The 57,487-nt window shown below is 67.7% G+C and carries 49 protein-coding genes (1 of these 49 cut by a window edge); 22 read left to right on the plus strand and 27 right to left on the minus strand.

What is annotated here, in order from left to right:
- Positions 1-364 precede the first annotated feature (364 nt).
- Positions 365-1,672, minus strand: a complete 1,308-nt coding sequence (gene glyA / locus TBIF_RS08820) for a serine hydroxymethyltransferase (protein WP_024794455.1) — start codon at positions 1,670-1,672, stop codon at positions 365-367.
- Positions 1,673-1,752: 80 nt separating this feature from the next.
- A complete protein-coding gene (locus TBIF_RS08825; protein ID WP_207165233.1) occupies positions 1,753-3,000 on the minus strand; it encodes a DUF885 domain-containing protein in 1,248 nt (415 codons plus the stop codon).
- Between the two features lie 146 nt (positions 3,001-3,146).
- On the opposite strand from TBIF_RS08825, the gene coaA reads away from it, so the two are divergent.
- Positions 3,147-4,079, plus strand: coding sequence for a type I pantothenate kinase (coaA, locus tag TBIF_RS08830; RefSeq protein ID WP_024794457.1), 933 nt, complete (start codon positions 3,147-3,149; stop codon positions 4,077-4,079).
- 13 nt (positions 4,080-4,092) lie between these two features.
- Here coaA and TBIF_RS08835 read toward each other — a convergent pair whose 3' ends face one another.
- From TBIF_RS08835 to TBIF_RS08850, 4 genes are all read right to left on the minus strand, one after another.
- Positions 4,093-4,689: a TetR/AcrR family transcriptional regulator gene (locus TBIF_RS08835; protein ID WP_024794458.1), complete on the minus strand. Its 597-nt coding sequence runs from the start codon at positions 4,687-4,689 to the stop codon at positions 4,093-4,095.
- Between the two features lie 172 nt (positions 4,690-4,861).
- Positions 4,862-5,797, minus strand: coding sequence for a TauD/TfdA dioxygenase family protein (locus TBIF_RS08840; protein ID WP_038170571.1), 936 nt, complete (start codon positions 5,795-5,797; stop codon positions 4,862-4,864).
- 88 nt (positions 5,798-5,885) lie between these two features.
- Positions 5,886-6,869 carry a TauD/TfdA dioxygenase family protein gene (locus TBIF_RS08845; RefSeq protein WP_024794460.1) on the minus strand — a complete coding sequence of 328 codons (984 nt, stop codon included), beginning with the start codon at positions 6,867-6,869 and terminating at the stop codon, positions 5,886-5,888.
- Positions 6,870-6,949: 80 nt separating this feature from the next.
- Complete coding sequence (locus tag TBIF_RS08850; protein ID WP_024794461.1) at positions 6,950-8,503, minus strand: ABC transporter substrate-binding protein; 1,554 nt, start codon at positions 8,501-8,503, stop codon at positions 6,950-6,952.
- Positions 8,504-8,786: 283 nt separating this feature from the next.
- Between TBIF_RS08850 and TBIF_RS08855 the strand changes: the two genes are divergently transcribed.
- The 5 genes from TBIF_RS08855 to TBIF_RS08875 are packed head-to-tail and all read left to right on the plus strand — an operon-like array spanning position 8,787 to position 13,848.
- A complete protein-coding gene (locus TBIF_RS08855) occupies positions 8,787-10,130 on the plus strand; it encodes a flavin-containing monooxygenase (RefSeq protein ID WP_024794462.1) in 1,344 nt (447 codons plus the stop codon).
- Positions 10,130-11,275, plus strand: coding sequence for an EstA family serine hydrolase (locus tag TBIF_RS08860; protein ID WP_024794463.1), 1,146 nt, complete (start codon positions 10,130-10,132; stop codon positions 11,273-11,275). Before TBIF_RS08855 ends, TBIF_RS08860 begins: the two co-directional genes overlap by 1 nt.
- Positions 11,276-11,286: 11 nt before the next feature.
- Positions 11,287-12,369 carry an alcohol dehydrogenase catalytic domain-containing protein gene (locus TBIF_RS08865; RefSeq protein ID WP_024794464.1) on the plus strand — a complete coding sequence of 361 codons (1,083 nt, stop codon included), beginning with the start codon at positions 11,287-11,289 and terminating at the stop codon, positions 12,367-12,369.
- Positions 12,366-13,160, plus strand: coding sequence for an SDR family NAD(P)-dependent oxidoreductase (locus tag TBIF_RS08870; RefSeq protein ID WP_024794465.1), 795 nt, complete (start codon positions 12,366-12,368; stop codon positions 13,158-13,160). Before TBIF_RS08865 ends, TBIF_RS08870 begins: the two co-directional genes overlap by 4 nt.
- 19 nt (positions 13,161-13,179) lie before the next feature.
- Positions 13,180-13,848 (plus strand): GAP family protein, encoded by a 669-nt coding sequence (locus tag TBIF_RS08875; protein WP_024794466.1) that lies wholly within the window; start codon positions 13,180-13,182, stop codon positions 13,846-13,848.
- A 20-nt stretch (positions 13,849-13,868) separates the two neighbouring features.
- Here TBIF_RS08875 and TBIF_RS08880 read toward each other — a convergent pair whose 3' ends face one another.
- Entirely contained in the window at positions 13,869-14,636 is a 768-nt protein-coding gene (locus tag TBIF_RS08880; RefSeq protein ID WP_024794467.1) for an isoprenyl transferase, read from the minus strand.
- Between the two features lie 291 nt (positions 14,637-14,927).
- Between TBIF_RS08880 and TBIF_RS08885 the strand changes: the two genes are divergently transcribed.
- Positions 14,928-16,013 (plus strand): 3-deoxy-7-phosphoheptulonate synthase, encoded by a 1,086-nt coding sequence (locus TBIF_RS08885; protein WP_024794468.1) that lies wholly within the window; start codon positions 14,928-14,930, stop codon positions 16,011-16,013.
- A gap of 11 nt (positions 16,014-16,024) precedes the next feature.
- Here the strand turns inward: TBIF_RS08885 and TBIF_RS08890 are convergent, their stop codons facing one another.
- Both TBIF_RS08890 and TBIF_RS08895 read right to left on the minus strand, forming a co-directional pair.
- Positions 16,025-18,046 (minus strand): thioredoxin domain-containing protein, encoded by a 2,022-nt coding sequence (locus tag TBIF_RS08890; RefSeq protein ID WP_024794469.1) that lies wholly within the window; start codon positions 18,044-18,046, stop codon positions 16,025-16,027.
- Entirely contained in the window at positions 18,043-19,044 is a 1,002-nt protein-coding gene (locus TBIF_RS08895) for a helix-turn-helix transcriptional regulator (RefSeq protein ID WP_024794470.1), read from the minus strand. The genes TBIF_RS08890 and TBIF_RS08895 overlap by 4 nt, the downstream gene beginning before the upstream one ends.
- A gap of 91 nt (positions 19,045-19,135) precedes the next feature.
- Between TBIF_RS08895 and TBIF_RS08900 the strand changes: the two genes are divergently transcribed.
- On the plus strand, positions 19,136-19,666 hold the full coding sequence (locus tag TBIF_RS08900; protein ID WP_024794471.1) for a DinB family protein: 531 nt from the start codon (positions 19,136-19,138) through the stop codon (positions 19,664-19,666).
- A gap of 16 nt (positions 19,667-19,682) precedes the next feature.
- Here TBIF_RS08900 and TBIF_RS24900 read toward each other — a convergent pair whose 3' ends face one another.
- Together TBIF_RS24900 and mca are read right to left on the minus strand one after the other, a co-directional pair.
- Positions 19,683-20,003: a hypothetical protein gene (locus TBIF_RS24900; RefSeq protein WP_235174641.1), complete on the minus strand. Its 321-nt coding sequence runs from the start codon at positions 20,001-20,003 to the stop codon at positions 19,683-19,685.
- A 190-nt stretch (positions 20,004-20,193) separates the two neighbouring features.
- Positions 20,194-21,069 (minus strand): mycothiol conjugate amidase Mca, encoded by an 876-nt coding sequence (gene mca, locus TBIF_RS08910; protein WP_024794473.1) that lies wholly within the window; start codon positions 21,067-21,069, stop codon positions 20,194-20,196.
- Positions 21,070-21,248: 179 nt separating this feature from the next.
- On the opposite strand from mca, the gene TBIF_RS08915 reads away from it, so the two are divergent.
- The 3 genes from TBIF_RS08915 (at position 21,249) to TBIF_RS08925 (ending at position 22,824) form a co-directional block, all read left to right on the plus strand.
- On the plus strand, positions 21,249-21,695 hold the full coding sequence (locus tag TBIF_RS08915) for a DUF4307 domain-containing protein (RefSeq protein WP_024794474.1): 447 nt from the start codon (positions 21,249-21,251) through the stop codon (positions 21,693-21,695).
- Between the two features lie 241 nt (positions 21,696-21,936).
- Positions 21,937-22,431, plus strand: coding sequence for a transcription elongation factor GreA (greA, locus tag TBIF_RS08920; protein ID WP_024794475.1), 495 nt, complete (start codon positions 21,937-21,939; stop codon positions 22,429-22,431).
- A gap of 201 nt (positions 22,432-22,632) precedes the next feature.
- The gene (locus tag TBIF_RS08925; protein ID WP_024794476.1) at positions 22,633-22,824 is read left to right on the plus strand and encodes a hypothetical protein; all 192 of its coding nucleotides are present in this window, start codon (positions 22,633-22,635) and stop codon (positions 22,822-22,824) included.
- A 4-nt stretch (positions 22,825-22,828) separates the two neighbouring features.
- On the opposite strand, the gene TBIF_RS08930 is transcribed toward TBIF_RS08925, so the two are convergent.
- Complete coding sequence (locus tag TBIF_RS08930; RefSeq protein WP_024794477.1) at positions 22,829-23,419, minus strand: TetR/AcrR family transcriptional regulator; 591 nt, start codon at positions 23,417-23,419, stop codon at positions 22,829-22,831.
- Positions 23,420-23,518: 99 nt separating this feature from the next.
- Between TBIF_RS08930 and TBIF_RS08935 the strand changes: the two genes are divergently transcribed.
- The 3 genes from TBIF_RS08935 to TBIF_RS08945 all read left to right on the plus strand — a co-directional run bounded on the left by TBIF_RS08935 (position 23,519) and on the right by TBIF_RS08945 (position 26,173).
- A complete protein-coding gene (locus TBIF_RS08935) occupies positions 23,519-24,700 on the plus strand; it encodes a phosphotransferase family protein (protein WP_024794478.1) in 1,182 nt (393 codons plus the stop codon).
- Position 24,701: 1 nt separating this feature from the next.
- Positions 24,702-25,862 (plus strand): Rv3169 family protein, encoded by a 1,161-nt coding sequence (locus TBIF_RS08940; protein ID WP_024794479.1) that lies wholly within the window; start codon positions 24,702-24,704, stop codon positions 25,860-25,862.
- Positions 25,863-25,951: 89 nt separating this feature from the next.
- On the plus strand, positions 25,952-26,173 hold the full coding sequence (locus tag TBIF_RS08945; protein WP_024794480.1) for a hypothetical protein: 222 nt from the start codon (positions 25,952-25,954) through the stop codon (positions 26,171-26,173).
- A gap of 78 nt (positions 26,174-26,251) precedes the next feature.
- Here TBIF_RS08945 and TBIF_RS25665 read toward each other — a convergent pair whose 3' ends face one another.
- Both TBIF_RS25665 and TBIF_RS08960 read right to left on the minus strand, forming a co-directional pair.
- The gene (locus TBIF_RS25665) at positions 26,252-26,419 is read right to left on the minus strand and encodes a hypothetical protein (protein WP_158506328.1); all 168 of its coding nucleotides are present in this window, start codon (positions 26,417-26,419) and stop codon (positions 26,252-26,254) included.
- Positions 26,420-26,751: 332 nt separating this feature from the next.
- Positions 26,752-27,126, minus strand: coding sequence for a helix-turn-helix transcriptional regulator (locus TBIF_RS08960; RefSeq protein ID WP_024794482.1), 375 nt, complete (start codon positions 27,124-27,126; stop codon positions 26,752-26,754).
- Between the two features lie 64 nt (positions 27,127-27,190).
- Here TBIF_RS08960 and TBIF_RS08965 point away from each other — a divergent pair, with 64 nt between their 5' ends.
- Positions 27,191-30,712 (plus strand): helicase-related protein, encoded by a 3,522-nt coding sequence (locus TBIF_RS08965; RefSeq protein ID WP_024794483.1) that lies wholly within the window; start codon positions 27,191-27,193, stop codon positions 30,710-30,712.
- A gap of 26 nt (positions 30,713-30,738) precedes the next feature.
- On the opposite strand, the gene TBIF_RS25670 is transcribed toward TBIF_RS08965, so the two are convergent.
- Positions 30,739-30,909: a hypothetical protein gene (locus TBIF_RS25670; protein WP_158506329.1), complete on the minus strand. Its 171-nt coding sequence runs from the start codon at positions 30,907-30,909 to the stop codon at positions 30,739-30,741.
- Positions 30,893-31,261 (minus strand): hypothetical protein, encoded by a 369-nt coding sequence (locus tag TBIF_RS24440; protein ID WP_148302214.1) that lies wholly within the window; start codon positions 31,259-31,261, stop codon positions 30,893-30,895. Before TBIF_RS24440 ends, TBIF_RS25670 begins: the two co-directional genes overlap by 17 nt.
- Before the next feature lie 218 nt (positions 31,262-31,479).
- On the opposite strand from TBIF_RS24440, the gene TBIF_RS08980 reads away from it, so the two are divergent.
- Genes TBIF_RS08980 through TBIF_RS08990 form a run of 3 tightly spaced genes read left to right on the plus strand, consistent with a single transcriptional unit; the run spans position 31,480 to position 39,471 of the window.
- Positions 31,480-34,290 (plus strand): DUF1156 domain-containing protein, encoded by a 2,811-nt coding sequence (locus tag TBIF_RS08980; RefSeq protein WP_024794485.1) that lies wholly within the window; start codon positions 31,480-31,482, stop codon positions 34,288-34,290.
- Between the two features lie 3 nt (positions 34,291-34,293).
- Entirely contained in the window at positions 34,294-37,698 is a 3,405-nt protein-coding gene (locus TBIF_RS08985) for a DUF499 family protein (RefSeq protein WP_024794486.1), read from the plus strand.
- A 3-nt stretch (positions 37,699-37,701) separates the two neighbouring features.
- Positions 37,702-39,471 carry a hypothetical protein gene (locus tag TBIF_RS08990; protein WP_024794487.1) on the plus strand — a complete coding sequence of 590 codons (1,770 nt, stop codon included), beginning with the start codon at positions 37,702-37,704 and terminating at the stop codon, positions 39,469-39,471.
- 9 nt (positions 39,472-39,480) lie between these two features.
- On the opposite strand, the gene TBIF_RS08995 is transcribed toward TBIF_RS08990, so the two are convergent.
- The 3 genes from TBIF_RS08995 to TBIF_RS09005 form a co-directional block, all read right to left on the minus strand.
- Positions 39,481-39,828 carry a VOC family protein gene (locus TBIF_RS08995; RefSeq protein WP_024794488.1) on the minus strand — a complete coding sequence of 116 codons (348 nt, stop codon included), beginning with the start codon at positions 39,826-39,828 and terminating at the stop codon, positions 39,481-39,483.
- Between the two features lie 33 nt (positions 39,829-39,861).
- Positions 39,862-41,796, minus strand: a complete 1,935-nt coding sequence (locus TBIF_RS09000; protein WP_024794489.1) for an SEC-C domain-containing protein — start codon at positions 41,794-41,796, stop codon at positions 39,862-39,864.
- 608 nt (positions 41,797-42,404) lie between these two features.
- A complete protein-coding gene (locus TBIF_RS09005; protein WP_024794490.1) occupies positions 42,405-43,889 on the minus strand; it encodes a flavin-containing monooxygenase in 1,485 nt (494 codons plus the stop codon).
- A gap of 119 nt (positions 43,890-44,008) precedes the next feature.
- Between TBIF_RS09005 and TBIF_RS23295 the strand changes: the two genes are divergently transcribed.
- The gene (locus tag TBIF_RS23295) at positions 44,009-44,617 is read left to right on the plus strand and encodes a TetR/AcrR family transcriptional regulator (RefSeq protein ID WP_038170523.1); all 609 of its coding nucleotides are present in this window, start codon (positions 44,009-44,011) and stop codon (positions 44,615-44,617) included.
- 25 nt (positions 44,618-44,642) lie between these two features.
- Here TBIF_RS23295 and TBIF_RS09015 read toward each other — a convergent pair whose 3' ends face one another.
- The 3 genes from TBIF_RS09015 to TBIF_RS09025 all read right to left on the minus strand — a co-directional run bounded on the left by TBIF_RS09015 (position 44,643) and on the right by TBIF_RS09025 (position 49,348).
- Positions 44,643-46,385: a hydroxysqualene dehydroxylase gene (locus TBIF_RS09015; RefSeq protein WP_084611639.1), complete on the minus strand. Its 1,743-nt coding sequence runs from the start codon at positions 46,383-46,385 to the stop codon at positions 44,643-44,645.
- A 255-nt stretch (positions 46,386-46,640) separates the two neighbouring features.
- On the minus strand, positions 46,641-47,819 hold the full coding sequence (locus TBIF_RS09020; RefSeq protein ID WP_024794492.1) for a cystathionine gamma-synthase: 1,179 nt from the start codon (positions 47,817-47,819) through the stop codon (positions 46,641-46,643).
- A 143-nt stretch (positions 47,820-47,962) separates the two neighbouring features.
- Complete coding sequence (locus tag TBIF_RS09025; RefSeq protein ID WP_024794493.1) at positions 47,963-49,348, minus strand: cystathionine beta-synthase; 1,386 nt, start codon at positions 49,346-49,348, stop codon at positions 47,963-47,965.
- A 125-nt stretch (positions 49,349-49,473) separates the two neighbouring features.
- Here TBIF_RS09025 and TBIF_RS09030 point away from each other — a divergent pair, with 125 nt between their 5' ends.
- On the plus strand, positions 49,474-50,496 hold the full coding sequence (locus TBIF_RS09030) for an SGNH/GDSL hydrolase family protein (protein ID WP_024794494.1): 1,023 nt from the start codon (positions 49,474-49,476) through the stop codon (positions 50,494-50,496).
- 72 nt (positions 50,497-50,568) lie between these two features.
- A complete protein-coding gene (locus TBIF_RS09035) occupies positions 50,569-51,789 on the plus strand; it encodes an acetyl-CoA C-acetyltransferase (RefSeq protein WP_024794495.1) in 1,221 nt (406 codons plus the stop codon).
- Between the two features lie 154 nt (positions 51,790-51,943).
- On the opposite strand, the gene TBIF_RS09040 is transcribed toward TBIF_RS09035, so the two are convergent.
- The 5 genes from TBIF_RS09040 to TBIF_RS09060 all read right to left on the minus strand — a co-directional run bounded on the left by TBIF_RS09040 (position 51,944) and on the right by TBIF_RS09060 (position 55,650).
- On the minus strand, positions 51,944-52,984 hold the full coding sequence (locus tag TBIF_RS09040; RefSeq protein ID WP_148302215.1) for an IS3 family transposase: 1,041 nt from the start codon (positions 52,982-52,984) through the stop codon (positions 51,944-51,946).
- Entirely contained in the window at positions 52,981-53,439 is a 459-nt protein-coding gene (locus tag TBIF_RS09045) for a hypothetical protein (RefSeq protein ID WP_024794497.1), read from the minus strand. The genes TBIF_RS09040 and TBIF_RS09045 overlap by 4 nt, the downstream gene beginning before the upstream one ends.
- Before the next feature lie 143 nt (positions 53,440-53,582).
- A complete protein-coding gene (locus TBIF_RS09050; RefSeq protein ID WP_024794498.1) occupies positions 53,583-54,131 on the minus strand; it encodes a hypothetical protein in 549 nt (182 codons plus the stop codon).
- A gap of 44 nt (positions 54,132-54,175) precedes the next feature.
- Entirely contained in the window at positions 54,176-54,991 is an 816-nt protein-coding gene (locus TBIF_RS09055) for an ABC transporter ATP-binding protein (RefSeq protein ID WP_024794499.1), read from the minus strand.
- Positions 54,988-55,650 (minus strand): FadR/GntR family transcriptional regulator, encoded by a 663-nt coding sequence (locus TBIF_RS09060; RefSeq protein ID WP_038170524.1) that lies wholly within the window; start codon positions 55,648-55,650, stop codon positions 54,988-54,990. The genes TBIF_RS09055 and TBIF_RS09060 overlap by 4 nt, the downstream gene beginning before the upstream one ends.
- A 204-nt stretch (positions 55,651-55,854) precedes the next feature.
- Here TBIF_RS09060 and TBIF_RS09065 point away from each other — a divergent pair, with 204 nt between their 5' ends.
- Positions 55,855-57,487: the 5' portion of a 2-isopropylmalate synthase gene (locus TBIF_RS09065; protein WP_439654227.1), read on the plus strand. The gene runs 152 nt beyond the window's last position; only the first 1,633 of its 1,785 coding nucleotides appear in the window; its start codon is at positions 55,855-55,857; the stop codon falls past the right edge of the window.

Here is a 57,487-nt window from a genome sequence, read left to right on the forward strand (position 1 = left end):
GAATTTCTTACATTCCCTTCCTTGCACCTCCGGAGGTGTTTGTGAAGGCCTACTCGATATATATCAGCTCTGCCACACCGCCAACCTCACCACCCTGCCGAATCCGCAGCGCCCCCGATTCCGCAGCCCTATTCGTGATTCGCAGGCCCTGTAACGCTCGCGATTGACCGCTAGGGCTGCGAGACGGCGAGACCGCGAAGCCTGAACCTGAATTCGCGCCATCCCCGGCCAAGTGGGGACCCGAAAGACTCCATAACGACGTTTCGCGGGCACATCGCCAGTGTGCGGGTGCGATAGATAGCGCACTCAGACTGACAATGTGCCCGCGAAAGCGAAACAGGGCTAGCTCACAGCTTGCAGAGGCTTAGAGCAGCTTCCAGTCCTCGAGGCCCTCGTACAGCGGGTACTGCGCGGCCAGCTTGGACACGCGGGCGCGCAGCGCGGGGATGTCCGCGCCGGAGCCGGCGGCCAGTGCGGTGGCGATGATGTCGGCGACCTCGGTGAAGGCCGCGTCATCGAAGCCGCGGGTGGCCAGGGCCGGGGTGCCGATGCGCAAGCCCGACGGGTTCATCGGCGGACGCGGATCGAACGGCACGGCGTTGCGGTTGACGGTGATGCCGACCTCGTGGAGCAGGTCCTCGCCCTGCTGGCCGTCGAGCTTCGAGTTGCGCAGGTCCACGAGCACCAGGTGCACGTCGGTGCCGCCGGTCAGGACGCTGATGCCGTTGGCGGCAACGTCCGCACCGGTGAGCCGCTCGGCGAGGATGCGGGCGCCGGAGAGGGTCCGCTCCTGGCGGTCCTTGAACTCCGCCGTGCCGGCGATCTTGAGGGCGACGGCCTTGGCGGCGATCGCGTGCATCAGCGGGCCGCCCTGCTGGCCGGGGAAGACGGCGGAGTTGAGCTTCTTGGCCCAGGCCTTCTTCGCGACGATCAGGCCGGAGCGGGGGCCGCCGAGGGTCTTGTGCACGGTGGTCGAGACGACGTCGGCGTGCGGGACCGGCGAGGGGTGCAGGCCGGTGGCGACCAGGCCGGCGAAGTGGGCCATGTCGACCCAGAGCTTCGCGCCGACCTCGTCGGCGATCGAGCGGAACGCGGCGAAGTCGAGCTGGCGGGGGTACGCGGACCAGCCGGCGATGAGCACCTCGGGGCGCTCCTCGAGGGCGATGCGGCGGACCTCGTCCATGTCGACGGTGTGGGTGTCCTCGCGGACGCCGTAGGCGCCCACCTGGTAGAGCTTGCCGGAGAAGTTCAACTTCATGCCGTGCGTGAGGTGGCCACCGTGGGCCAGGTTCATGCCGAGCAGCTTCTCGCCGGGGTTCATCAGGGCCATGAGGACAGCGGCGTTGGCCTGCGCGCCGGCGTGCGGCTGGACGTTGGCGAACTCGGCGTCGAAGAGTTCGCAGGCGCGCTCCTTGGCGAGGTTCTCCACCACGTCGACGTGCTCGCAGCCGCCGTAGTAACGGCGGCCCGGGTAGCCCTCGGCATACTTATTCGTGAGCACGCTGCCCTGTGCCTGCAGCACGGCGCGCGGCACGAAGTTCTCCGAGGCGATCATCTCGAGCGTGTCGCGCTGGCGACCCAGCTCGCCGGACATCGCCTCCGCAACCTCGGGGTCGAGCTCGGCGAGCGAGGCGGTCATGCTCGAGGCGGTGCTGGTCGGGTCGAACGTCATGAATTGCGCTCCCTGATCTGGGTGGACGGCAGAAGTCACCCCTTATTCTACGAGTCGGCCAACTGTGACCTACCCCCGCCTCAGGACAGGCTCGTGCCGCCCGGCAGCTCTGCGCGCAGCGAGGACGGGATGAGGGGCTCATCGAGCAGCCGCCGGAACCGCTCCGTGGCGCTGACCTGCGCCGGACGCGCGTCGAGCCAGGATCCGAGGAGCTGATAGCCCTCCACGTAGGTGCTGATGTAGGCCCGCCACAGCGGCGAGGTGAGAAAACGCAGGCTCTGCCGCGCACGCTCGGACGTCGTGAGCGTCCACCGCTGCAGGAACGCCGCGACGTCGTCCTCGCTGGCGTGCTGGTCGTGCAGCATCAGCGCGGCATCCTGACGCACGCCGAGCAGCTTCGCCGACGCCTTCGAAAACCGTTCGGCCCGCTCGCCGTCGAAGCGCAACCCGAGGTCCGCATAGATCTCCTGCGCCCACGGCCCCCAGCCCTCGCCGACGATCGCCTCGAGCGCGAGGTCGGCAAGTCCCTCCGCCATCAGGCACTGCGGGGTGTTGACGAGGAACAGCGTCTGCTCCACCTCGCCCGCGGCGACCAACCCGGCCTCCTTGCGGCAGTGCTCGGTGTGGTGGCCTGGATACGACTCGTGCGAGATCAGGTGTGGCAGGCCCGCCATCTGCTGCTTGAGGTCGGCGTTGATCGCCACGGTGGACTTGAAGTCGCCCAGGTAGTAGTTGAAGCCGGACCAGGGCTTGTCCGTCACCACCTGGTATTCGACCGTCTCGGCCTCGGGCAGGGGGAAGTCGACGCGGACCCGGTCGCGCAGCGCGCTGGAGAAGGCCTGCACGCATTCCTCGAGGCGGGCGGGCGGGATCTCGTCGGCGGCGCGGTGGGCCTGCAGTCGCTCGGCCAGCGGGCCGTTGCCGCCGAGGACCTCGTCCATCTCGCGGTGGGCCTGGCGGTACTCGTCCTCGTCGCCGCGCGCGATCCGCACGTCGAAGTACGCGTGCACCTCGTCGACGAACCCGATCTCCGCACCCGCGAACTTGCGCGCGGAGCACTCCAACGCGGTCAGGTGGGCGCTGACGAAATCCCTGCGCGACGCGGTGAGACCGGAGCCCGGCAACTCGTGGAGGAGTGCGGCGGCCTGGCGCGCCAGCTCGGCCGGATCCGGCTTGGCCTCGTTCTGGACCTGCCGTCGAAGCGCCGGGTCGCCGGTGAAGGCGTCGACGAAACCCTCCTCGATCAGGTCGAAGCGCAGCCCTAGTAGCTGATATTGCCGGAGCAACTCGGTAGTGTCCACGACACAGAAGCGTAGCGGCCGGCCCATGTTCGCGACCCGAGTCCGGCCATCTTCCACGAGAGGTGTTGACTGACGCGCATGCACGGCGACTCCATTTGCCTCCGTCCGCGACCATTCAGGGGACTCTCCCGTGGACAATCTCGGGCCTGTCCCCCTCAACTGGGGGTCCCCACATGTCTCGGTTGACTGAACCCAGTCCGTATATCGAGTTCGACCGCAAGAGTTGGCGCGCGCTGCGCATGTCCACCCCGCAGGTGCTCACCGAAACGGACCTGCACAAGCTGCGCGGCCTGGGCGAGCAGATCGATTTGAAGGAGGTCGCGGAGGTCTACCTTCCGCTCTCCCGGCTGATCCACCTGCAGGTCGCCGCCCGGCAGCGCCTCTTCGCCGCGACGGCCACATTCCTCGGCGAGAAGCATCCCGACAGGCAAGTGCCGTTCATCATCGGCGTGGCCGGCAGCGTCGCCGTCGGCAAGTCCACGACAGCCCGCGTGCTGCAGGCGCTCCTGGCACGGTGGGACACCCATCCACGGGTGGACCTGGTGACGACGGACGGGTTCTTGTACTCCACCCGCGAGCTCGTGCGCCGAGGCATCATGCACCGCAAGGGTTTTCCCGAGAGCTACGACCGTCGGGCGCTGCTGCGCTTCGTCACCGAGGTCAAGTCCGGCGCCCCCGAGGTGTCTGCGCCCGTCTACTCGCACACGTCCTATGACATCGTCGCGAACGAGCGCCAGGTGGTTCGCCAGCCGGACATCCTCATCATCGAGGGCCTGAACGTGCTGCAGACGGGCCCGCGACTGATGGTCTCGGACCTGTTCGATTTCTCCATCTACGTCGACGCCCGCATCGAGAATATCGAGCGCTGGTATGTCACGCGGTTCCTGGCGCTGCGCAGCACGTCGTTCGCGGACCCGCAGGCGCACTTCCACCACTATTCGAATCTCTCCGATGAGCACGCCACCATTGCGGCGCAAGAGATTTGGCACACCACCAACCGGCCAAACCTGGTGGAGAACATCCTGCCGACGCGCCCCCGGGCCACCCTCGTGCTGCGCAAGGACAGCGACCACACCATCAACCGGGTGCGGCTGCGCAAGCTCTAGCGCCCAGACTGGGTCAGTTCGCCGGCGGCTGCAGCGCGGGAAACCAGATGTCGCCCAACACGTCAGCCGCGGCGTCGCCGGAGAACTCGATGGTGCCCTGCACCGCCCAGCGGGTGAAGAAACGCTCCAGCTGGCTGACCAGCAGTTCGATGCGCAGCCGCGCCTCGTCCTGTCGGCCGTCGCCCCAGCGGGCCAGGTACTTCGGCATCGCCATCGGCAAATCGTAGATCGCCTTCTTGGCGATCTCCTTGAACTCCGGCTCGAGCGCCAGCGCCTCGTCCCAGGCCGGCAGGATGTCCTTATTGGTCTCGAACCACGCGAGCGACTGGCGCACCCAGGCCGTGAAAGCCTCCTGGGTGCCCTCCTCCAGCGCCTGGTCGAGATCCGCGTAGACGGCCACGGCGCGCTGCTCCATGGTCTCCGCGCTGATCTTCTGCAACACGTCGATCTTGCTGCTGAAGTGCAGGTAGAACGTCGCTCGGCTGCACCCGACGGCCGACGCGATGTCGTCGATGGTCACGGCCGCATACCCGCGGGAGACGAAGAGCTCTCGCGAGGTGAGCAACAGCTTGAGCCGAGTCTGCCGCTTCTGCTCGTCCCGCAGCGTCATCCGACGCGGTTGCTTACCCTTTTCAGTCCCGCTCACGTGTACAACTCTCCACAACTCTCAAGATCAGCTGAATCTCGGACTTTTGACACTACACAGCCAGACGCCGCGTCGGCCGAGTAACGCGGGGCGTGCACCGCTGCCAGCCGCACTGCGAACCCGCCTGTGCGGCTGGCTATTTCCCGCCAATGCCCACCGGCCGGACCCCGCCAATCGATATCCTGTCCATCACCCTGCGTTGGGGGAAGTAGTCGCTGGACGCGTAGTGCTGGGTGGACCGATTATCCCAGATAGCGACCGTGTCTGGTCGCCACCGCAACCGAAATTGGAACTCGGGGCGGCGGATGTGCCGATAGAGCAGCGTCAGCAGCTCGTCCGACTCCTCCTGGCCGAGTCCGATGATCCGCGTGGTGAAGATCGTGTTGACGAATAGCACTCTGCGCCCGGTCTCTGGGATCTCCCAGACGATGGGGTGCTCCACAGGCGGGAAGGCCTGGTGGAACCGTCCGATTTCGTCCGGGGTCATCCTCTGCCCGAACTCCTCGGTCTGCCGCCAGTCGTGCTCGGCCCACAGCCCGTCGATTCGCTGGCGTACTGATTCGGGCAGCAGGTCGTAGGCCGCGCCGGTGTCCACCCAGAGCGTGTCGCCGCCGACCGCCGGCACTTCCACCGCGCGCAGCACCGCGCCGACCGACGGCCGCTCATGCCAGCTGACGTCGTTGTGCCAGTTGTTCTCGATCGCGCCGCGCTGAGTATGCCGCACCAGTGTGGCAACATCCGCGTCCGTTTGCCCACTGGAGGCCTTGAGCGAGGTGAAGGGATGCCGCTCGATCGGCCCCCAGCAGCTCGCGAACCGCCGGTGCCCGTCGCGGTCGATGTCCTGGTCGCGGAAGACCAGCACCTTGAATTCGTGGAGCGCCCGTCTCAGCTCGGCGAGCACCGACTCGGACAGTTCCCCGCCGATCTGGAGCCCCTCGATCTCGGCGCCGATCGTCGGCGTCACCGGATGCACGGTGAACCCCTGGTAGTCCCGCCGCTCCATGTGCTCGGACAGCCGCGCGGCCACGAGGGGGCCCGACGCGTATAGAACGTCGCTGGCCGTCGGGTGCATCTTGCTCGCGGTATGCGCGGGCGGGCCGGCATCAGCCTCGCGGATGGTCGGTTGCACTGGGGTTCCACCTTTCAGTTGTAGAGGAGAATCAGGCTTCTTGCGCGACGGGAGATCCAGCGATACCCACCGGCACGTCCCCGACGATGGACAAGCGGTCCATGATCCGTCGTTGGGGGTAGTAGTCGCTCGCGGCGTAGTGCTGGCAGGTGCGGTTGTCCCAGAACGCGACAGTGTCCTTGCGCCAGCGCAGCCGCACCTGGAACTCGGCGCGCTGCACGTGCCGGTAGAGCAGCGTCAGCAGCTCGTTCGACTCCGCCTCCGAGACCCCCAGGATGCGCTGGGTGAAGTTGGTGTTGACGAAGAGCGTGCGACGGCCGGTCTCCGGGATCACCCGCACGACGGGATGCTGCGCCGCCGGGTAGTCGGGCCGTAGCGCGGCGATCACGTCCGGTGTCATGGACTTGCCGAAATTGGGCACCCAGTCATGCTCGGCCACCAGGGAGTCGATGCGCTCCTTGATGGCGTCCGGCAGCAGGTCGTAGGCCGCGCAGGTATCCGCGAACAGGGTGTCGCCGCCAACCGCAGGCACCTCGACCGCGCGCAGGACCGCGCCGAAGGATGGCGCCCGGCTCCAGCTGACATCGTGGTGCCAGTTGTTCTCGATGCCGGCCACTGACACATCCCGCTCCAGAGTGACGACGTCGGCGTCCGTCTGCCCCGGATACTTCCCGTACTTGATGAACGGGTGCTCCTCGAGCTCGCCCCACTTGGAGGCGAAGGCCCGATGTGCGGAGCGCTCGATGTCTTGGTCGCGGAACACCAAGACCTTCCATTCGAGCAGCGCGCGGCGTAGCTCGGCCATCGTCTCCTCGTCGAGGTCTCCGCCGAGCCGGATGCCGTCGACCTCCGCCCCGATCGTCGGCGTCATCGGGGCGACGGAGAACCGCTCGTAGGGGCGGTCGTCGAAAGATGGGCCCACCCGGTCCGCGACGAGGGGACCCGACGCGTACAGGGGATCGGTGGCGGTGACGTGCATCTTGTGGGTGGGTCGAACTGCACTGACGTTGCTCATTCCTGCACCTATCTGTTTCTGTTGGCTGTGGTCATGACGCGATGGCGGGGCTATGTGCGCCCCCCGGCTTGCCACGCGCACTAGGCGATCCAGGCGTCGCCAAGCAGGACGATGTCCGCGAATGTGTGCTGCACGCCGTGCACGTTCTCCTGCCAGATCACCAGGTTGTCCTGCGCGGAGACGGGCACCGTGGGCACCGTGTCGGCGGCTAATTGCTCGATCTCGCCGATGAGCGCGCTCTCCGCAGCCACGTCGGTGGCGGCCTGCAGGCGGTCGAGCAGTGCGTCCATCTGCGGGTTCGAATAGCCCGAGACATTCCCGTTGGACTCGCTGTGGAAGCTGGAATAGAGCTTCAAGAACGGGGCGGATTCACGGATGTTCAGGCCCGTTTGCCCCAGGTCGTAGTTCCGCTCGACATACATCACGCGAACCATGTCGGTGACGCTAGTGACATAGTCGACGGTCAGATCGAAACCGACGTTGTTCAGCATCGACTGGATGGCCAACGCACGGGCCTGAGCCTCGGGTGCCTGCCTGGTGACGAAGGTGATCTTGCCGTCGAACCCCTTGGCCTTCGCCGCGGCGACCAGCATGCGGGCCTCCTCGGGGTCATAACGCGATTGTGGCGCGCCGGAATCCCACTGGGAGGCCGAGGAGAACAAGGCGGTGCTGGGCCTGCCCATTCCGCCCTGCCCGCGCTCGTCGATGAGGACCGGGTCGACCGCGAGGTCAATCGCCCTGCGCACGTCGATGTCTGAGCCGGGGCGGCCCTCCGCGTTGTTAATCAGAATCGCGCTGCCGGCGTTCATGACGCTGAGGACGCCTGGATAGCCTGCGTCGGCCACCTCCGCCGCGATCTGCGCGTCATACAAGAACGCCAGTTGGATCTCGCCCGCCCGGAACATGTCCAGCTGCTGACGCCCATCAGCCGCGGGGATGATCCGCACGGCGTCCAGGTGCGCGGGTCCACTCCAGTAGTCGGCGCGACGCTCAAGGAGGATCTCCTCATTGGGCTTGTGCGCCTCGAGGGTGAACGGCCCCGCCCCGATGGGCGTGAAGGACTCGCCGTCCACGGCCTGCTTGGCGACGATCATCCCGGGTCCGGTGGCGAGCATGTTGGGGAATGTCAGCCACGGCTTGCCGAGCACGAACACCACAGTGCGAGGGTTGTTCGCGGTCATCGACTCGACGCTCGAGGACCACAGCTGGGAGTCCGATCCGCGGTTGGCGACGTAGCGCTCGATGCTCCACACCACGGCCTCGGCGTCGACCGGCTCACCATTGCTGAATCTCGCCCCTTCACGGAGGGTCAGTGTCCAGGTCTTGCCGTCCTCGCTGGCCTCGAGCGCCTCCGCGAGCTGCGGGACGAACTCGCCGGCCATATCGTCATAGCGCATCAGCAGGTCGTACACCGCCGCCATCTCCGTCCCTCCCGTCGAACCCGAGGGGACGGTCTTCGCCGGGTCGAGGACTGCGGGCAGGTTGAATGTGCCGAAGGTCAAGGTGCCGCCGGTCTGGATGTCTTCAGCGTCGGGCTGGCTGCCCACCGGGCCACTGATCCCCCCGCGCTGTTGCGCCTGCCCTGCACCTCCGGACGCGCACCCGGTGAGCGCGACCGCGCCGGCGACCGCCATGGCCCCCATCCTCAATCCCCAATGGGCCCGCCCGACCGGTAATCCGAATCTCAGACTTCCCACTGATCCTCCGTCTCTGGGGCCGCTCTCGCCGCCCACCGCAACTGTGTCGCACGACACATGCTGCGTCTTCACAAACGGACTGTCAAGTGAAAAACGAAATGACCACCAAACTCCACCTGGCGTTGAATACAGTTCGCACTCTCACTAGACAATCCGTCAGCGACTGCTAATGTGTGGGGCAAGCCACACCCACCCGCCACGACGAAAGCCAGGTTGCCCCGTGAGCTCGTTGCCCACCGTCTGCATCATCGGAGCAGGCTGCTCCGGCTTCACCACCGCCAAGCGTCTCAAGGACTTCGGCATCCCCTTCGACTGCTTCGAGGCCTCGGACGACGTCGGCGGCAACTGGTACCACAACAACCCCAACGGCCTGTCCGCCTGCTATGAGTCCCTGCACATCGACACGTCGACCCGCCGCTTGGAGTTCGAGGACTTCCCGGCCCCCAAGGACTGGCCGCACTTCCCCCACCACACGTTGATGCACCAGTACTTCCGCGACTACGTCGACCACTTCGGCCTGCGCGAGATCATCACGTTCAATACGAAGGTGGAAAAGGCGGTCCGTCTGGCCGACGGCAAGTGGGCGGTCACGATCAGCACCGGCGAGACCCGCACCTATGACGCGCTGGTCGTCGCGAATGGCCACCACTGGGACCCGCGCACCCCGGAATACCCCGGCGCGTTCACCGGCGAGATGCTGCACAGCCACAGCTACCGCAGCCCGTTCGAGCCCGTCGACATGCGCGGCAAGAACGTCATGGTCGTCGGCATGGGCAACTCCGGACTGGACATCACGTCCGAGATCTCACATCGCTCAATCGCCAAGCGCGTCTGGAACTCCGCGCGTCGGCCTGGCTGGGTCCTGCCGAAGTTCCGGGGCGGGCAGCCCTCCGACATGATGATGATGCCGCCGTGGATGCCCAAGAAGCTGGGGCTCAAGATCAGCCGCAGGTCGATCAAGAAGAATATCGGCAACATGGCGGACTACGGCCTACTCCAGCCGGACCATGAGCCGCTCTCCTCCCATCCGTCGGTGAGCGTCGACTTCCTGGCCAACGCCGCCTCCGGCGACATCACCTGCGTGCCCGGCATCGCCAAGCTCGACGGCGACGCCGTGATCTTGACCGATGGCAACCGCGTCGAGGTGGACACGATCGTCTTCGCGACCGGCTACAACACCACCTTCCCGTTCTTCGAGGATCCCGCCATCCAGCCGGACTCCGAGAACAACTTCCCGCTGTTCAAACGCGTCTTCAAGCCCGGCATCGACAACCTGTACTTCGCCGGCCTGGCCCAGTCCCTGCCGACGATCGTCAACCTGGCGGAGCAGCAGAGCCACCTCATCGCCCGCCATCTGGCCGGTGGATACGACCTGCCGAACGTGGCCGAGATGAACGAGATCATCGCCCGCGACGAAGAGATGCACCTGGGGCAGTACTACAAGGCGCCGCGGCACGCCATGATGGTGAGCCTGGGCCGGTATTCCGTCGACATGCAGAAGGAAATCGCCGCGGGCGGGAAGCGCGCGGCCACCAATGCCTCCGCGGTGAAGGTCCCAGTCTGATGCCGGCATTACATGGCACGTGCGCAACCAGATTCGACGACGTCCGCGCGCGTCTGCAGCGCAACATGGATGACGGCCTCGAGGCCGGGGCCTCGCTGTGCCTGATCGTCGACGGACAGGTCGAGGTCGACCTGTGGGGCGGCGTCGCGGACATCGCCACCGGTCGTCCCTGGGCGCAGGACACGGTCACGAACACATACTCGCTGACCAAGACCATGACGGCGCTCGTCGCGCTGCTGCTGGTCGAGCGCGGCCAATTGGACCTCGACGCCCCCGTCTCGAGGTACTGGCCGGAGTTCGCCGCCGCGGGCAAGGAGTCCGTGCTGGTGCGCCACGTCCTCGGCCACACGTCCGGCGTGTCGGGCTGGGAGCAGAAGGTGTCCATGTCGGACGTCTACGACGCGCAGGGCGCCGCCGCGCTGCTCGCCGCGCAGGCCCCATGGTGGACGCCGGGCGAGGGCTCCGGCTACCAGGCCCTCAACCACGGGCACCTCGTGGGCGAGATCGTGCGGCGCATCACCGGCAGCACCCTCGGCGAGGTCTTCGCCGCGGAGTTCGCGGGCCCCATGGGCGAGGACTACTGGATCGGCTCCCCGCCCGAGGTCGACCCCCGCGTCGCCCCGCTCATCCCCCCGCCGCCGTCCACGGTGGACCTCTCGGCGCCGCCCCCGCAGGGCGTGTTCGTCAAAACCATGACCAATCCGCCGATGCCGAGCTCGATCTGCACCTCGCGGGACTACCTCGCGGCGGAGATCGGCGCGGCCAACGGGCAGGGCAACGCCCACTCCGTGGCCCGGCTGCAGTCGCTGATCTCCCATGACGGCGTCGTCGACGGCCGGAAGTACCTCTCCCCCAGCACCATTGAACGGATCTTCGAGGTGCAGGCCGACGGCGTAGACCGCGTGCTGGGCACCCACATCCGGTTCGGCGTCGGCTACGGCCTGCCCAGCCCGGACTCGATGCCCTCGATCCCGGACGGTCGTCTGTGCTGGTGGACGGGCTATGGCGGCTCGCTGGTCGTCAACGACCTCGACCGGCGGATGACGATGGCGTTCGTGATGAACAAAATGGCCTCGCAGCTCGTCGGCGCCCCCAACGTCAACGGCTACCTCGACGCCGTCTACACCGCGCTGGAGGCCCGATGATCCCCCGCTCGATGAAGGCCCTGCAGATCATCGCCCCCGGCGTGGTCGAACTGCGCGAGGTCCCCGTGCCCGCCGTCGGCCCCGCGGACGTGCTAGTCAAGGTTGCCGCCGCCGGCATCTGCCACTCCGATCTCCATGTGCTGCACGCCCAGCGCATCCGGGAGCGGCCGATGACCCTCGGCCATGAGATCGCGGGAACCGTTGCCGCGCTGGGCGACGCCGTGGCAAGAGATGCCGTGGCAGGAGTTGCGGGGGCAGGAGTTGCGGGGGCGGCTGGGATCCAGGTCGGCACGGCCGGCGTCGTCTACCTGTGCTGGTCCTGCGGCGTGTGTCGCGCGTGTGCCTCGGGCCGGGAGAACGCCTGCCTGGCCGCGGGCCGCGCCGCGATGCCGCCCTGCCCCGGGCTCGGGCCGGACGGCGGCATGGCGGAGTATGTGCGGGTCCCTGCCGCAGCGTTCGTGCCTGCCACCCTCGACCCCGTGCAGGCGGCCCCGCTGGCCGACGCGGCCCTGACCAGCTACCACGCCATCCGCAGCGCCCGCGAGCACCTGCGGCCCGGCGGCACCGCCGTCGTCATCGGCGTCGGCGGGCTCGGCCACCTCGGGGTGCAGATCCTGAAGGCCATCAGCCCGGTGCGGGTGATCGCGATCGACGTCGCCGAGGACAAGCGGGCCCTGGCCACGGCGCTCGGGGCGGACCTGGCGCTGCCGTCTGACGAGCACGCCGCCGCGCGGATCCTCGGGCTCACCGGCGGCCTTGGCGCGGACGCGGTGTTCGACTTCGTCGGCGTCGACGCCACCGCGCGACTCAGCGTCCAGACGGTGGCGCCGGGCGGCGCGTATCGGATGGTCGGCCTCGGCGGCGGCACCCCGGGCGTGGCCGCCGACGGCGCGATGGGCGATGGCTGGCCGTGGGGCGCGTCCATCGAGAAGACCTATGCGGGCACGCGCCGCGACCTCATCGACTCCCTCGCCCTGGCCGCCGACGGCAAAATCCGCGTGCAGGTCGAGACCTTCCCCCTCGCCGACGGCGTCGCAGTGCTGGGCCGCCTCGAGCGTGGGCTGATCTCCGGACGGGCGGTGCTCTTGCCATGACCGGCACACGAGCATCCGGCCGATTCAGCGGCCGGACGGCAATGGTCACCGGCGCAGGATCCGGCATCGGCCGGGCCATCGCATCGCGACTGGTGGCGGAGGGAGCCCAGGTCGCGGGCCTCGACGTCAACACCGCCGCGCTCGCCGCGCTGGCGGACTCGCTCGGCCCCGCCTTCGCCCCGATGACCGTCGACGTCACCGTCGAGGCCCAAGTGGCGGAGGCGGTCTCCGCGACCCAGCACCTGCTCGGCGGGCTCGACCTCGCCTTCAACGTCGCTGGCGCGGCCCGGAATGCGCGGATCGTCGACATGCCCGAGGAGGACTGGGACTTCACCATCGACCTGGTCCAAAAGTCCGTCTTCCTCTGCACCAAGCACGTGGCGCGGGCGATGCGCGCGGCCGACCGGCCCGGCTCCATCGTCAACGTCTCGTCCGTCAACGCCCGCATCCCCATGCCCGGCGGCAGTCCCTATGCCACGGGCAAGGCCGGCGTGGAGATGTTCACCCGCAACGCCGCGCTGGAGTTGGCCGCAGATGGCATCCGCGTCAATGCGGTGCTACCCGGCCTCGTCGACACTCCCCTGGTCTCCTCCGTGTTGGGCGACGAGCAGCTCACGAGCGCGTACCTCGACCGCATCCCGCTGGGGGCGCCCGCGACGCCCGCGCAAGTCGCCGGGCCGTGCCTCTATCTGGCTAGCGACGACGCGTCTTACATCACCGGGGCGTCCCTCGCCGTGGACGGGGGCTGGACCACAACGGGATACCCGCAACTTGGGGGCCGCCGCGACTGACCGATAGCCTGGCTACCCCATGGTTGCCCTCCTCTTCGCGCTCGTCGGCCTCGCGCTGCTTGACGCCACCAATGTGCTGCTGATCGGCATCACCACCGCCGTCGTCTACGACGCCCGGGTCAGCCGCCGCTCCCCCGTCTCCGGGGGCCTCAGCTTCATCGGCGGCGTGTTCGCCGCGACCACGATCTTCGGGTTCCTCACCGTGTTGGGCATCGGCTACATCACCGACCTGGTCGATTTCGAGATCACGCTTACCATGCGCCACTGGGGCGCGATCGCCCTCGGCCTTGTGCTGGTCGGGGTCGCCGCCATCCCCCTGGGCGACCGTGATCCTCCCGAGTGGGCCGTCGCGTTCCGGCGCAAGCCGTGGCTGCTCGCACTGGCGGGGCTGGTGATCGGCCTCGCCCAGGCGCCCACCGCAGTTCCGTATCTCGCCGGCCTGGCGCTGCTGGCCGCCCGCCAGCCCCTGCCCACGCTGTGGCCGCTGATCCTCATCGCGTATTGCCTGCTGGCGCTGGTGATTCCGCTGCTCGTGCTGTTCCTGTCGACCATAAAGACGCGCTGGGCCCGCAAGTCCTTCCGGGTGCTGACGCGCTCGGTCAACCGCTATGGCCCGCCCGCGGTGCGCATCCTGTTCGTCATCGCGGGCGTGGCCCTAATCGGGATCGGCGTGATCGGGCTGCTCTGAGGAGCAGGCCCCTAATCTGCTCAGACCCCGAAGCGGCGGTGCCGCGCCGCGTAGTCCCGCAGCGCGCGGAGGAAGTCCACGCGGCGGAACTCGGGCCAGTAGGCCTCGGTGAACCAGATCTCCGAGTACGCGCTCTGCCACAGTAGGAAGCCGGACAGCCGCTGCTCCCCGGAAGTGCGGATCACCAGGTCAGGGTCCGGCTGGCCGGAGGTGTACAGGTGGGCGCTGATCGCCTCAGGCACCACGGACTCAATCATCGCCGCCGGGTCCGCACCCGCGTCGAGTTGCTCTTGCAGCAGCGTGCGCACCGCGTAACAGATCTCCTGGCGCCCGCCGTAGCCCACGGCGACGTTGACCTGGCAGCCGGTGCGCCCCACCGTGCGCTCGGAGGCCGCGCGCAGCCTGTCCGCGCGATCTGCCGGCAACAGCTCCAGCGCGCCGACGATCGTCACCCGCCAGTTCTCGTCGGGGCTGGACAGCTCGTCGACGACGTCGGTGATGATCTCCAGGAGCGTCTCGAGCTCCTGTGGATCTCGCCGCAGGTTCTCCGTGGACAGCAGGTAGATCGTCGCCATCTCGATGCCGGCGGCATCGCACCAGCGCAGCAGCTCCGCAATCTTCCGGGCGCCCATGCGGTGCCCGTGCGCGATGTCGTCGAAGCCGTTCTCGCGGGCCCACCGGCGATTGCCGTCGCACACCACACCCACGTGCCGCGGGTGCTTCTTCCCCACGAGGCCGCGCCGCAAATGGTTCTCGTAGAGCCGGTAAAGCGGGTTCTGCACCTTCACGGCTCCAGTTCCTATCGGGTGTGTCGGGGCCTCCCGACACACCGGGGCAACTCACTTCGCTGAGCCTACGCGCCGCCTCTTGACGAGAGCCTGCTAACCTCGACCACGTGATGCAGACCCGCGTGTATTGGCGTTTTACCACGGCTCCGGATGGGGCCGTTGGTCGCGCACGCTGATCAACTAATCATCCGGAGCCCAGGGCAGAGACAATCGTCTCTGCCCTTCGTCATAGAGACGGGCTCGCCGGATGTCGCCGCGGACGGGACCGTCACCCCAACCCGAAAGATTGCCGTGACTACCACCACTGACACCCCAGCCTCCACCGCCCGCTCGACGACTGATCGCAATATCGCCGAGTTCCTCCCGCTGCCCACCCCTCGCGAGATGCTCGATGAGCAGCCGCTCGGCGAGACCCGCGGCCGGTTGGTCGAGCGCAGCCGCGAGGAGATTGCCCGCATCCTCGACGGCACCGATGACCGCGTGCTGCTCGTCGTCGGCCCCTGCTCTGTGCATGACACCGACGCGGCCCGCGACTACGCCAGCCGCCTGGCCCCCATCGCCGAGAGCCTGCGCGAGGACGTGCTCGTCGTGATGCGCGTGTACTTCGAGAAGCCGCGCACGACGGTCGGCTGGAAGGGCCTGATCAACGATCCCGGCCTCGACGAGAGCTTCGACGTGCCCCGCGGCCTCCGCATCGCCCGTTCCCTGCTCCTCGACGTGCTCGACGCCGGCCTGCCCGTGGGCTGCGAGTTCCTTGAGCCGATCAGCCCGCAGTACATCGCGGACACCGTCTCGTGGGGTGCCATCGGCGCCCGCACCACCGAGAGCCAGGTGCACCGCCAGCTCGCATCGGGGCTGTCAATGCCCATCGGCTTCAAGAACGCGACCGACGGCAATGTCCAGGTCGCGATCGACGGCTGCGGCTCCGCCCGCGCCCCCCACGTGTTCTTCGGGAGCGACCTGGACGGCAACACCGCCGTCGTGCGCACCCGCGGCAACGCGGACTGCCACACGATCCTGCGCGGCGGCCGTGTCGGCCCGAACTACTCGCCCGAGCACGTCGCCAGCACCCTCGCAGGCCTGGCGAAGGCCGGCCTGCCGGATCGACTCATGATCGACGCGAGCCACGCCAACAGCGGCAAGAGCCACCTGCGCCAGATCGAGGTTGCCCACGAGATCGCGGACCGCATCGCGGCCGGCGAACGCGGCATCGGCGCCGTCATGCTCGAGAGCTTCATCGAGGGCGGCAACCAGGACCTCTCGGCCGAGCCCCTGGTGTACGGCAAGTCCGTCACCGACGCCTGCATGGACTGGGCCAGCACCGAGACGCTCCTCGAGACGTTCGCCGCCGCCGTGCGCACCGCCCGCCTGGGATAGCTCGCAGACAGTTAGCCCTTCCGGCCACCACCGTGCAGGAGCGCCACCAGCTCCTGCGCGGTGGTCACGGGCCGGTCGCACACGAAGTGCCGGCACACATAGGCCGTTGCCTGGTCCCGGATCATCGGCCGATCCGCCAGCAGCGGCGTCGAGTCCCGCGGGCCGCCGACCACCACCGACCCACCGGGCGCGGCGCGGCGGGCTATCTCCAGCAGGCCCTCGTCGCCCGGCACGTGCGTGATCGCGATCTGCAGCGGCCCATGCGCCATAGCCTCGGCAACCGATAGCCAATTGCCCGCGGAGCGCGGAGCGCGCTCGAGGAGCACAGAAGCCCGGTTCAGCGTGTCCTCGGCGAGCCGCCGGTAGCGCCCGGCGGACTCCAGGTCCACCACCGCGGACGCAGTCAGCAACGCGTCGGCAATCGCGGATGCGCCCGCCGGGGTCGCGCCATCGACCGGATCACGCGGGCGGTGCACCAACACCTCGGCATCGTCCGCGGTGTCGAACCAGCTGCCCGCCGAGTCGGGGTCCGCGAAGTGTTCGGTCGCGGTGTCCAGCAGGTCCTGGGCGGCGGTGAGCCAGTCCTGGTCGCCCGTCACCTGGTGCAGGGCCAGCAGGCCCGAGGACAGGAAGGCGTAGTCCTCAAGCACCCCGACGGCCGCCCCCGCCTGGCCGCCGAGCGACGCGCGTCGCAGACGGCCCTCGACCAGGTGCGTCTTGAGCAGCATCGCGGCGCACTGCTCCGCGGCCTCCACCCATTCATCGCGGCCGAGCCCGCCACCGGCCTCCGCCAGGGCCAGAATGGCCATGCCGTTCCAGGCGGTCACCACCTTGTCGTCGCGGCCCGGTTGTGGACGCAGTGCCCGCGCCGCGCTGAGCTTGTCCCGCACCTGGCGCCAGCGCGCGGTGTTGTCGGGGTCCTGGCGTAGCTGCAGCACCGACGCCCCCGCCTCGAAGGTCCCCGTCTCGGTGACCTCCAGCAGTTTCGCCGCCCACGGCCCGTCCTCAGGGCCCAGGACCACTCCCAGCTCCGCGGGGGTCCACACATAGGTGGAGCCCTCCACCCCCTCGGTGTCCGCGTCTAGCGCCGACGCGAAGCCGCCCTCCGCGGTCGGCATCTCGGACAAGAGGAAACTCGCTGTCTGCTCAGTGACCTCGTGCGCCAGTGCCAACCCGTCCATGCGGGCCAGGTGCGCGTAGAACCGGAGCAGTAGCGCGTTGTCGTAAAGCATTTTCTCGAAGTGCGGAACCACCCAGTGCGAGTCCACGCAGTAGCGGGCGAATCCGCCCGTGAGCTGGTCGTTGAGCCCGCCCCGGGCCATCGCCTCGGCCGTCCGGCGAACCGCCGCCATCGCCGGCTCCGAGCCGGTGCGCTCGACGTGCCGGAGCAAACCCTCCACCAGCGCCGCTGGCGGGAACTTCGGGGCGCCGCCAAATCCCCCGTGCACTGCGTCCTCATCCTCCAACACCTGCCGCACCGCATCAGCCAGCAGCTCCGCGTCCACAGGCTTGGCGCCGTCGGGCAGCGCGGACGCCGCCCGGGAGAGTTCCGCCACCACTGCGGCCGATGCGCGGCCCACGTCCTCGCGGCGCGTCCGCCAGGTGTCGGAGATCGCGTCCAGCAGCTGCAGGAATCCCGGCATGCCGCCGCGCCCGACGGGCGGGTAGTAGGTGCCGCAATAGAAGGGCTCGGCATCCGCGGTGAGGAAGCAGGTCATCGGCCAGCCGCCCTGGCCCGTCATCGCCACGGTGGCGTTCATGTAGACCGCGTCGAGGTCTGGCCGCTCCTCGCGATCCACCTTCACGCACACGAAGTTCTCATTCATCACCTGCGCGATGGCCGGGTCCTCGAAGGACTCGTGCGCCATCACATGGCACCAGTGGCAGGAGGAGTATCCGATGGACAGCAATATCGGCACGTCCCGCGCCCGCGCCGCCGCGAACACGTGTGGCCCCCACTCCTGCCAGTGGACGGGGTTGTCCGCGTGCTGGCGAAGGTACGGGGAGGTTGCTGCTCCGAGTGCGTTGGTCACTCCCCCAGCCTATCGTCGGAGCCGGGCGCTCTGGGTCCGGAAGCCGCGACCGCCCGGCCGAACCTCTCGGACCACTCGCGCAGATGCGCGATCAACTCTGGCGGCGAGCGCACGTGAAAGTCGGCGCCCACCGAGCCCAGCGCCATCGCTGGCCAGTCCAGGTTCTCCGCGGTCATCGTGACGGAGCAACGTGCCGCATCGACTGCGGTGACCGCGGCCCAGCGGCCTATCCGCCGGGCGACCACCGCGGCCGGCGCATCGATCACCGCCGCCACCTGAAACTCCGCCGGCTGGCCCGCGATGCCCGCCCGCACGAACTCCGCCGCGTCCTCGGCGGGCAGCTCCCGCGGCCGGAAGGATTGTCCGGCCGTCGACAGCATTGCCATCCGGTCCTGGCGGAAACTGCGCCAATCGTGTCGCGTGAGGTCGTAGGCCACCAGGTACCAGCGTTGCCCGAGGAAGACCACCCGGTGCGGCTCCACTAAGCGCGCCGTCGGGGTCCCGTCCGCCGCGGTGTAGTCGAAGCCCATGCGCTGGCTGTTGCGGCAGGCCACCGCCAAGGTGGTGAGCGTGTGGGGGTCGACCGCGCCGGCCTCCATCCGCCACGGCGCCGACATCGTCATGGCCCGCACCGCCTCCAGCCTCGCGCGCAGTGCCGCGGGCAGCACCGGCACCACCTTCGCCAACGCCCGCGCCGACGCCTCCTCGGCCCCTTGCACGCCGCCTTGGGCGGCGGCATGAAGCCCGACCACCAGCGCGATCGCCTCGTCGTCGTCGAGCAGGAGCGGCGGTAGCGCGGACCCCGCAGCCAGTTGGTAGCCGCCGGCCACGCCCCGGCCGGCCGTGACCGGATAGCCCAGTTCCCGGAGCCGGTCGATGTCGCGCCGCAGCGTGCGCGGCGAGACCTCCAGCCGGGCGGCCAGCTCGGCGCCCGGCCAGTGCCGCCGGTCCTGCAGCATCGACAGCAGTCGCAGTGTTCTCGAGCTGGTGTTGGCCATGACTCATTATTGCTGGCAATTGCGGACAGAAAGTGACCGGATGGAGTTCTAGCGTTGATCCTGCAACAGCCAGCCAACCGCGGGAGTAGATATGACCACAGAACAGCTCAGCACCGAGTGCGAGCGCGCCGACCTCATCGAGTCACTAGAGCGCCATCGGTGGTTCTTGCGTTTCGCCGTGCGCGAGCTATCGGAGGAGGAGGCCACGCGTCGCACCACCGTCAGCGAGTTGAACCTGGCGGGCCTCGTCAAGCACGTTGCGGCGGGCGAGGAGGCGTGGGTGCGCTTCATCGTCGAGGGCCCGTCCGCGCTGGGGGATTTCACGGACTTCTCCGAGGCGGCGATGGCCGCCAGGTCGGACGAGTTCCGGCTACTCGATGGTGAGACCTTGGACAGCGTGTTGGCCGAGTACGACGCGGTGGCGGCCCGCACAAACGAACTGGTGCGGACTCTGCCTGATCTCAATGTGAGCCACCCGTTGCCGGAGGCGCCGTGGTTCGAGCCTGGGGCCGCATGGTCGGCCCGACGCGCCCTGTTGCACATCATCGCGGAGACCGCCCAACACGCCGGGCATGCGGACATCATCCGCGAATCCCTGGACGGAGCCCTGACTATGGGTTGAGAGGCGCCCCCGCTGACTACTTCTCGGCGTCGGGGTCCTGGTCATCCGGCTTCTGGTCGTCCGGCTTCGGGTCGTCCTTGACCATGGTCACCGCGCTCTCGCCGGCGCTCTTGCCCGCCCGCTTGCTGGGCAGCGCGTCGTCCATCGGCGCTTGGTTGTTCAGCGCGTGGGCATCGGCACCAGGCGTCAGATCCGGATCGTCGAAGCTCTCCGGCAGGTTCCGCAGTCGGCGGTTCATCGACCGGACCAAGAGGACCACGGCGATCAGCAGAGCCAGGATCAGGAACAGCCCGATCGGCGACGCCTTGCCGAACTCGGCTCCCCGACCACCCGTCATGTCGGGCTCGCCCCAGGTCTTTGCCAGGAAGATCGTGCCGTTGGTGGCGATTGCGGAAGCGGACATCAGTTCTCAACTCCATCTACTGGCCCGTCGCGCAAACCGCCCGCCGGGTGGTGCCTTACTACATCTTGCCCCATGTACAGGGCGGAGCGCTCGGCCGCGTTTCCGCGCGGCCGAGCGCCAGGTGCTAGCCCGCTGCCGGGCCCAGCCCGGTGAAGAGGTCGCTTTCGGGGAGCGTCGTCTTCACCCTGGTCTTCGCCAACTCGAACTCCTCAGTCGGCCACACCTTCTGCTGCATCTCGATGGGCACAGCGAAGAAGTTGCCGTTGGGGTCGATTTGCGTCTCGTGCGCCAGCAACGCCTTGTCGCGGATCGGGAAGTACTCCCCGCACCGGACCTGCGTGGTCACCCGCGCCATGAGATCGCCCTGTTCGGTCTTCCACCGGTCGAGCCACTCGGCGAACGGGTTCGGGAGGCCCTCCGCCGCCAACGCGTCGCGGAACGTCTCAAGCCGCTTACGGATGAACCCGTGGCTGTAGTAGACCTTCTGGATCTCCCACGGCGCGCCGAGCTCGGGGTGGTACTCGGGGTCGGCCGCCGCCTCATAGGCCGCCATCGACACCTCGTGGCAGCGGATGTGGTCGGGATGCGGGTAACCGCCGTTCTCGTCGTAGGTGATCATCACCTCCGGCTTGAATTCCCGGATCTGCTGCACCAGCCGACGGGTCGGCTCCGTGAGCGGGATCGCGGCGAAGCAGCCGTCGGGCAGCGGCGGCAACGGATCGCCCTGCGGCAGTCCGGAGTCCTCGAAACCCAGCCACACGTGGTCGACGCCCAAGATCTTGGCGGCGTTCGCCATCTCCTGAATGCGCAGCTCCGGGAGGCGGCCCTCCGCGTCAGCCACGTCCATCGCGGGGTTGAGGATGTCGCCGCGCTCGCCGCCCGTGAGGGTCACCACGAGCACCTGGTGCCCCTCGTCGGCATAGCGGGCCATCGTCGCCGCGCCCTTGCTGGACTCATCATCGGGGTGGGCATGCACTGCCATGAGCCGGTAACCGCTCACTTGATTCCTCACCTCACACATTGGGCCTTCGCCACAGGGTTGATCGCCACAGGTCTTGCTCGAGGCCGCATGGACCTCAAAACACATTGTCCATGATCCCACCCCGCCGCGCGGACGCCAGCGCCAGGCCCACCCGGAGCTGGGTCACACTGGCTGATCATGGTACTAAGTCTCCTGAGATGAACAGCCAAGACGCCTCGCGCACGTCCGCGCGCTACGAGCAATCCCGACTGAGTCCGACTACTCGCAAGTCCATCCTCGTCGTGTTGGTGCTGATTGTGCTCGCCGTCGGCGGCGGCGTCACGTACGCGCAGTACAAGATCTTCGGATCCACCGATCTCGAGTCCAACGTGACCCGCTACGAGGCCACCAGCGACACGGTGATCGAGGGCGACATCTCTCTCAACCGTGACACTCCAGAGGAAGCGGCCGTCTGCGTCATCCGCGCCCGCAACCGGGACGGCGACGAGGTGGCCCGTCGCGAGGTCTACTTCCCGCCCCGCGACTCCAGCCCCACGGTGGTGTTCACCGGTATGAACACCACCATGCTGAATGGGCTGCCGCCGGGCATCATCGATGTGTACGGCTGCTCGTACACTGTCCCGGAGTACCTCTCGACGAACTAGCCGGTGAGCGGTGCCGCAGCGGGGAGTGCGCTGCGGCACTTCTTCGCGTCGCGATCAGCGGCGAGAGTGCTACTATGGGAAAATACACGGCTCAGCACGGGTCGTGTATTACTGCATTCAGGGCAACCGAATACGGGGGCGTTAGGTGCGGTCTTGCTGTCCGCGCATCACCCGCCCACTCACATTTCACTGCCACTTGGCCGACGCAAGTCCCGGCCACAAGCACAAGGGAGCGACCAGCATGACCGAGACGCAGGAGACCTGGCTCACACAGGAGTCATACGACCGACTCAAGAGCGAGCTCGACGGCTTGATTGCGAATCGCCCCCTCCTCGCCGCCGAGATCAATGAGCGCCGCGAAGAGGGCGACCTCAAAGAGAACGGCGGCTACCACGCGGCGCGCGAGGAGCAGGGCCAGCAGGAGGCCCGCATCCGTCAGCTCTCGGAGCTGCTGAACAGCGCGAATGTCGGCGTCGCCCCCACCCAGTCCGGTGTGGCCCTCCCCGGCTCGGTCGTCAAGGTCTACTACGACGGCGACAAGTCCGACACCGAGACGTTCCTCATCGCCACTCGCGAGGAGGGCTCCGAGGGCGCCAAGCTCGAGGTCTACTCCCCCAGCTCACCGCTCGGCGCAGCGCTCGTCAGCGCGACGGTCGGCGAGACCCGCGAGTACAGCGTGCCCAGCGGCAAGGTCGTGAAGGTGACGCTGGTCAGCGCGGAGCCGTACCACAACTAGCCCGCAGCAGAACCTAAGGAGCACCTCGCAGCGCGACGCGCGTGGGGTGCTCCTTTTTGCGCTGCCCACCCGGCCGCACACCGCCGCCAATTTCCGAGATCGGCGCTAGAATCGGATCGAGCATCATGCTCGAGGTTTTCAGGAGCGGCAGGGCCGTCGTACCCCGGCGGCCCCCTCCCTGAGGGTCGAAAGGACAGTCCGATGGCATCTGCAGATTCAGCCCACACCGTGCGCACGCTGACCCTGGCGGAGTACCAGGCCTCCCACCCCACGATCCCGATGTTCCCGGCGACTAGCGAGACTGTCGCGAAAGTGGTGATGATCCTCCTCTACGCCCTGATCGTCATCGGCATCGTCTACATCGCCCTGCGCTCGTCCGGCGTCGTCAACTAGCAGGTCAGCGCGGCAGGATCCCATGGAGCACGATGTCAGCGATCGCTGCCGCCAGGGCCTCGGGGTCCTGCTCGTCGCGGACGCACAGTGCGAAGATCGCCGCTCCGGCGATCACGTCCAGCAGCGCGTCCGCGTCCACCCCAGCGCGCAGCACCCCGGCGTCGACACCCTCGAGCACCCGTCGGGCCAGCTCCGCACGGATGGGGTCCAACTGCCGGGTGACCAGAGCCTCCCGCAGCAACGGGTCTGCCCGGGTCTCGCTAATCAGGCCCGGCACCGCCGCGCGCGTCGCCGCATCGCCAAATAGCGCCACCGCGCCGTCGATCAGCGTCCGGGTCTGCTCGGGGACCCCGACGTGGGATTCTGCGGGCTGGTCCAGCACCGGATAGATCGCCTCGTGGACGAGGTGCGCCTTCGAGGGCCACCGCCGGTAGATCGCCGGCCGGCCCACCCCCGCAGCCTGCGCGATCGCCTCGATCGAGGTGCCGGCGAAGCCTCGCTCCACGAGCAGTCGCCGCGCCGCGGAAAGCACCGCCACATCGATCTCAGGATTGCGCTGCGGGCCTAGCCGGTGCACCGATGGCTCGGATGACATTCGGACGAACCCCTTACATTCTAGTGTGATCGGTATTACATTATTACCCTAGCCGTTACATACTGGATCGACTAGCGCGACGACAGCGGGGACACGACATTGACCACACCACCCACAGGCCAGGCCGAGGACTTCAGCGAGTTCTCCCGCCCCAGCGACTCCCGGCATGCCCCTGACGCCCTCGGACGCGGCCTCCAGACCTGGCTCGCGGCACAGCTCGGCGGCGTCGGCGACGTCTCCGTCACCGACGTACGCGTTCCAGATGCCAACGGGATGTCCAGCGAGACAGTGCTTTTCGATGCGGAGTGGACCGAGGACGGAGTGCGCTCGCGGCATCGCCTCGTTGCCCGGATCGCGCCCGGCGACTCCGCTGTGCCGATATTCCCGCACTACGACTTAGACCAGCAGTTCCGCATCATGCGCACCGTCGGCGAAAGCTCCCCCGTGCCGGTGCCCCGCGTGTATTGGTCCGAACCCTCCCCCGCTCCCCTTGGCGATCCGTTCTTCATCATGGAGCAGGTCCACGGCGATGTGCCGCCCGATGTCCTGCCGTACAATTTCGGCTCCTGGCTCACCGAGGCGACGCCGGCGCAGCGCGCCCGCCTGCAGTCACAGTCGATCCAGGTGCTCGCCGATCTACACGCCATCGAGGACCCGGCCGCGAAGTTCCCGCAGCTCTCGGCCAGCGACGACGCCAGCACCGCAGCCAGCGCCCTGCGCGCCCATGTGGCCAGCCAGCGCGCCTACTACGAGTGGGTCACGGCGACGGGTCCCAAGTCCGCGTTGATCGAGCGCGGCTTCGACTGGCTGGAGGCGCATTGGCCCGAGGAATCCGGCCCCGCCGTGTTCTGCTGGGGCGATGCGCGGATCGGGAACATCCTCTATCGCGATTTCACCCCGGTGGGCGTCCTCGACTGGGAGATGGCCACGCTTGGCACGCGCGAGCTCGACCTGTCCTGGACCATTTTTCTACATCGCTTCTTCGAGGACCTCACCACACTCGCCGGCCTGCCCGGGCTGCCGGATTTCCTGCGGCGCGAGGAGGTGGCGGCGCAGTATGAGCAGCGCACCGGCCATACCCCCCGCAACCTCGACTTCTACACGCTGTACGCGGCAGTGCGCCACGCGATCATCATGTTCCGAATCCAGTGCCGCGCCATCGCCTTCGGCCAGTCGGATGCGCCCGCCGACCCAGACGACATGATCCTGCATCGCGCCACCCTCGAGAAGATGCTCGACGGCGTCTATTGGTCTGAACTAGCTGAAAGGCAGGTGGGCTGAGATGCTCTCGCCCCTTGACGACTTCCCTGTGCACCAGATCGCCGAGGTCATCCGGCACGTCGGCACCTCGGACCGCAACTTCTATGACCGCTACTACTTCAACTGCTATCCGCAGCCGGGCATGGTCGAGGACCCGCTGTTCCTCATCATCGGGCTCGGCCAGTACCCCAACCTTGGCGTGATGGACGCGTTCGCGGTGCTGCGCCGCGGAGACGACCACATTGTCTTCCGCGCGTCCAAGGCGCTCGGATCCGACCGGATGGACCTGAATGTGGGCCCGCTGCGGGTCGAGGTGCTCGACGGCCTGCATCGGCTCCGCATCGTGCTCGCCCCGAATGCGCAGGCCCCGAACCTGTCCTTCGACCTGACCTTCCAGTCCAATATCCCCGCCGCGTTGGAGTCCCGCCACTTCGTCCGCCAACTCGAGCGCGTCACGTTCGACACGCAGCGCTTCGTCCAGACCGGCACGTGGAGCGGCGAGCTCACCGTCGACGGCATCACCACGCCCGTCACCCCCGACGCGTGGCTCGGCAACCGCGACCGCTCCTGGGGCGTGCGCCCCGTCGGCGAGGCGGAGCCGCCCGGCCGCCGCGGCGACCCCGCCGAGACGGCGCGGGCGAACTTCTTCTGGATCTACGCCGTCATGCAGTTCGAGGAGTTCTCGGTCAGCATGATCATCCAGGAGGACGCCGAGGGCCGGCGCATCGTGGAGGACGCCACCCGCATCTGGCGGGACAAGGCTCATCCGCCGGAGTGGCTGGGCAGGCCGGAGCATGAGCTCGTCTTCCAGTCCGGCACCCGCGAGGTCGCCTCCGCCACCCTGACGTTCCGCCGTCCTGGCCCCGTCGGCCAGCCCGACTACAGCATCATCGTCGCCTGTGATCCCGTCCTCCCCCACTATCTGGGTGTCGGAACCGGCTATGGGCTGGAACAAGATTGGCGCCATGGCATGTGGCAGGGCGACCTCGTGGTGCAGGGATTGCGCCACAAGGTCGACGAGATCGAGCCCTGGAAGAAGATGATGTGCCCGGTGGACAACCTGGCGCGGTTCACCCTGACCGAGCACGGGGCCGACCAGCATGGCACGGGACTGCTGGAGGTTGCGGCGATCGGCCCGCACGCGAGATATGGCTTCGCCGGCATGGGCGATGTCGCGCCCTGAACCGAAACGACTGCACACCACGCCATTATTCGGCACACTGAAGAGCGGCTCGGAAATGCCGAGGCGGTGCTCGATGAAAGGACGCTGAGATGTCAGTTTCGATGGAACTCGGGAAGGTCCTAGACAAAGCGTATGAGGGCAAATCGCTGGACGAGGTGCTGGCGGCTCCGCCGTCCGCTCTCGCCGGGCTGACCGAGAAGCACGACACGATCCTCAAGGACCTCGGGATTAAGACCATCAAGGACATGGGCACCAACAAGTACTTCGCGCTAGCCAACGCCCTCGCTCAGGCCGGCACATACCAGGGCTGATCCGCTACGACGCATCATCTTTGAGGTGCCCGGACGATGGCCGGTCGGGGTGATTATCCCGGCCGGCCACGCAGATTCTCAGCGGGAGGTCGGCGGGGAGTCCGCTCCGGCGTCCTGACGCTCCCGCCTGGTGGCGTTTGCCAATCGCACGATCTGGTCCGGGGTCTCGCGTCCCAGCTTGTCATTGATCTCGATGGTCAGCTGAGCCGCGATCACCTGCGCCTTAGTTACCTTGACTTTAGTCATCGGTTTCCTCCCATCCTTGTTCGAAACCAGTATTGCCCCGATCGCTCTCAGCCGCCAGTGGCTGGTCGTATACGGCCACCAACACTTCCAAGATCGCGGCCAACTCGTCTCGACCAGCGAGTTCGCTCCGAGAGACACTCTTCAAAACGACCGTCCCAACCTCCGCATGTTGCATTCGAGAATCCAGTGCCAGTTCAGTCGCCCACTGGAAACATCGCCACCATTCCTCGCGACGGCCCTGGACCTCCCGCTGCGCGGTAGCCCGATCCCCCGACCGCCACGCCAACAGCGCGGATAGCCACGCCCCGTCTGAAATTGCTGCCGCGAACCTGTTAGCGCGTGATCTCGGGCTTCTCGCCGATGGTCAGCCGTCGGGTCATCTCGACCTCGACCTCTGTCCAGGACAGGTCGTTGGCGGTCTCGCGGGATCTACGCTGCACCTGCCCGCCGACATCGGGGATTAGCATCTCCGGCGGCACGCGCAGGGTTTGGGCCAGCGCGAAAATGGTGGAAAGGTGCGGGTCCCCGCAACCGTCGTCGCGGCTGACGTTGCGCTCCAAGTTCGACACCGTGTTGCGGTGCACTCCGCTCATGTGCGCCAGCTGTTCCTGGGTGAGATTGCGGTGCTTCCGGAGCCAGCGAAGACGGTTGGCGAAGGAGAGTCCGTAGCTCTGCCAATCGAGCTCGCCTGCCTCCGTTCGCGTCACCCCATCACGCTGTCGTAGCCGCGGGCTATTGTCTGCACACCATGTTGTGCAAGGAGTGTGAGTGATGCCGCAGCCCAACGCCGCGAACCTGCCCGCCCGTCTGGAGGACCTCGAGTCCGGTGTCCGGGCGGTCGGCATCGCCGCCGAGCCGGTCGCGGTCCTCGCCGTCGTCAGGCACGGCTCAGACGCCGCCACTGTCACTTACAAGACGGCCGACGGCGTCCTCGGCGAGCGGCTGCTCTACCGCGCCGACGAGACCGCGCTGGCCATCGAAAGCCCCCAGAGCCGTTGGGGGTTCACCGCCGACGCCGCCGATTTCCGCCTGGCTGCCGAGGCCCTGCGCATCCGGATGGCGGGCCTGCATGACCCGATGCTCGCGGTCTCCTCCAGCGACGTCCGCCCGCTGCCGCACCAGATCCGCGCGGTCTACGGCGAGCTGCTCCCCCGCACCCCGCTGCGATTCCTACTGGCCGACGATCCCGGCGCCGGCAAGACCATCATGGCCGGGCTCTACGCCAAAGAGCTGATGCTGCGCGGGGACCTCACGCGCATGCTCATCATCGCGCCCGGCGGGCTCGTGGAGCAGTGGCAGGACGAGCTCGACTCGAAGTTCGGGATCCGTGCGGAGCTGCTCTCCCGCGAGATGTTCACCGGTGCCGTCGACGGCAACCCCTTCCAGCGCCACCCGCTGCTGATCGCCCGCATGGACCAACTCGCCCGCAACGAGGAGCTACTGGAGCACCTCGAGCACAGCGAGTGGGACCTGGTCGTCGTCGACGAGGCCCACCGGATGTCCGCCAGCTGGTGGGGCGGCGAGCTGCGCAAGACCAAGCGCTATGAGCTGGGCCAGCAGCTCGGGCGGATCGCCCGGCACCTGCTGCTGATGACCGCCACCCCGCACTCGGGCAGCGAGGAGAACTTCCAGACCTTCCTCGCGCTGCTGGACCCGGACCGGTTCGAGGGCCGCTTCCGCGCGGGCGCGCACTCCACCGACACCACCGGGCTGATGCGCCGCATGGTCAAGGAGGAACTGCTCACGTTCGAGGGCAGGCCGCTGTTCCCGGAACGGATCGCGGAGACCGTGCCGTACACACTCTCCCCCGGCGAGCTGGACCTCTACGAGTCCGTGACCCAGTACGTGCGCGAGGAGATGAACCGCGCAGACTCGCTCGACGGTCCCCGCAACCGCACCGTCGGGTTCGCGCTGACCGTCCTGCAGCGTCGGCTCGCGTCGAGCACCCACGCCATCCTGCGCTCTCTTGAGCGACGGCGGGAGCGCCTGCGCGCCAACAGGGTCGAGATGCTCAACCCCACCGTTGCGGCACCGAAGGCCCTGGACTGGGCCAAGCTCGACGATCCCGAGGAGCTCGACGCCGCCGAGGCCGAGGATCTCGAGGAGAAGGTGGTCGACGCCGCCACCGCGTCGCGCACCGTCGCGGAGCTCGACGTGGAGATCAAGCTCCTCGGCAACCTCGTGGAGCTGGCGACCCGGGTGCGCGACGCCGGCGAGGACCGCAAGTGGGCGGAGCTGCGCTCGCTGCTGCTGGACAAGAACCTGCTGCGTGACGAGAGCGGGGCCCCGCGCAAGCTCATCGTGTTCACCGAGCACAAGGACACGCTGTATTACCTGACCGACCAGATCCGCAACGTCCTCGGCCGCGAGGAGGCCGTGGTCACCATCCACGGCGGCACTCCGCGCGAGGAGCGCCGCCGCATCCGCGAGGCATTCACGCACGATGCCGGCACCCAGGTCCTGGTCGCCACCGACGCCGCGGGCGAGGGCCTGAACCTGCAGGCCGCGTACCTGATGGTCAACTACGATCTGCCGTGGAACCCCAATCGGCTGGAGCAGCGGTTCGGCCGCATCCACCGTATCGGTCAGGAGCACGTGTGCCGGCTGTGGAACCTCGTCGCTGAGGGCACCCGGGAGGGCCAGGTGTTCACCAGGCTGCTGGCGAAGATGGAGGAGCAGCGCCGCGCATACGGCGGGAACCTGTTCGACGTGCTGGGCGACGCGTTTGAGGATCGGCCGCTGCGGGACCTGCTGATGGACGCGATCCGCTACGGCGACGACCCCGCACGCGCCGCCGAACTCGAGGCCGTGGTGGACGCCGAGGTCGCGCATGGTCTGGAGGATCTACTGGCCGAGCGCGCGCTGGCCCGCGAATCCCTCGACCCGCACGAGCTGGCGCGGATGCGCCGCGAGATGGACGAGGCCCATGCCCGACGCCTCCAGCCCCACTACATCGAGCTGTTCTTCCGCGAGGCCTTCACCCGGCTCGGTGGGCGCATCTCCCCGCGCGAGCGACAGCGCTTCGAGATCTCCAATGTGCCCGCGGCGCTGCGCAACCGGCAGCGGCCGGGGGCCTTCCAGCCATTAACCACGAAATATCAACGGGTGACGTTCGAGCCCAGTTCTGTCGATAGTGGGGCTGCGCGCGCCGAGCTGCTCGCGCCCGGGCATCCGTTGATCGACACGGTGCTCGACACGACCCTCGAGAACCACCGCGGCACCCTCGAGGCGGGTTCAATGTTGTTCGCCCCCAACGATTCCAGCGCGCAGCCCCGGCTCATCGTGGCGCTCACCGGGGAGATCACCGACGGTACGGGGACTGCGGTCAGCAAGCAGTTCGCCTTCGTCTCGCTCACTCCGGACGGCACCGCCACCGATTCCGGCCCCGCGCCGTACCTGGACACCGAGCCCCTGCCCGCCTCGGCGAAGTCTGTGGCTGAGGAGGTCATGGCGCAGCCCTGGCTCGCGGGCGGCGTGGAGCAACTGGCGACGTCGTGGTCGATCACCCACGCCCAGCCCGCGCACCTCGACGAGGTCCGCCGCCGGATGCTGCCAATGGTGGAGAAGACCCGCGCCGCCGTCCGCCAGCGGCTCGTCTCGCAGGTGAACTACCTCGACGGCGAGGCCACCCGGCTGCGCGAGGAGCTCGATGCCGGCAAGGGCAAGAAGCGCGGTCAGAGCCCGGATCGGCTGGAGTCACGGGCGCGCGAGCTGGAGCAGCGGCTGCATCAGCGTGTTGCCTTATTGGACGCCGAGGCGCAGCTGGCGGCCAAGCCGCCGACGATCGCAGGGGCGGCGCTCGTCATCCCGGCGGGCATGCTCCCACTCGATTCCGAGTTCCCGCCTGGCTCCGATTTGGTACCGGCATCTGAATTGCCCCTGGTGCCCGCGTCCTTCGCCCGCGACACCGCGGTGACCGACCGCCGGGCCGTCGACGCGGCGCTGGCCGCCGAGCGGGCCCTGGGCCGCGAGCCGGAGGAGATGTCGCATTCGAATCCCGGCTTCGACATCCGCTCCACCGCCGCCGACGGCTCGACGATCTTCATCGAGGTCAAGGGCCGGATCGTCGGTGCCGCGGACTTCTTCATCACCTACAACGAGATGCTGTACGGCAAGAACATCGCGCAGAACCACCGGCTGGTGATGGTCTCGGTAAGCCCGGACGGGCCTGAGCACGATCAGCTGCGGTACCTGGTGGACCCGTTCCGGTCGATCGACATGGGCGGCTTCCCCGCAACGACAGTGCAGGCCAGTTGGCCGAAGATGTGGAAGGCAGGCGGCGGTCCCGTGTGAGGGGGCCGGTGTGAGCCTGCCCTGGATCAGCTCGCCGCGCGCGGCATCTCCCTCGCACTGCCCCGCTCATCGTCCTGCCCGAGCTTGGCGATCTTGACGATCCACTCGGGCGTCTCACGGCCGTCCTCGATGTCCATGTCCACCCGAAGTTGGGCGGCCATGACCTGAGATCGAGTGACCTTAACTTTCCGGCTCACCGTCACCCTCCGTTCTGTCCAGCACGTACTCGGTGTTAGCGGAATCTGCACCATCAGCCTGCGTCTCGCCCAGCATACTGTCCAGCACCGCGCGGACTGCGTCTCTCTCCGGATACTCCGCCAGCGGACTTCGTCGAATCACCCGCAAGAGCGCCGCTCCAGACTGGGCTCTGTTCTCCCGCTCATCTAGCGCCAACTCCGTCGACCACTGGAACCGACGCCACCACTCCTCACGCTTCCCCTGCACCTCGCGCTGCACGGTGGCCCGAGCGCCCGACCTCCAGGCCAAGAGCGCGGACAGCCATGCCCCGACCACCGCGAACCCCGTCAACACCGCCTGTAGTGCCTCCATAGCGGAATTGAACATCAAGGGTCTGACATCGATTCCGGGAAGTGTGTCATTCGCGAACTGTCTGGCGAGCGAGTGCTGTAGTCACCCCGCGGCAGGTGGTCCTCGCTCGCCGCTGCGGGTCAACGATATGCCGGTCAACCGGTCTGCGATGATCAACTAAAGCACAACACGTTGTGCTCACCTCCTTGCAGCATCGCGCCTTGACCGATCGGACCTCCATGCTTGACGACACACAATACGTTGTACCTCGACGCAAGTTGATCGAGGTGGCGTTGCCGTTGGAGAAGATCAACAAGGAGTCCGCGCGCGAGAAGTCCATCCGCCACGGCCACCCGTCCACGCTGCATTTGTGGTGGGCCCGCCGCCCGCTCGCCGCGGCCCGGGCAGTCCTGTTCGCGCAGCTCGTCGATGACCCGTCATCGTTCCCCGATCGTTTCCCCACCGAAGAGGCAGTCACCGCGGAGCGCAAGCGGCTCCACGACGTCATCGAGCGGCTCGTAGTCTGGGAGAATTCCAATGACGAGGCCCTACTGAGCGAGGCCCACGCGGAGATCCTTAAGTCGACCGACGGCAGTCCTCCGCCAATTGTGGACCCCTTCGCCGGCGGCGGCACCATCCCGCTCGAGGCTCAGCGACTCGGCCTCGAGGCGCACGCCTCGGACCTCAACCCCGTCGCAGTGCTCATTAACAAGGCGCTGATCGAGATCCCGCCGAAGTTCGCTGGCCAGCCACCCGTGTTCCCCGGTGCCGCGGAGTCTCAGATCAATGACTGGCCTCGTGCAACCGGCCTCGCCGAGGATGTCCGGCGATACGGCCAGTGGATGCGGGACGAAGCCGAGAAGCGGATCGGGCACCTGTACCCAAAGGCGAAGTTGCCCGACGGCTCGGAGGCGACGGTGATCGCGTGGATCTGGGCGCGCACTGTCACCTGCCCCAACCCTGCCTGCGGGATGGGGATGCCGCTGGTGCGGTCGTGGTGGCTGGGCAAGAAGAAGGGCAAGGAGGCATACGTCGTACCTACAGTCGTCGACGGCAAGGTCGAGTTTTCGATTGGCGACGACACTTCGCTCGCCCCCACCAAGGAGACTGATGGCACCGTCGGACGCACCGGAGCAATCTGTATCGGATGCGAGTCAGCAGTGGAGCTGAAATACATTCGCGCCGAGGGGCGATCAGGCCGTATGGGATCCCAGCTGATGGCGACTGTGGCGGAGGGCAAACGGACGCGGATTTACCTCGCGCCCACCGCGGCGCATGAGGCTGCAGCACAAATCGCGAGGCCAGCGAATGTTCCTGATGGTGAACTCGCAAAGAACCCTCGTGATTTCAAAACGCCAAATTATGGCATGACGACATTCGCCGACTTATTTACTCCACGCCAGCTGACCTCGCTCACAACCTTCAGCAACCTAATATCTGAAGCCCTTGAGAAAATCCGAGCGGACGCCCTCGCTACCGGGATTCCATACGGCTATGGTCTCGAGACAGGTGGAGTTGGAGCCGCCGCGTACGCCGATGCCGTCACTACGTACCTTGGCTTCGCGATCAGCCGCATGACCAACAAATCCTCAACAATCTGCTCGTGGGATTCAAGCCCGAAAATGGAGGCCGTTCGAAGCGTCTTCGCCCGGCAAGCGCTTCCAATGAGCTGGGACTTCGCTGAATCTAGCCCCTGGGGTGGATCTGGAGGCGATTTCGTTGAGGACCTCCAGTGGGTGAGCCGGGCACTTCAGCGGATACCAGCCACCGGCGTAGCCTTCGCGACGCAGGCCGATGCCATCGACGCTGCGAGCCAGAAGGCCCTCATTTCAACTGACCCTCCCTACTACGACAACATTGGCTACTCAGACCTTTCTGATTACTTCTATGTCTGGCTTCGACGATCTCTGCGCTCGGTCTATCCCGAATTAATGAGTTCAATGCTCGTACCAAAAGCTGACGAACTTGTGGCTAACCCCTACCGACACAATGGCAAAGCGGGAGCACACAAGTTTTTCGAAGATGGATTCCGAGAAGTGTTCCGTCGCGCCCGCAACTCCGCTTTAACAGATTTTCCAATTACCGTCTACTACGCATTCAAACAGCAAGACACGACAGACAGTGGACAGGCTTCTACAGGTTGGGAAACCCTTCTTGAAGGAATGATTCAGTCCGGTTGGGTGATCACCGCAACCTGGCCTATCCGAAGCGAACTCAGCAACCGCATGATCGGATCCGGAACTAACGCCCTCGCCTCCTCAATCGTCCTCGCTCTTCGCCCTCGTCCTGTTGATGCGCCCACCACCGACCGCCGCGGCTTCATTAACGCACTCAAGGACGAGTTGCCGACCAAGCTCAAGGAACTCCAACAAGGCGCTATCGCCCCCGTCGACCTACCCCAAGCCGCAATCGGACCCGGCATGGCGGTCTTCTCCCGCTACTCCGGCATCCTCAACGACGACGGCACCAAGATGACCGTGCGCGCCGCGCTCGCACGGATCAACGAGATCCTCGACGACGTCCTCAGCGCGCAAGAGGGCGACTTCGACGGCGAGACCCGCTTTGCCATCGCCTGGTTCCGTCAGCATGGTTTCGATTCCGGGGCATTCGGCGACGCCGATAACCTCGCCCGCGCCCGCAACGCCTCGATCGACCACCTGGAGCGGTCCGGGATCCTCAGCAGCCGCGCGGGCAAGGTCAACTTGTACTCCCCCGAGTCCCTCGACGAGGTCTACGGGGACAAGCTCTATGACCCGGCCACCGACGAGCAAATCAGCACCTGGGAAGTCGTCATGCACGCCTCCCTCGCACTCACATCTAAGGGCCTGCCCGCCGCCGCGCAGCTGTTGGCGGCCGTCCCCGCGTCCATCGACCGCGACCTGTGCAAGGAACTCGCGTTCCTGCTGTTCGCCATCGCCGAGGACCGCAAGCAGACCGCCACCGCCGTCGCGTTCAACGCGCTCGGCACGGCGTGGAACGACATCGTCGCCGAGTCGCGCAACGCCGCGCCCAGTGGCGAACTTCAGCTCGATTTCACTGGAGAGGACTGACCCATGGCACTGAGTAACCGCGACCGCGTCAATAAGGCACTCGAGCTCCTCGGCCCGGCTCTCGATCGATTTATCACCGGGGCTGTGGCAGAGAAGGTCCAAGAGGGGCAAGACTGGACTCTAATGCTGGCGGCCGCCGACGTCGGCAAGGGCGGCGCGACGAAGAAGTACAACCCCATCGACCCGGCTAACGGCCTGCGGATGATCACCGACAACATCCCGAATCGGGCCATCTCCGGCTGGTACCCGTTCAGCAAGGTGCTGTCGCGGCCCGAGCAGAGCCTGGCCAGCGAGCTGCGCGAGATCCGCAACCTCAACGCGCACAATGAGCCATTCACCATGGACGACGCGTACCGCGCTCTCGACACCGCAGAGCGCTTCCTCCTCGCGGTCGGCGCGCCCGCAGAGGCGGAGGAGGTCAAGCGATCCCGTCTAGACCTGCGCCGCCTGTCCTCCGCCCAAGAGGACCGCAAGGTGGTCAAGGCGTCGGGCACCACCGAAATCGGCTCGACGGGTCTCAAGCCGTGGCGCGAGGTGCTGCGCCCGCACAACGACGTGGCCAGCGGCAATTTCCACGCCGCCGAGTTCGCGGCGGACCTGTCGATGGTCGCCCGCGGCGAGGGCGACCCCGAATACACGGACCCCGTCGCGTTCTTCCAGCGCACCTTCCTCACCCAGGGCCTGCAGGACCTCGTGGTGCGCGCGGCCAAGCGTCTGTCCGGTGACATGAACGCCGCGCCGGTGATCAACCTGCAGACCAACTTCGGCGGCGGCAAGACGCACTCGATGCTGGCGCTGTGGCATCTCGCGTCGGACACACCCCTCATCGACTTCCCGCAGGAGGTCCAGGACACGCTCGCCGGGCATGACCTGCAGGCCGACGTCAAACGCGTGGCGCTCGTCGGCACCCAGATGCAGGCCGGCCAGCCGAACAGGATGCCCGACGGCACCCTGGTTAACACCATCTGGGGCATGCTCGCGTGGCAGCTCGGCGGGGCCGAGGGCTACGCGATGGTCGAGGAGTCCGACCGCAACCGCACCAACCCCGGCAACCTGCTGCGGGACCTGTTCGAGCGCTTTGGCCCCTCGATCATCCTCATCGACGAGTGGGTCGCCTACGCTCGCCAGCTCTACGGGCGCGACGACCTGCCCGGCGGCACCTTCGACACGCAGTTCAGCTTCGCGCAGTCGCTCACCGAGAACGCGAAGGCCGTGCCCGGCACGCTCGTCGTGATCTCCATCCCCGCCTCCGCCGAGATGAAGGAGGGCGAGTATGTCGGGGATGAGGAGGAGGTGGGCGGCGAGAACGGCAAGGAGGCGCTGCGCCAGCTCCAGAAGTACATCGGCCGCGTCGCCGAGCAGTGGCGGGCCGCGAACGCGGAGGAGAGCTTCGAGATCGTCCGCCGCCGGCTGTTCGAGACGCCCGATGCCGCGGCGCTCGCCCAGATCAACGCCACCGCGAAGGCGATGGTGGGCTTCTACCGCGACAACGCCGCCGAGTTCCCCCGCGCGGTGCGGGAGAACGACTACGAGGATCGGATCCGCCGCGCGTACCCGATCCACCCCGAGCTGTTCGACAGGCTCTACGAGGACTGGTCCACGCTAGACCGCTTCCAGCGCACCCGCGGCGTGCTGCGGCTGATGAACACCATCGTCGGGCAGCTGTGGCGGGACAACGACTCCGCGCCGCTGATCATGCCCGGCTCCGTCCCGCTGCGCGCGGACAAGGTCATCACCGAGCTCACCCAGTACCTCGACGACAAGTGGAAGGCGCTGATCGACACCGATATCGACGGGGACCACTCCGCGCCCGCCGAGGTCGACCTCGCCAATCCCCTTCTCGGCCAACGGCACACCACGCAGCGGCTCGCCCGCACCGTGTTCATGGGCGCCACCCCGACGCTGTCCTCCGCGCACAAGGGCCTCGAGCGCCAGCGCGTGTTCCTCGGCGCCGCGCTACCTGGGGACGTGCCCGGCAACTTCCACTCCGCGCTCAACCACCTGGCCAACACAGCCACGTTCTTCTACAACTCCAGCGCGCTGTATTGGTATGACACACAGGCAAACACGACCCGCACCGCGCGCGATCACGCCGAGCGCCTCCACAAGGAGGACGTGTACGTGGAGGTCACGCGGCGGCTGCAGACGCACCGCAAGACCGCGTCCGACGGCTTCGTAGGCGTGCACGTCACCCCCGAGTCGTCCGCAGAGGTGCCGGACACCGACGAGGTCCGCCTGGTGATCGCGCCGCCCTCGCACGTGCATGATCGCAAGCGCAAGGCCGAGTCCCCCGCCGTGGTCTGGGCGCGCGAGGTCACCGAGCACCGGGGCAGCGCCGCCCGCGGCCACCGCAACACCGTCGTGTTTCTCGCGGCCGACAGCGCACGCTGGTCCGAGCTCGACAGTGCGGTCCGCGACTTCCTCGCCTGGTCCTATGTGCGCGACAACGCCGAGGGCGCGCTGAACCTCACCTCCCAGCAACGCCAGCAGGCGATCGAGCGTGTTGCCACCCACGACCAGACCGTCCTGGACCGGCTACTGCAGACCTACCAGTGGGTGCTGGCACCCACGCAGTCCGACGCCGCGCGGCCGTTCGAGATCGAGGCACTCAAGGCCGAGGGCTCCAACCCGCAACTCGCCGACCGCGCCGCGACGAAGCTCCGCAACGAGAGCCTGCTGGTCCTCCAGCGCGGGGCCAAGCTGATCCGCCACGATCTCGACGGCCGGCTCCGCCCGGTATGGGATCGCGACGGGCACATCAACTTCGGGCAGCTGTGGGAGTACTACACCACCTACCCGTACCTGTCCCGGATGCGCGACCGCTCGGTCCTGGAATCAGGCGTCATGTCCGTCTACGACGAGATGTACTGGACCCAAACGGGATTCGCGTTCGCGGACAGCTGGGACGGCGAGCAGTACGTCGGGCTGGTCCTGCCCACCGACACCGCAACCCCGCCGTCGACCACCGACTCGATGCTGCTCGTGCGGCCCGATCTGGCTGAGGCGCAGCGCCAGCGCGAGATCGAGGAGCTCGAGGAGACCGATGATGGCGATACCGGCTCCGACGGCACGAGCGAGGACGACGGACCCGATGCCCCGGACAGTGACCCCAATCCTGAGCGCGGGAGCGGCGGCCGTCCTAAGCCGCCACCGCCCCCGGCCGAGAAGCCCAAGCTCCGCAGGTTCTTCGGCTCGACGGTCCTAAATCCGGACTTCTACGGCCGCGATTTCAGCAAGATCACCCAGGAGGTGATCCAGAACCTCGCCGCGGTGGACGGAGTCCAGCTGGAGGTGCGGATCGAGATCACCGCGACCACCACCGAGGGCTTCGACGAGTCCAAGGTCCGCACTGTGAGCGAGAACGCCAACACGCTCAAGTTCGAGCAGTCGGGCTTCGAGGGGGAATAGGCGATGCTGGGGTACCGGTCGTTCTTCCGCGTCCAGGACGAGCCAGATGTCGACGCTGTGGTGACGTCGAAGGTCTTCGCTTGGTTGCAGAGCAAGAAGTGGGATGCCGGAAAGATCATCGAGGGCGAGTCCGCGGCCATCGCCGCTGGGGTGACCGGCGTCCTGCTGCGGACTTCGCACGACGACGGCTCCCAGACCTCGAGATTCCGCTTCGTCGAGGATGGGCAGGGAGGGGTCTGGACGACGGAGATCACCAGCCACCTGTATCCGTCGGGCCGCGACGGCTGGGTGTGGCTGGACATCGACTGCCCCGGCGACGCCAAACGGCCGAACGCCCCGAGGCTGGCCAAGGACCTGCTCACGGCGCTGCCCGCCCGCGACGGCGCGCATCGGCTCACCCCGTCCGCAGTGCCGGCCTTCACCGGCGACGTTGGCCGAATCCAGTCGGCGCTGGTCGACCCGGCTCGCCGCGGGATGCTCTTCCTCGCCGGCACCTCCGACGGCATCCCGCACACGCAGTGGGCCGAGTACGTGTCGAGCGTGCTGCGCGAGACCGTCGGGCTCGCATCGGCCTACGTCCTCGACGCGAAGGCCACCGCGGCGTTCAATTCCGTACTGCCCGCGTCGCACTGGGTCGCCCCGGGCACCATCCGCACCTATCTGCCCGGTGTTCGCGTCGACGACCCGCTCGACGGCGTCCGGCACCGCGTGCTGTCCACGGAGCGCATCGTCCGGGACAAGCAATTCCTGCTGCGCCGCCTCCTCGCGCATCGCGCGCAAGACCTCACCATCACGGTGCCTCTGTCGGCCGAGGCGACACGTGTCGACCGCGTGCTGCGCGCCGATCTCGATAATCTGCTGGTGGAACAGTCCGCGCCACGTCCTCCCGCGCCGTCCACTCCAACCCCCACCGCTCCAATCCCGTCCACCACGACCACGCCGGGCCGCGATTCGTCCTCACTCACCATGCAGGTGCTGCGGTTCGCCGAGAGCATCGCCGACGCCGCACTGAAGTCGATATCGGCCGTGAGCGACACGCTGCTCGATGTCAGCCGTGTGCGATCTTCGTTGCACAACAGGCTCCGTGACCTCGAGAATGAGGTCTTTGAGGCTGTCGAGATGGGCGAGGGCCTGCGGGCGCAGCTGGAGGATGAGCAGCTGGAACGCGTCGTCGCCGACCAGGAACGTCTCGACGCCGAGAGCGCGCTCCGCAACCTTCGTAATGAGCTGTCCAAGTCCGGGCAGGCGGAGCTCGCCTGGACCGTCCCCGAGGCCGATCCACTGGACCTTGTCCCGGAGAGCCTCGACGACTTGATCCTGCGTTTCACAGACCTGGAGTTCGTCGAGTTCACCGGTGACGCCGCCATTACCCACTCGCTCGAGCAGCACGACCCCGTCGGGCGTTGGGCCTCCAAATGCTGGGAGGCGCTGCTCGCGGCCAACGACTATGGCCGTGTCTGCGCCGAGCACGGCTGGCCGGGGAACCTGCACAGCTACCTGGAGCAAACCCCGCCGGGCCATCGCGGGTACTCCGCCCAGCGGCATGCCCGCGACGAGTCGGAGTCCGTCAGGAACTCGAAATTGCGGGAGCTCCGGTACTTCCCCGTCCCGAAATCGGTGAACGATTCGGGCGACGTGTTCATGGCCGCGCACTTCAAGATCGCGCAGTTCCAGCGGATCAGCCCCCGCCTGCACTACTTCGACGACACCGCGAAGTCCGGCAAGATCTACGTCGGCTACATCGGCCCGCATCTGGAGACCTCGCGAACCTGAGAACCGCCGTCAGCGATGCGCGAGCACGTTGACCACGTTGCCCGCCGCGTCGCGGTAGAAGTATCGGCGCACCCCCCAGTCCTCGTCGGTCAGCGGATGCACAATCTCCACCCCGCTCGCCAGCGCGAGTGCATGGTGCGCGTCGACGTCGTCCACCTCGACGGAGAGCGCCGGGTTGCAGGGCGCCGTCAGATCCTCGGTGATCAGGCTCAGTTGCATCGATTGGTCCGGGCGAGCCAGCGTGGCTATCCATCCGTGGTTCATGACGACCGTCAGGCCGAGTGTGTTGGCGTGCAGCGCTATCGCCGCGGCAAGATCGCGCACCGTCAGAACTGGGACCACCCGTAGAACCGTCATGACCTCAGGTGTACCCGCCCTAGAGATCGCGCGCTACGAATTGGCCTCGCCGCCCGCCGCCGGCGCGAACCGCGCGCTGAGCAGCTCGACCAGGTCGAAGATGTCGGGGCCGTCGTCCGCGTCCTCGGCGATGGCGTCGAGCAGTGCCACCAGCTGATCGCGCTGCTCCGGCTCAACGGGCTGGAGGCCGCCGAACAACTGCAGCTCGTCGCCAACCGGGGTGACGCGGGTGCAGACGAGGTCTCCGACCTGCACCTGGCTACTCCCCTTGTGCTCGATGACCTCAGTCGTGAGGTCGGTACGCACGTCGCGCAGCGTCATCCCTTCGCCGGGGGCCGTCGCGAGCACCTCGTACACCGACCGCTCGGTCTCAAGCCATGCCGCGGCCATCTCGCGCTCGGACTCTGGCAGCAGCTCCCCGAACCACTCGAGGTACACACCGAGCACGCCGCCGTCGATGAGCGCCACGTCGAATAGCAGCCCGTCAGCCATGGCCCGCAGGGTGGCGTCACCGTCGGCCCAGTGCTCCGCGCGGATGGCCACGAGCTCTTCCAGCGTGGAGCTGAACTCGCTCTCGTGCAGGAACACGACGCCCTTCTGCGTCAGCCACTGCGCGTGCTGGTCGGCTGTGAGATCCGACTTGCCGAGGTGGCAGGACTTGTACTTGCGGTCGGATCCGCACCAGCACTTGTCATTTCGGCCCAGCTCCGGGCGGTCGACGGGAAGGAACTGCCCGACGAACTCGTACAGCGGGTCCTCTGTGCCTTCCTCGATGCGGCCGAGCAGCGACTGCACGCGGACGGCGTCGCCGCGGATGGAGCTGAGTCGCGCGAGGTCCTCCACCGCCGGGTACCACTCGCCATCAAGCTCCAGCACCGACTCGAGCAGGCGCTCCGACTCCAGGACTCGCCCGCCGTTGAGCGCGGCACGCGCCGCGAGCCATAGGGCGCCGACGCGGCCCTTCCTCGGACCGCTTTCGGCGATGAGCTCCGCCGCAGCGCCGATGCTCGGTCCGACGGTGCCGTCGGACACCACGGACTCGAGCGCCGCGATGGCCACGTCGGGGTTGCCGAACTCGCTAAATTCGTTGAGCTTCTTCGGCTTGAGGATCTCCGGGTCCACCGCGTCGGGATCGCCGCCGAGCTGCTTCGCGAGCTCGATGAATTTGACCACCGCGAGCGCCTGCGGCTCTGTCAGGTCGTAGGTGTACTGCAGGGCGGAGAGGTTGAAGCTGCGCCGGTGCGCCGCGAAGTCGAAGCCCACGCGCGCGATGAAGTCGGAGTCGCACTCGAAGCCCGCCGCCGCCAGCAGCTCGGTGATTGGTGCCGCCGGGACGCGAAAGATGTCGGGGTAGTCGCCCATCGTCTGCCAGATGACGCAGTCGAGCATGCCGGCCGACTTCACGGGCACTGCGGCCTCGAGCCCCGCCGTCAAGCTCACGTCCGCGAGGGCGTCTGGCTCTACGAGGCTCAGCACCCCGCCAGCGCACTCGAACGCGATGAGGTCGCCGGGGCTGTTGCCCTCCAGCAGACCGCGCGGCAGCAGCAGTCCGACGCCCGTCGGCCATTCCGGGGCGCCGTGCATGCGGGGCTCGATGAACTCGTCGTGGATGCCTGCGACCACCAGCAGCATGTCGTCAGCCAGCTGCGGCGCGCCCACAATCGCGGACAGGTCCGGAATGATCGCGACGATCTCCGACGCGATCTCGGCCTCGGTCAGTCGGTGCGTCAGGACCCGGCCCTCGATGAGCTGGTCCAGCACGGCGTTGCGGCCGTCCTCGAAGTACGCGAGGTTCTCGCTGTCGAAGTCCTCCGCCAGCTCCAGCAGTTCCTCGGGGGTACCGAGTCCCGCGTGGGCCATCAGCGCCGCCCACTTCTCGGCGGTCACGGGGCCGTGCTCACGCAGGATGTCCAGGGCGGCGTCGGCCACCTGGTCGGCAAGATTCGTGGAATCGACAGAGTCAGTCACAGTGCCCAAACTATCAGGGCGGCGACAAGCCCAGCACCTCCCCGACGGGTCGGGTCAGCCGCGGCCTCCCGAGGAGTAATCCCGCCGAGCGCCAGGATCCTGCGCAGCGGCGGGTCGCACAGGCCTCATCGAGGTGTTAGCTCCGGCAGGCTCGGTATTTCCGTTCTCGGGACCCGCCAGCGCGCACCATTCGCAAGTCACGCGGGCTTGCGGCTGTCTCCTGCGCGACCCCTACGTTCCGCGGGCACCCGACGCCCGCACAGCCGGGAATCGAGGCGATGGGGGCTGGGTTTCGCCCGCTCGTGCGGTCAGAGACGGCCCTCGTTCACTGCGACCTGGGTAAACGAACTAGTGGCGTGGCCAAGGTCTTCACGAGCGGGCGCCCGACCTGCGATTGTTATTCAGGAACTGCCTGAATCCCCCCGTTGGTGAAGGCTGACCGGCCGCCTCCACTCGCGCGACCTGGGCTTTTCCGGCGACACCCGATTCGGGACTCGTTCCCCGGGGGATTTCGGGTGCCAGGTGCGCCTGAATGAGGGGATACGGACGTTATCTGCCCGCGCAACGTAGGCCCGCGGCAAGACTATCCACAGTGGGATCGGCGGGAGTCAGGCGTTGAGCTTGTACGACTCCAGCGGGAACCGCCCCGCCTCGCGGAAAGCGTTGACGGTGGACGTCGGGCGCAGGATCGCGGCCTCGCCGTGCTGGTTGAAGTAGTAGCTGCGCGAGGTCTCACAGCTGCCCTGGTAGAACACCGAGTCGCCCAAGTTCGCCGTCATCCGGTCCAGGAACTCCGCATTGGCGGCCTCGGTCACCTCGAACACGTCGGAGCCTGTGTTGCGCATCTCGCCGAAGAGCCGGCGCATGTGCTTCATCTGCGACTCGATCGTCGTGAAGTAGGACAGACCGCTGTAGGAGTAGGGGCTGGCGAGCGTCAGGAAGTTCGGGAAGTGCGGCACCGCGACGCCCTCGTAGGCCTGGAAACGGTTGTCCCGCCACCACTTCCCGAGGTTGCGACCCTCTCGGCCGAGGATTTCGATGGCGGGGAAATTCACGTCCCACAGATTGAAGCCGGTGGCGAGCACGAGGGTGTCGATCTCGGTCTTCCGGCCGTCCGCGGTGACGATGCCGTCGGGCTCGATGCGCGCGATGGAGTTGGTCTCCAGTCGCACATGGGATTTCGTGAACGTGCGGAAGTACGAGTTCGAGAAGGTGGGGCGCTTGCAGCCGAAATCGTAGTCGGGCGTCAACTCCGCGCGCAGCTTGGCGCTGGGGATCTGACGTCGCATGTGGCCCTTGGCCGCGAGCTTCGCGCCGTTGTTGATGAACTTGGCCTGCTTGAAGTGGAGGACGGCGCTGACCATGACGCCCTCGAGGACCGTGCTCATCGCGGCACGGGCGGCCTTCTGCGTGGCCGGGACCCGGGCGAAGACCTTCTGCACCATGCGCGGCATCGCGAAGTCCACCTTGGGCAGCACCCAGATGGCGGTGCGCTGGTAGACGGTGAGCTCGGCGACCTTCTTGGCCAGCTCGGGGATCAGTTGGACGGCGGTGGCCCCGGTGCCGATGATCGCGGCCTTCTTGCCGTTCAGCTCCACGGAGTCGTCCCACGCGGTGGTGTGGATGACGGTGCCCGCGAACGAGTCGATACCCGCAATCTTCGGCACCTGCGGCTGTGAGAGGAAGCCGGTCGCCGTCATCAGGTAGCGGGCGGTGACGGGCTCCTGCCCCTCGGTGGAGACGACCCAGTGCCGCTCCTCCTCGTCCCAGCGTGCGCCCTGCACAACGGAGTCGAAGCGCATATGGCGGCGCAGGTCGTACTTGTCCGCCACGTGCTCGGCGTAGCTCTTGAGCTCCGTGCCGGGCGCGAACAGGCGGGACCAATACGGGTTCGGCTCGAAGGAGTACGAGTAGGTGACCGATGCGATGTCCACCGCCAGCCCCGGATAGCGGTTCACATGCCAGGTGCCGCCCAGATCGTCCTCACGCTCGAGGATCAGCAGGTTGCCCAGGCCGAGCTCCTTGAGTTGGATCGCGGCGCCCATGCCCCCGAACCCCGCGCCCACGATCACTGCGTCGTACTGCGGTGCCATGTGACTATCTCCTCGCGTCGTGGCCATCCCCGCCCCTTAAGCAAGAGGGAATGACACATCATTCCGTTACGGAATACGCTATCATTCTACTCGTGACCACCGCAGTGTCTAGAGCCCGAATGACGAGAGCCGAGCGCAAGCGCGCGGAGATGCGCCAGGAGATCCTGGACGCCGCCTTCGACTGCTTCGCCGAGCGCGGCTACCACGCCACCGCCATCGCGGATATCGCGGCAAGCCTCGGCATCGGGCACGGCACCTTCTACCGCTATTTCGAGAACAAGCGGGACATCATCAGCCATGTGATCGACGGGCTGATCGGCCGGATCGTCGCCGCGCTGGCCACCGAGAACGCGCCCGACGCGGCCAACACCCTCGACGAGTACCGCGTCCAGGTCAAGCGCATCGGCGATGCCCTCACCAGCATTTTCTTCGAGGACCCCCGCATCCCCCGGCTACTGCTGTTGCAAGCGCCCAGCGTCGACGCGGAGCTGACCCAGCGCATGCTCGAGTTGCTCGATGGCGCGACGGCGCTGACCGCCGCCTACCTCGCCCACGGCGTCGACCGGGGATACCTGCGCGCCGACCTCGACATCGACGGCACGTCCACGGCCATCAACGGCATGATCCTGGCCAGCGCCATCCGCGGACTCCGCTCCCCCGACCGCGCCGCGATGACCAGACTGAACACTGCGATCCAGCAGTTGATGTTCCACGGCCTCGCGTCCTAACGGCCCACCTCAGCCGACGACCCGTTCAGCCCACGTCCAGGAGATGCGGCAACCCGGACTTGAACCGCGCGGCGTCGAGCGCACGCATCGGCCCCAATTCCGGCGGCTCGTGCAGCGTGAACATCGGGCACGGCGCGGCGGTCGAGTCCGCGGACTCCAGCAACGCGTTCACCGCGGCGCGGGCAGACTCGTTCGCGCCCTCCATGGTCGCGAGATCGATGTTCGTGCGCACGTAGTCCCCCGCCAGAAACAGGTTCGGCACCGCGGTCCGGGTGTGCGGGCGGCTGTCCCACGAGCCGACGGTGTTCACTAGCAGCGGTGTCTCGTTGTCGTTCTCGCCGCGCGACTCGTTCCAGGCGATGCCGGGGTCGAGGAACCACGAGAGCAGATCCTCATCTCGCAGGGTCTCCGCGCCGTCGTCGTTGAGGCTGCGCTGCATCTGCGCCCAGGTCTCGCTGGCAATCTCCTCCCGGGTGCAACGTCGGGCGGGATTGCCGTACAAGATGCCGGGCGTGTCCCAATCGGAGATGTCCACCGATAGGCACTCCCGCGCCTGGCCGTCGCCGTAGGTAGCGGCGAAGTCGGACCGCCAGAACTGCGCCTGGCTGATCGACGTGAGCGCCCACGGCGAGCCCAGATAGGCCAGGTGCCCGTGCGCGATCGGCGTCGGGGTGCGGAGAAAGTACTGGATGCCGACCATCCAGTCGACCACCAGTTCCCGCATCTGAACCAGACTCGGGTCCACCGACAGGACCTCCGGCGTCCACAGATCGACGGCCCGCTCGACGGGCATCGCCGAGACGAACCAATCCGCCTCCACCTCCTGGCGCGCGCCACCCGAGTCCACGGTCATCGCCGCGGCCACCTGGCCGGACCGCATCCGCAGCCCCGCGACCGTTCTGCCCATCTCGAACCGCACGCCCAGGGCCGACAGGTGCGCCACCCACGGGTCGATCCAGGCCTCGTTCGTCGGCGCGGACAGCAGCCGGTCCGCGTGCGCCCCGTACGAGGGGACGATGCCGGCGGCGTTCAGGACGAAGGCCTGCCCTACCGTGCCGATGGTCCGGGTCGAGCTCATCGACGGCTTCGCGGCCACCAGCTGGCGGGTCAATGCGCTGACCAGAACGCTTTGGTAGGCCGCGGATTTCCCCTCGGCGCGTAGCGTCTCCTCCCACGAGGCGTATTCCCACTGTCCGAAGCGGCGCTCGATGCTGCTGGTGAGGAAGACGACGAGACGGTCCACAAACCAGCCGACCTCCGCCGGCGGCAGCGAGGAGCCCAGCGTGAACATGGCGGTCAGCGAGGATCGGAGCGTGTCCGGGTTGGTGAAGTCCATCGGCAGCGGGCCTGCGATGGACATCGGCGCGGTCAGGTCGGGCTGGCCCACCATCGACAGCCGTGCGGCCGAGGCTCCCACCAGGTTGTCCAGCACGCCATTGGCATTGCCGGCGAACGGAATTCGGGCCATCGTCTCCGGGATGTGCTGATAGAAGCCAGGGAAGAACCGGAAGCCGTGCTCCCCGGGAAGGTCCCGGCGGCCGCCCGTGCCGGTGCCCTGCACACCCATGCTGCGCGCCTTGCCGCCGAGCGCCGACGGCTCGAACACGGTGACCTCGAAGCCGCGCTCGATGAGCTCGTGCGCCGCGGCCAGCCCCGCCATCCCCCCGCCGAGTATCGCGACGCGCTTCCCGTTCGAGCGGCGCGCGGGCGCGGCGCCGGCCACCGGAGATCCCACCGCCAGGCCGATCGCGGCGCCCGCCCCTGCCATACCGACCGCGCCCAGCAACTTCCGGCGGGTCAGCACCGGACCGGTGAAGGTCGAACTCCTCTGACCGTCCTCGTATCTCGCCACGATTTTCCCCCATCGGTCGGCGCCCAAGACCGCGCACCGAGGGCGCCAACAACCGTTGTCAGTTTGCGCGATGTGTAATTGTTAACACATCTTCTGGCCACCGGCGTGGAGAAAGGACGAATCCACCGACCTCCTGGCCGGTGGATTCGCGCGCAATTCTGGAAAGTTCGACTACAGCCCTTCGAGCGCCTGCTCGATATCGCCGAGCAAGTCGGAGGCGTCCTCGATGCCCACGGACAGGCGCACCAGGTTGTCCGGGACCTCCAGCAGCGAGCCGGCGGTGGACGCGTGCGTCATGGCGCCGGGGTGCTCGATCAGCGACTCGACCCCGCCCAGCGACTCCGCGAGGGTGAAAAGCTCTGTGCGCGCGCAGAAGTCGAGCGCGGATTGCTTGCCGCCGGACAGCTGCACCGAGATCATCCCGCCGAAGCGTCGCATCTGCTTGGCGGCGACCGCGTGGCCCGGGTGGCTCTCGAGCCCCGGGTAGAGGACCTTGTCGATGGCCGGATGGCCGGTGAAGAACTCCACCAGCTTCTCGGCGTTGTCGCAGTGCCGCTCCATGCGAACTGCGAGGGTCTTGAGCCCACGCATCGTCAGGTACGCGTCGAACGGGCCGGGCACCCCGCCGGAGCCGTTCTGCAGGAACGCGAGGGACGCGTCCATCTCCTCGCTGTTGGTGATCAGCGCGCCGCCGACCACATCGGAGTGTCCACCGATGTACTTGGTGGTCGAGTGCAGCACGACGTCCGCGCCCAGAGTCAGCGGCGTCTGCAGGTACGGGGACGCGAAGGTGTTATCCACGACCATCTTCGCGCCGCCGGCATGGGCGATCTCGGCGATCGCCGTGATGTCGCCGACGTTGAGCAGCGGGTTGGTGGGCGTCTCGATCCAGACCAGCTTCGTGTTGGGGCGCATCGCCGCACGCACCGCGTCGAGGTCGGTGATGGGGGCCGGGGTGTACTCGATCCCCCACTGGCTGAATACCTTGTCGATCAGCCGGAATGTGCCGCCGTAGGCGTCGTTCGGGATGACGAGGTGGTCGCCGGGCCGCAGCTCCGCGCGCAGCAGGCAGTCCGTCGCAGCCATGCCCGAGGCGAAGGCGCGGCCGAAGGTCCCGGACTCGACCGCCGAGAGGTTGGCCTCCAGCGGGCGCCGCGTCGGGTTGCCGGTGCGGGCGTACTCATAGCCATCGCGCATCACGCCGACGCCGTCCTGCGCGAAGGTCGAGGACGCGTAGATCGGCACGTTGACGGCACCGGTCAGCGGGTCGGGCTCATAGCCCGCGTGGATTGCTCGGGTGGAAAATCCTTGCCACGAGGTGGAATCGGCCGTACTGCGCTGCTCACTCATGATTGACACCCTAGTCGGTGCCGCCGACATGGCGCTTCGCGATAGCGCGGGAAAGAGCCTCTTCGTGGAAGCCCCAGGCCGCGCACACTCTCGCGACCTGGGACTTTCACGAGACCCCTGCGCCAGGACAATCTCGGTCGTAGCTACGAGCCGTCGCTGATGAAGCCCAACAGGTCGTGACGGGTGATGACACCGACGGGCTTGCCGTCGTCGATCACCATCAGCGCGTCGATCTCGCCGAGGGCCTTCGTCGCGGCGTTGATGTGCTCGCCGGCGCCGATCTGCGGCAGCGGCTTGCCCATGTGCTGGGCAACGGAGTCCGCCAGCTGCGCGCGGCCCTCGAAGACGGCGCTGAGCAGCTCGCGCTCGGACACCGAGCCCGCCACCTCCCCGGCTGTGATGGGCGGCTCGGCCCCGACGACGGGCATCTGGGAGACGCCGTACTCGCGGAGGATCTCGATGGCGTCGCGCACGGTCTCGGACGGGTGGGTGTGCACCAGTGCGGGCAGCTCCCCGGACTTGCCGCGCAGCACGTCGCCGACGGTCGCGTCGTCCTCTTTGCCGTCGAGCGGGGTCCGCAGGAAGCCGTAAGAGGCCATCCACTTGTCGTTGAAGATCTTCGACAGGTAGCCGCGGCCGCCGTCGGGCAGCAGCGCCACGACGATGGCGTCGGGGCCCTCCCGGCGGGCGACCTCGAGCGCGGCGACGACGACCATGCCGCAGCTGCCGCCGACGAGGAGGCCCTCCTCGCGGGCGAGGCGACGGGTCATCTCGAAGGAGTCCGCGTCGGAGACGGCGATGATCTCGTTGGGGATCGCGGGGTCATAGGCCTTGGGCCAGAAGTCCTCGCCCACGCCCTCCACGAGGTACGGGCGGCCGGTGCCCCCGGAGTAGACGGAGCCCTCGGGGTCGACGCCGATGACCTTGACCTTGCCGTCGGAGACCTCTTTGAGATAGCGGCCGGTGCCGGAGATTGTGCCGCCGGTGCCAACGCCGGCGACGAAGTGCGTGACCTTGCCGTCGGTGTCGCGCCAGATCTCGGGGCCGGTGGTCTCGTAGTGGCTGAGCGGGCCTGCCATATTGGAGTACTGGTTGGGCTTCCAGCCGCCGGGGATCTCGGCAGCGAGCCGGTCGGAGACGTTGTAGTAGCTATCGGGGTGCTCCGGTGCCACGGCCGTCGGGCACACGACGACCTCCGCGCCGTAGGCCTTGAGGACGTCGCGCTTGTCCTCGCTGACCTTGTCCGGGCAGACGAAGACGCAGTGGTAACCGCGCTGCTGCGCCACGAGGGCGAGGCCGACGCCGGTGTTGCCGGATGTCGGCTCGACGATGGTGCCACCGGGCTTGAGCAGACCGGCCTTCTCGGCGTCGTCGATCATCTTGACGGCGATCCGGTCCTTCGAGCTGGCGCCGGGGTTGAGGTATTCCACCTTCGCCGCGACGATGCCCGAGATTCCCTCGGTGACCTTGTTGAGCTTGACCAGCGGTGTGTTGCCAATGAGATCGACAACGGAATTCGCGATGCGCATACCGCCATGCTTCCAGATGCCGGCCCGTGGGGCGATCGAAGGTCCGGCTCAGTCCCGGATTCCGGCCGAAATCCGGCGGCCGCCGCTAAGTTGGAACCTAACGCTCAGCGACGGGGGAGGTGCACATGATCGACCTCAGATCGCATGCGGCGGCCCTCGAGACCACCGCGAAGGTGGGTGCCGCGGCTGCCGGCTCGGGCGCGGCGACCTGGCTTGGCTACAACTATCTGCAGTACCAGGCCCGCGCCACTCGCCAGCGCATTGGCCGCCCCCACGCCCGGCCACTGCGGGCCGACGGCATCTACCTGGGGGAATCGCTCACACCGCAGCGGTACGGCCAGGCAGATCTGCACCTGATGGTTTTTGGCGACTCCACCGCGGCCGGCCTGGGCTGCGAGATCGCCGACGAGACCCCCGGCGTGCTGCTCGCGCGCGGGCTCGCCGCGGAGACCGGCAAGCGGGTGCGGCTCAGCACCAAGGCCATCGTCGGCGCCACCTCCCGCGGCCTCGAGAGCCAAGTCGACGCGATGTTCATCGCCGGGCCACCGCCGGACGCCGCCGTGATCCTGATCGGCGCCAACGACGTCACTTCGGCGCAGCCGCCGCGCACCGCCGCCGCCCGGGTGGGCGATGCCGTCGGGCGACTCGCCGGCAGCGGTGCGGCGGTCGTCGTGGGCACCTGCCCGGACCTAGGCGTCATCGCCGCGATCCCCCAGCCGCTGCGCTCGGTCACCCGCCGGTGGGGGTTGCTCCTAGCCCGGCTCCAGGGCGAGCAGACCCGCAAGGCCGGCGGCGTCGCCGTGCCGTTGGCGGATCTGCTGGCCCCCGAGTTCCTCGCGGCCCCCGACATGATGTTCTCCCCGGACCGCTTCCACCCGTCCGCAGCCGGCTACGCGCTCGCCGCGGAGCAGCTGCTGCCCGCGCTGTGCGACGCGCTGGGGCTCTGGCGCGGCGGCCCGATCGCGGAGCTCCCGACGGTGTCGGCGACGGCCGAGTCCATGCGCCCCATGGTGCGCGCCCGGCGGGCCCTCCACCACCTAGTGAGACGGCGCCAGGATACGGACGGATCCGCTCTGGTGCAGGCATTTCCGCTGGGTCCGGTCCCAGCGCAGGTGATCCTAGACGCCGCCGAACGCCAGCAAACGTGAATCCGGAATCAACCTGCGGACCGGGGCACGTAACGTGGGGGGCAACCCGCCCCACATATCTAAGGAGATTCCATGGCTGAGGCCGTAATTGTTTCCGCTGTACGCTCGCCGATCGGCCGCGCCGGCAAGGGCTCGCTCAAGGACATGCGTCCCGACGAGCTCGCCACGCAGATGGTCGCCGCCGCACTCGCCAAGGTGCCGAACCTGGACCCGCGCGAGATCGACGACCTGATGATGGGCTCGGGCCAGCCCGGTGGCCAGGCCGGCTTCAACATCGCGCGCGTCGTCGCCGTGAGCTTGGGCTACGACTACCTGCCCGGTGTCACCGTCAACCGCTACTGCTCCTCCTCGCTTCAGACCACCCGCATGGCGATGCACGCCATCCGCGCGGGCGAGGGCGACGTCTTCATCTCCGCCGGCGTCGAGTCGGTCTCGTCCTTCGGAGTCGGCAACGCCGACGGCTGGCCGAACTCCAAGAACACCGAGCGCTACGGCGAGGCCATGGCCCGCTCGGAGAAGGAAGCCGAGGGCGGCATCGCCTGGAGCGACCCCCGCGAGAAGGGCCTCATCCCCGACGTCTACCTCGGCATGGGCCAGACCGCTGAGAACGTCGCGTCCTTCACCGGCATCAGCCGCGAGGACCAGGACCGCTGGGGCGTCCGCAGCCAGAACCGCGCGGAGGAGGCCATCAACCGCGGCTTCTTCGCCAACGAGATCACCCCGATCACGCTGCCCGACGGCACCGTCGTGTCCACCGATGACGGCCCCCGCGCCGGCACCAGCTACGAGAAGATCAGCCAGCTCAAGCCGGTCTTCCGCCCGGACGGCACCGTCACCGCCGGCAACGCCTGCCCGCTGAACGATGGCGCGGCCGCGCTGATCATCATGTCCGACACCAAGGCGAAGGCCCTCGGCCTGACCCCGCTGGCGCGCATCGTCTCGACCGCCGCCACCGGCTTGTCCCCCGAGATCATGGGCCTGGGCCCGATCGAGGCCGTCAAGAAGGCCCTCGGCTACGCCAAGATGGGCGTCTCGGACATCGACCTGTTCGAGATCAACGAGGCGTTCGCCGTGCAGGTGCTGGGCTCCGCCCGCGCGCTGGACATCAACGAGGACAAGATCAACATCTCCGGTGGCGCGATCGCCCTCGGCCACCCGTTCGGCATGACCGGCGCGCGGATCACCAACACGCTGCTGAACAACCTGCGTGAGCAGGACAAGACGTTCGGCGTCGAGACCATGTGTGTCGGTGGCGGCCAGGGTATGGCGATGGTGCTCGAGCGCCTCAGCTGAGTCCCACCTGCACCTGATCTACCAGCTCCACCTGGCTTCACCGCACGGCGAAACGCCCGGCCTGGATCTTCCCGGCCGGGCGTTTCGCCGTCGGACCTCCATGTCTCCACGTTCGCTGTGGTTTTGAGGAGGAGCCGCGCCTGCATGGAATCTGTCAACCTGCCTGAGACAGTTCCGCCTCATGCATCACAGGTTTGACGTTGATGCCCGTCGGCCCCGGCAACGCCGGGGCCAACGGGCGCTGACGATAACGCTCAGGATGCACCGCATAGTCCACATCAAGCATCGCCTGCCGCTGAGCCTGAACCTCGACCACCGTGCCATCAAAGACCGCAGCCGGGGTGTACCAGTTCAGACCGCTATGCCGGTGCTCAGTCGCGTACTCCGACAAATACCAGCCCGTCCACTCGCGGGCGTGCTCGATGCCCGTGAACCGGTCCGGGCAGTGCAGGTCGTACTTGATCGTCTTGAACAACGCCTCCGAAAACGGGTTGTCCTCACTGACCCGCGGCCGCGAATACGACATCACCACGCCCCGAGCAACCAACGCGTCGACCAACGCGTGCGAGCGCATCGTGGCCCCATTATCGGAATGCACCACCTCCGGCGCCCCGTACTTCGCGATCGCCTCGGCGAACATCTCCACCGCCAGGTCGTCACTGGTGGTGTACTCGATCCTCCATGCCACCGGAAACCGCGAGAACACATCGATCACCAAATACAGCATGTACCGGTCCTGCCGGTTCGGTCCCCGAAACTCCGTCACGTCCCACGACCACATCTGCCCAGGCCGGGACGCATGGACAAACGGCTTGCGTCGCGAGGACGACCCGCAGCCGCCGCCCGAGCGGGCCCTGCGCCGGTCTCCGACCATGCCTTCCGCGTTGGCGACCCGGTAGAAGGTGCGCTCCGAGCACGCCACCAGAGCACGGTCGAACGCCCGCCAAAACACTTGCCCCACCGACAAACTCGCATATCGGTTCAAGCACAGCACGTCGAGGATGTCGTCTCGCTCGGCCTGTGTGAGAGCTGCCGGCTGATCACGGCCGGACTGCGGAATCGGCTCCGCCACCGGCACATAGTGTTGGTAGTCCCGTGTGATCCGGTAATAGGTCGAGCGGGCCAGACCCACCAAAACGCAGGATCGGGCGATCTTCGCGCCTTCCGCGAAGAGCGCGGTGACGGTCTCGATCAAGACAGTTTGCTGCTGCGCAGCCACCTCGTGTATTCGTCCGCGCTCATCAGCGCCGGCGGGATCAGCGCCTCGGTGTCCGTCTGCTCGCTCTGGGTGATCTCTTCCAAGAGCTCGTATGCTTTTCCCAGAATCTCCACCACAGCCTCGGACTGGGCGACCTTCTTCTCCAACTCCGCGATCCGCACGTTCTGCCGCGCGATCGTGGCCCTATCTCGGCTTGCCACTCTGGTCGGTGCCCTCTCCGCTGCGGCGACCGTGGCGACGGTGAACTCGCCCTGACGGTCCGCGTCGATCCAACGCATGGCCGTCGCCCGGTGCAGGTTGTATTGGCGCAGCAGCCGAACCTTTGCCCCTCGCTCATGGGCCTGGTGCCATTGTTTGACGAACTCGATCCGAAACGCGATCGGGAATCGTCGGTGTCCACCGGCTGTGCGGCCAATCTCCACATCGATCATTGCCTACTCCGCTTCCCCATGGAACCCTGACGGCTGTCTCACGATCAGCCTGACAGGATCCATGCAATCACGGCCCGGCCGTGCAACCGCGGCGGATGAGAGTGCTCGGGCGCGCGAAAATTCGAAGCACGGTGCCGGCCCGATCACACGCTCAGCACGGACAGCGCCTCCGCGAACGCGCCCTCCCGCCCAGGCAGGATCACTTTCTGGAAAAGCGTCAGCACACACTCGTCGATCTCGTCGGTGGCGGACAGCGCCCTGCGGGACACGGCGGTCGCGCGCAGTCCACGGGCCCGCGCGTATTTCGCCAGTGCCGTCCCGTCACGGAGGGCGGTCGCCTTACGGCCCGAAGAATGCTCGAGCCGGTAGCGCCGGCCGACGATCGACACCTCGCAGAGCTTGTTCTTCCGCCTGCTCGCATCGCGCTTCCCGTCCAGCACCTCCGCGCTGGTGCCATCGGGCAATCGCAGCAGCGCGGGCACGCCCTTCGTCAACGCCGGGCCGTATCTGTCGATCGCTTCGGCAGCCGTCTCCCGATTCAACCTGCTGAAATGCGCGGCGAATTCTTCCCCCTCCGCCGGGAACAACTCGCCACGCAGTGCCCCGGCCGGGTCGAAGATCGCAACTGCCGCCAGGTCCGGCGCGATGCGCACCGACCAGCCCGTGTCGGTGCGCCTTTGCCAGGAATGCATGGGTATGAGTGTTCCACCCGCCGCGGCGCCTAGTCAGCCCAGCCTCACGCTCCCGCATGGACCCGTGGCCGTGCCCGTGCGGACCAGCGGCCCGCGACCCGGCTGACGTCGATGGGGTGCTCGAACGCGTCGCTGATCTCGCGACTCGTGATCACCTCGTCGGCGGCGCCGCTCGCGGCCACTCGGCCGTGCGCGATGAGCAGCGCGTGCGTCGTGGAGCTGGGCAGCTCCTCCAGGTGGTGGGTGACCAGGATCGACGCCAGGTCGGGATGGGATGTGTCGAGCCCGTCGAGGGTCTCCATCAGGATCTCCCGGGCGGCCACGTCGAGCCCCGTGGACGGCTCGTCGAGCAGGAGTAGCCGCGGATCGGCGATGAGGGCCCGCGCGATCAGCGCCCGGCCCCGTTCGCCCTGCGACAGCGTCGGCCACCGTAGTTCCGCCTTGCCCTCCAGCCCCAGATCCGCGATCAACTCGTCTGCGCGGGCGACCTCCTGCGGGTTCGGCTGCCACCGGGGCGGCAGGTCGACACTGCCCCGCAGTCCGGTGAGCACCACCTCCCGGATCGTCAGCGGCGAGCGCAGGGGATGCCTGGGGTTCACGTGCCCGATACTGCGCCGCAGCACCTGCAAATCCACCCGGCCAAGCTGCTCGCCGAGCACCCGCACCGTGCCCGTGGTGGGGTGCGACTGCGCGCCGCAGAGCCCGAGGACCGTGGTCTTGCCGGCCCCGTTCGAGCCCAGCATGGCCCACCGCTCGCCCGCACGCACCGTCAGCGAGACCGCGTCCAACACGGTGCGGCCCTCGCGCACGAAGCTGACCGAGGACAGCTCGAGCACCGCCGGCCGCTGATCGCCGATCATGACAGGTCCACGATCAGCGCGGTCAGGTGTGTGCGGCTCACCGCTGCCGCCTCCTGCGCCTTGCCCGCCCGGATCGCGATCAGCAGATCCTCGTGGGCGCCGTGGTCCGCGTGGTCCGCGTCCTCGCGCACGACGGGACGCACCCGCAGCATCTCGACCATCGACCGTCGGACCCGCGGCACGAACGCGTCGAACATCTCCAAGAGGACCTCGTTGTGGGCGGCGACGACGACCGACCGGTGGAAGGCCGTGTCCGCGTCTACGAGCGCCTCGATCGAGGCGCCGCTCTCGGCCTCGGCGGCCCGGGCCGCGAGCGCCGCCCGCATGGCCCGGAGGTCCGCGGGTGTGCGACGCCGTGCCGCGTGCGCCGCGGCGTCGGCCTCGATCGCGGTGCGCGCCTCCAGCACGGCCACGATGTCCGCATCGCGCAGGATCGCATCCCAGTCCTCGACCACGTCCAGTGCGGTGACGAACACTCCGGCACCCTGTCTGCTATCGAGCATCCCGCTGCCTGCGAGTTGCGCGATCGCCTCGCGCACGGTCGAGCGACCGACGCCCAACTGTGCTGCGAGCGTCGTCTCACCGGGCAGCCGGTGTCCCAGCTGCCACTCGCCGGCACGTATGCGCTCGCGGAGCAGTTGCGCCGCCTGCTCCGCCATCGGACTCCGCCGAACCTGACCAACCACGGCTGCACCTGTCTACTTGTCTGAGGAGTTGAGTTGGTTTAGCGTAACAGCCGTGAGCCTGAGCCTTCTCCTCCTTCGCCGCCGCTGCGGGGCCTGATCGACCGGCACCCCGTTGCGGGCGCCCCGTCATGCCGGTCCCCAGCTCATTCCAGGACCTCAGCTCAGGAGCGCAGCCCGATGCCCAAAAACGCCATGCCACAGCACCCCACATCCTCCGCCCGCCCGGACCGGTGGAATCGCCAACAGCCGTCACCCATGCCCTCCCATCGCTATCGAGACGTGCACGCCCGCGTCGAAGTGCCCGCGTCGGACCGCCACTGGCCCAGCGCCCGCCTCGAGCACGCGCCGATCTGGGTGCCCGTCGACCTGCGGGACGGAAACCAGGCGCTCGCCGAGCCCATGGACCCCGCCCGCAAGCGCCGGCTCTTCGAGCTGATGGTGCAGATCGGCTATAAGGAGATCGAGGTCGGCTACCCCAGCGCCTCGCAGACCGACTATGACTTCGTCCGGCTCATCGCCGAGTCCGATATCGCCCCACCGGATGTGACGATCGTCGTGTTCACCCCCGCCCGACGCGACCTGATCGAGCGGACGGTCGCGTCGATCCGCGGCATCCGCAACCCGGTGGTCATCCACATGTACACCGCCACCGCCCCCGTCTGGCGGGGCGTGGTGCTGGGCCGGAGCCGCGGCGAGCTCGCGGCCCTGATCGATGCCGGAGCCCGGGATGTGCTGGAATTCGCCGGAGATCTGGACGGCGTGCGGTTCCAGTTCTCCCCCGAGGTGTTCAACCTGACCGAGCCGGACTTCGCCCTGGAGATCTGCGATGCCATCACCACGCGCTGGGACGCGACGCCGGACCGCCCGGTGATCCTCAACCTGCCGGCGACGGTCGAGGCCGCGACGCCCAATGTGTACGCCGACCAGATCGAGCACATGCACCGCAACCTCGCCCGCCGCGACGCAGTCATCCTCTCGGTGCATCCGCACAATGATCGGGGCACGGGCGTAGCCTGCGCGGAGCTGGCGATGCTCGCGGGAGCGCAACGGGTCGAGGGCTGTATCTTCGGCAACGGCGAGCGGACCGGCAACGTGGACATCGCGACGCTGGGGCTCAACCTGCACGCGCAGGGCATCGACCCGATGATCGACTTCTCGGACATCGACCACATCCGGCGCACCGTGGAGCACTGCACGCGACTGCCCGTCCACGACCGCCACCCGTACGTGGGCGACCTCGTGCACACGGCCTTCTCCGGCACCCATCAGGACGCGATCAAGAAGGGCTTCGCCGAGCATCAGGCCAGGGCGACCGCGACGGGCGTGCCCGCGGCAGACCTGGAGTGGCGGGTGCCGTATCTGCCGATCGACCCTGCGGACCTGGGCCGCAGCTACGACGCCGTCATCCGGGTGAACTCCCAGTCCGGCAAGGGCGGCATCGCCTACCTGTTGGAGTCCGAGTTCGGTCTGGCGCTGCCGCGGCGGCTGCAGATCGATCTCGCCCGCCACGTCCAGCTCCACACCGACGGCACCGGCGAGGAGGTCACCGCCCACGGGCTGCGGGCCATCTTCGACGCGGCCTACGCCCCGTCCGACCCCGCCCTTGCGCTCGCCGAGTGGGCCAGCGAGCGCGCGGACGACGGTGCCGAGCGCACCCGCCTCACCATCCTGGTCGGAGGGCGGGCCCACGACCGTCTCGTCGCCCACAGCACTGGTCCGGTGGACGCGCTGACTCAGACTCTGGGCACGCTCGGCCATCCCGTCGAGGTGCTGTCTCTGACTCTGCAATCGATCGGCCGGGGCAGCGCCG

The organism is Tomitella biformata AHU 1821, assembly GCF_000524475.1.
GTDB lineage: Bacteria > Actinomycetota > Actinomycetes > Mycobacteriales > Mycobacteriaceae > Tomitella > Tomitella biformata.

Bases quoted from the DNA above. Each gene is read 5' to 3' on its own strand.
- TBIF_RS08825 (WP_207165233.1), bottom strand. From the start codon at position 3,000: ATGGGCCGGCCGCTACGCTTCTGTGTCGTGGACACTACCGAGTTGCTC.
- coaA (WP_024794457.1), top strand. From the start codon at position 3,147: ATGTCTCGGTTGACTGAACCCAGTCCGTATATCGAGTTCGACCGCAAG.
- TBIF_RS08990 (WP_024794487.1), top strand. From the start codon at position 37,702: ATGCTGGGGTACCGGTCGTTCTTCCGCGTCCAGGACGAGCCAGATGTC.
- TBIF_RS08865 (WP_024794464.1), top strand. From the start codon at position 11,287: ATGAAGGCCCTGCAGATCATCGCCCCCGGCGTGGTCGAACTGCGCGAG.
- greA (WP_024794475.1), top strand. From the start codon at position 21,937: ATGACCGAGACGCAGGAGACCTGGCTCACACAGGAGTCATACGACCGA.
- TBIF_RS08895 (WP_024794470.1), bottom strand. From the start codon at position 19,044: ATGGCCAACACCAGCTCGAGAACACTGCGACTGCTGTCGATGCTGCAG.
- TBIF_RS08870 (WP_024794465.1), top strand. From the start codon at position 12,366: ATGACCGGCACACGAGCATCCGGCCGATTCAGCGGCCGGACGGCAATG.
- TBIF_RS08915 (WP_024794474.1), top strand. From the start codon at position 21,249: ATGAACAGCCAAGACGCCTCGCGCACGTCCGCGCGCTACGAGCAATCC.
- TBIF_RS08980 (WP_024794485.1), top strand. From the start codon at position 31,480: ATGCTTGACGACACACAATACGTTGTACCTCGACGCAAGTTGATCGAG.
- TBIF_RS08940 (WP_024794479.1), top strand. From the start codon at position 24,702: ATGCTCTCGCCCCTTGACGACTTCCCTGTGCACCAGATCGCCGAGGTC.
- TBIF_RS24900 (WP_235174641.1), bottom strand. From the start codon at position 20,003: ATGACGGGTGGTCGGGGAGCCGAGTTCGGCAAGGCGTCGCCGATCGGG.
- TBIF_RS09005 (WP_024794490.1), bottom strand. From the start codon at position 43,889: ATGGCACCGCAGTACGACGCAGTGATCGTGGGCGCGGGGTTCGGGGGC.
- TBIF_RS09055 (WP_024794499.1), bottom strand. From the start codon at position 54,991: ATGATCGGCGATCAGCGGCCGGCGGTGCTCGAGCTGTCCTCGGTCAGC.
- TBIF_RS08985 (WP_024794486.1), top strand. From the start codon at position 34,294: ATGGCACTGAGTAACCGCGACCGCGTCAATAAGGCACTCGAGCTCCTC.
- TBIF_RS09060 (WP_038170524.1), bottom strand. From the start codon at position 55,650: ATGGCGGAGCAGGCGGCGCAACTGCTCCGCGAGCGCATACGTGCCGGC.
- TBIF_RS23295 (WP_038170523.1), top strand. From the start codon at position 44,009: ATGACGAGAGCCGAGCGCAAGCGCGCGGAGATGCGCCAGGAGATCCTG.
- TBIF_RS08900 (WP_024794471.1), top strand. From the start codon at position 19,136: ATGACCACAGAACAGCTCAGCACCGAGTGCGAGCGCGCCGACCTCATC.
- TBIF_RS08835 (WP_024794458.1), bottom strand. From the start codon at position 4,689: ATGACGCTGCGGGACGAGCAGAAGCGGCAGACTCGGCTCAAGCTGTTG.
- TBIF_RS08850 (WP_024794461.1), bottom strand. From the start codon at position 8,503: ATGGCGGTCGCCGGCGCGGTCGCGCTCACCGGGTGCGCGTCCGGAGGT.
- TBIF_RS09035 (WP_024794495.1), top strand. From the start codon at position 50,569: ATGGCTGAGGCCGTAATTGTTTCCGCTGTACGCTCGCCGATCGGCCGC.
- TBIF_RS08875 (WP_024794466.1), top strand. From the start codon at position 13,180: ATGGTTGCCCTCCTCTTCGCGCTCGTCGGCCTCGCGCTGCTTGACGCC.
- TBIF_RS08925 (WP_024794476.1), top strand. From the start codon at position 22,633: ATGGCATCTGCAGATTCAGCCCACACCGTGCGCACGCTGACCCTGGCG.
- TBIF_RS09025 (WP_024794493.1), bottom strand. From the start codon at position 49,348: ATGCGCATCGCGAATTCCGTTGTCGATCTCATTGGCAACACACCGCTG.
- TBIF_RS09045 (WP_024794497.1), bottom strand. From the start codon at position 53,439: ATGATCGATGTGGAGATTGGCCGCACAGCCGGTGGACACCGACGATTC.
- TBIF_RS09030 (WP_024794494.1), top strand. From the start codon at position 49,474: ATGATCGACCTCAGATCGCATGCGGCGGCCCTCGAGACCACCGCGAAG.
- TBIF_RS09050 (WP_024794498.1), bottom strand. From the start codon at position 54,131: ATGCATTCCTGGCAAAGGCGCACCGACACGGGCTGGTCGGTGCGCATC.
- TBIF_RS09015 (WP_084611639.1), bottom strand. From the start codon at position 46,385: ATGGCAGGGGCGGGCGCCGCGATCGGCCTGGCGGTGGGATCTCCGGTG.
- TBIF_RS24440 (WP_148302214.1), bottom strand. From the start codon at position 31,261: ATGGAGGCACTACAGGCGGTGTTGACGGGGTTCGCGGTGGTCGGGGCA.
- TBIF_RS08945 (WP_024794480.1), top strand. From the start codon at position 25,952: ATGTCAGTTTCGATGGAACTCGGGAAGGTCCTAGACAAAGCGTATGAG.
- TBIF_RS08840 (WP_038170571.1), bottom strand. From the start codon at position 5,797: ATGCACCCGACGGCCAGCGACGTTCTATACGCGTCGGGCCCCCTCGTG.
- TBIF_RS08995 (WP_024794488.1), bottom strand. From the start codon at position 39,828: ATGACGGTTCTACGGGTGGTCCCAGTTCTGACGGTGCGCGATCTTGCC.
- TBIF_RS08860 (WP_024794463.1), top strand. From the start codon at position 10,130: ATGCCGGCATTACATGGCACGTGCGCAACCAGATTCGACGACGTCCGC.
- TBIF_RS09020 (WP_024794492.1), bottom strand. From the start codon at position 47,819: ATGAGTGAGCAGCGCAGTACGGCCGATTCCACCTCGTGGCAAGGATTT.
- TBIF_RS25665 (WP_158506328.1), bottom strand. From the start codon at position 26,419: ATGACTAAAGTCAAGGTAACTAAGGCGCAGGTGATCGCGGCTCAGCTG.
- glyA (WP_024794455.1), bottom strand. From the start codon at position 1,672: ATGACGTTCGACCCGACCAGCACCGCCTCGAGCATGACCGCCTCGCTC.
- TBIF_RS08930 (WP_024794477.1), bottom strand. From the start codon at position 23,419: ATGTCATCCGAGCCATCGGTGCACCGGCTAGGCCCGCAGCGCAATCCT.
- TBIF_RS08965 (WP_024794483.1), top strand. From the start codon at position 27,191: ATGCCGCAGCCCAACGCCGCGAACCTGCCCGCCCGTCTGGAGGACCTC.
- TBIF_RS08845 (WP_024794460.1), bottom strand. From the start codon at position 6,869: ATGAGCAACGTCAGTGCAGTTCGACCCACCCACAAGATGCACGTCACC.